A 57,323-nucleotide genomic window follows, 5' to 3' on the forward strand; every position below is an offset into this window, starting at 1 on the left:
TCGAGGAGGGCAATGTCCCCGATCATGTGGACCTGCAGGTGTTGGTGCAGTGTCGTCCGGAGCTCATCACACGCACCTTCGAGGCGCTGAAAGGCGCCAAGACTCCGATCGTGCACTTCTACAACTCGACCAGCGAATTGCAGCGCCGCGTCGTCTTCGAGAAGGACGTCGCCGGCATCAAGCGCATCGCCACCGATGCCGCCAAGATGATCACCGACATGGCCGCCAAGGCTGGCGGCGGCTACCGGTTCCAATATTCGCCGGAGAGCTTTCCAGGCACCGAGCTCGAAGTCGCGCTGGAAATCTGCAACGCCGTCACCGAGATCGTTCGGCCGACGCCCGACAACAAGCTGATCATCAACCTGCCCTCGACCGTCGAATCCTCGACGCCGAATGTCTACGCCGACCGTATCGAATGGATGATCCGGCACCTGGACAATCGCGACAACCTGATCATTTCGCTGCACCCGCACAACGACCGCGGCACCGGCGTCGCCGCAACCGAACTCGCCCTGATGGCCGGCGCCGACCGCGTCGAGGGAACGCTGTTCGGCAATGGCGAGCGGACCGGCAATGTCGATATCGTCAACCTGGCGCTCAACATGTACACGCAGGGCGTCGATCCGGAGCTCGACTGTTCCGACATCAACCGGATGAAGGACGTCTACGAGTATTCGAACCAGCTGAAGATTCCGGAGCGCCATCCTTATGTCGGCGAATTGGTCTACACGGCCTTCTCCGGCTCGCATCAGGACGCCATCAACAAGGGCATGAAGGCGCTGAAGAAGGCCAACACGCCGCTCTGGGAAGTGCCTTATCTGCCGATCGATCCGGCCGATGTCGGCCGCACCTACGAGGCGATCATCCGCATCAACTCGCAGTCGGGCAAGGGCGGCATCGCCTATGTGCTGCAGGCGGATTACGGCCTCAATCTGCCGCGCAACCTGCAGATCGAGTTCAGCCAGGCGATCCAGGCGATCACCGATGCGGAAGGCAAGGAAGTGCCTGCCAAGCGCATCCACGAACGCTTCCTCGAAACCTATGTTGACCAGCCCGGCGCGCGGCTGAAGTTCCTCGACCATCGCACCTTCCCCGATACCGAGATGAAGGGCCGGCGCACGGTCGAGGCGGATATCCTCGACAACGGCAAGGAAGTTACCATCACCGGGTCGGGCACCGGCCCGATCGACGGCTTCGTCGATGCGCTCTCGCGCCATGTCGGCGTCGACATGTCGGTGCTCGACTATTCAGAGCATTCCTTGCAGCGCGGCTCCAACGCCTCGGCCATCTCCTATGTCGAAATGGAATATCCGGGCGGCAAGCTGTTCGGCGCCGGCATCAACACCAACATCGTCGCCGCCTCGCTGGAGGCCGTTGTTTCGGCCGCCAACCGTATCATCGGCCGCAAAGCCGGCTGATCTGATCCAGTGATGAAGCGTGGCGCGGCCCAGCTTGCACCACGCTCAGCCACAGACGCGAGAGCTGGCATTCATTAACCGCCGGGGGAATTTCCGGTGGCTTACGCGATCGCATAATACAAGCATCCTTGTGCGCCGGTGCGAGCGTTATATGATCGCGTCCTAACCTGTGCCGACTTCGAGAGGATCGACACTTGGAGCATGCCCCGCCTGCCGCCCCCGCAGTGCGCGAGACATTGGAGCGACTGCTTGCCAGCGAAACGTTCGGACGTTCCGAGCGTGCTCGCACGCTGTTACGCTATCTGGTTGAACGCGAGCAGGCCGGCGAGGCGGACAGACTGAAGGGCGTTTCCATCGCCATGGACGTCTTCGGCAAGGACGGCGACTTCGACGCCTCCACCGATGCCGTGGTCAGGGTGCAGGCCGGTCGGCTGCGCGAGCTCCTGGACCAGTACTTCGCCAACGAAGGTATCGCCGAGCCGGTCCGCATCGCGATCCCGCGCGGGGGCTATGTCCCTTCCTACGAGCCGAACGCGATTCGGCTGCCTGGCAACGCCAGGCCCGCCTCCGACACCATCGCGCAGCGGTCCGACGCATCGGCCGAAGCCGCCCCGGCTGTGTCCGAGCATCTCGACAGCGCTGTGCCGGGCGAGCCTGCGATGCTGACGGCGCCGGCGGCACCCGCACAGTCGCTTACGCGGCAGCTGCGCTTCTTCTGGGCCGCCATGGTCCTGGTCATCGTCATGCTCGGCGTGCTCATCGCGCGTCAAGGCAATGCCTTCCTTGGCGACGGCGACACGATCGCATCGGCCGAAACGGCGGTCACGGCGAGCACGGCTGCCCAGTCGACGTTCGACTCCCTGCCGCTGATCTACATCGCGGTGAATGCCGACGGGCCGGAGGCGGCTCGCGTCGCGTCGTCGCTGCGCGCCGGCCTTGCCGGTTTCGACACCATCGATTTCATCGGCCGCGATGCGGATTCGGCGCGCAATCGGTCCGCCGATCCGATCAGTTTCGTTTTCGAAGTTGTTCCCGGACCCGCTGCCGGCGACGTCACGGTGGAGTTGCAGAGCGTCGCGACCGGGCGGGTTCTCCTGTCGCGCAACCTGACATCGGTCGAAAGCGCCCCTGGCGTGGTTGAAAGCAACATCGCCAGCCTCCTCACCTCGACCGTTCCCGCCTCTGGCGCGATCTACAGCTACATCGACCAGAGCGACATCCGGACCAACCAGATCGGATGCCTGGTGCTCGACGACCGCTATTTTCTCGATATGAGCGCCCAAACGCACGAGGCCGCGTATCGCTGCTTGGAGAAGCTGGTCAGGGAAGGCACCAAATCGTCGCTCGTCTACGCTGAGTTGGCCGCGCTTCATGGGGAGGCCGTCACCGCCCACTATCCGTATCCGCCGGAAGCGACGCTCGAAAAGGCCATGTCGCTTGCGCATCGCGCCGTCCAGATGGGGCCTATGAACCCGCACGCGCATCGCGCCCTCGGCTACCTCAACTCGCGCCTCGGCAACGCGGACGAAGCGATCCGCTTGACGCGCAAGGCCTACGAGCTCAATCCGTATGATCTCGGCATGGCCGCCGCCTATGGTTACGGGCTGATCTTCGCCGGCAAATATGACGAGGGAACGCCTATCCTGGGTCACGCGGTCGAAGCCTTCAGCGGCCATCCGACCTGGTGGGACTATGGCCTGTTCGTCGGCGCCTTCATGCAAGGCGATATGAAGAAGGCCGCGATCGCCAGCGAGTCGCTGCGCACGACGGCATCCAAGTCGCACTATCTGGCCGCGCGCCTGATCGGCGCCAAGATTTCAGGGCGCGACAAGCTCGCGGGCGAGCTAGCCAACGAACTCACCGCCAAGTTCCCGAACTTCGTCGCCGACCCGCGCGCGACATTCGTCGACCGCAAATACCCCGCCGACCTCACCGACCGGCTGGTGCAGTCCTTGCGGGCCGCCGGCATCGGCAACCCGAGCTAATCCAGCCCTGCGCCCGTGCTTGGGCCACGCGACCCCCAAGCACAAAAACAACGCACTTTGATCCGGCAGGTATTCAAGCATGTCCCCCGAAGTGGGAACCGGTTTCGGGATAAAGACCTGTGCAAAATCAAGACCTAAAGCGCATGGAGCGAATCTGAAGATCGCGGCGCGCTTTAGGACACGCTTGTGCCTCGAGCGCCTGACGGGCGTCGCGGTCGCAAAAATTTTACTGGCCATGGGGTTGGATCGGGAGCAATTCAGCCGCAATTTCTAATTGCTGCATGTCTTGTTCACCGCTCCATTTTCATGCTTCCATTCCCTTATGCCGTCGCGGGCGGCGCTGGTCCGAAGACGATCGTCTTCCTGCACGGCTTCGGAGCCTGCCGTGAGACTTGGCGTGACGTCATGGCATCGCTGGCGGCCGAAGCAAGACTGTTGGCCTATGACCTGCCTGGCCATGGGCAGTCCCTGGAATGCGAAGGCATGGGCGGTGCCAAGCCGGCCGCGCGGGCCATTCTCGCCGATCTGGCCGAGCGCCGGTTGGGTAAGGTCCATCTCGTCGGTCACTCCATGGGCGGCGCGATCGCGACATTGATGGCGCTTGCCGATCCCGGCCGGATTGCTTCGCTGACCTTGCTGGCACCCGGCGGTTTCGGCCCGGAAATCAATGCGGCCTTGCTGCGCCGCTATGCCGCCGCGACCGGCAGGAAAGAGGTCCGGGCCTGCCTTGCAGCCATGTCGGGCCCGCGCAGCGTGGCGCCTGACCATGCGGTCGATGCAATCTGCCGGATGCGCGAACGGACGGGCCAGTTGCAGACCTTGATCGATATGGCGGCCGCAATGACCAAGGATGACCGGCAAGGCGTTATTCCCGCAGCGCAACTGGATGCGCTCGATATGCCGGTGATGGTCGCCTGGGGAGCGGAGGATCCGCTCCTGCCTGTGGCGCAGACCGAGGCCCTGCCGCAGCATTTCCACCTGCATCATGTTCTTGACGCGGGTCATATGCTGGTCGAGGAGGCCCCGGCCCTGGTTGCCGAGATCGTACGTCGCAACACGCGACGGCGCGCCAGACGGTTGCGTCCACCGCTGGGCGCCGCGGCGGGTTGATTGCCGGGTGCCCTGCTGGGATTGGCTCTCCCGGACCGACCTCGAAAGCGTCCGTGGCGCGCTTCATGCGGACGGGGCGTTCGCGCCGCTCGTCGTCGCCAGTGCATTTTGTCGGCGACTGTGTTAACTCGCTGTTAACCAACAACGAGGCAGCCGCCCATGAAGGACGCAGGCGACAAGATCACTCCGATAGAGCCGTCGCGGAAGCTCTCGGATGCCATACGCGACGTCAAGAACGCGTTCGCCGACCGCGATGACGTGGTCGTCGACATGCGCGAGGCGCACCGCATGCGGCTCGATCTCTTGGCAACCGAGCTTGCGCCGGTCTTTGCCGATGTCCCGGCCGACATCGACAGCTTCGACTTTGCCGTCTCGTCGGGCCTGCAGCCGAGGCTATGGATCGACGCGGTGAGCCATGTCGCCATGGGACGCGACCGCCGCACCTACCGCTTCCTCAAGGATACGCGCGTCGGCCGTGTCGTGCTGGCAGAGACGACCGAGATGAAAGCCGTCGCCGATTCGGTGACGCGCTACGTGGCCGAACGGGTCGTCGAGCGGCAGCGCATGATGGAGGGCGGCATGGAAAGCGCCGTTCCCGGCCTGCATCGTCCCGTGGTACGGGAAGCGGAGCCGCCCATCCGATCCGAAAGCCGCCTCAATGGCTGGACGACCTTCTTCGCCGGCCTCGGCCTGATAGCCGCCGGTGCCCTTGTCGGTCTGGCGCTCTCGCTGGCGATGTTCTGGGATCGCATCGCGCACATGAGGATCAGCTTCTGACGAGTTCGCGGTCCTTTATGTCGAGATCCGTCGTTTGCAAATCCGAAGGCGGCAGCGCCGGCCCGGTCAGGCCGCGCCGCGTCAACCGCACGCGCCAGGCGCCCTTTTCGCCATCGATCTCGAACAGATTGTACTGAGCGGCCGGATGCTTGCCGCCCGGCGCCTGGCCCGCGGCGGCAACCCCGACCACGGGCACTTTGGCGCCGCGCGCGCCGATGCTGAACAAGGACGGCAGGTGCGAATGGCCGTGCAGGACGAGCTCCGCGCCATGCCGGCGAATGACCTTGTGAAAACGAGCGATGCCGAACAGCCGCTTATGTTGCTGGACGGCGCCGCGCACCGGCGGATGGTGGATCATGATGGCGCGGAACAGCCCTTGTTTAGCCGCGTCGTCGAGAACCTTGCCGAGCCGCTCGGCCTGTCCTTCCATGAAGAAACCGTTGGCCATGAAAGGCGCCGTGGCGCGCGCTGTGGTGACGCCGATCAGCGCAACTTTGCCGCGCACGCGCAGATACGGAAAGGAATTGCGGTCGACCGGACTGTTGACGCCGTCGCCCGTCATCCAGGGAGCCCACGCCCGGCAGACCTTGTCGAAGGCGCCCGGCACATAAGCGTCGTGATTGCCTGGCACCACGGAAACGTCGTGCGGCGATCCAAGCGTCTCCAGCCAGTGCTTCGCCATCTCGATCTCACCGTCGAGCGCCAGGTTGACGAGATCTCCGGTGACGGCGAGATGGTCCGGCGCGTTCGCCTTGATGTCGGCGACGATGGTGTCGATGACGGCGTCATGCATATGGCGGCGTCGGTTGCGCTGCCAGTTGACATAGCCCAGCACCCGCTTGGACGCGAGATCGCGATAGGTTACATCGGGTAGCGGTCCCAGATGAGCGTCGGAAATATGCGCGAGCCTGAACATGATCCCTTCTTAAGCGACGCCGGCGAGGCTTTCCACTCACCCTTTGCTGTTCGCCCAAGCAGGTTCCGCAAAAGTGTCCCACGGCTTTGCAGCCAGAATCTGCGAAAAATAATGAAGGCCAAGCAGATGTTCGTGGGGCAACCCGCGAATATCTGCTTGGGGATCGTCGCATGAACGACCGAGCCGATCCGGAAGAGGCGTTCCGCCAGACCGGCTGGCCGGGACTGCGGGCAAGGCTGTTCCATTTTTACTTCCTGCTGCGCCGCCCCATGACACTCGGCGTGCGCGGACTGGTTTACGATCGCGCCTCCAATTCCGTCTTCCTGATCCGCCACACCTATGTTCCAGGCTGGCAGTTGCCGGGCGGCGGCGTCGAGATCGGCGAGACGCTCGAGGAAGCACTGGCGCGCGAGCTGGCGGAGGAAGGCAACATCGCCCTGACGGCTCCGCCGGTACTGAAGTCGATGCATTTCAACCGCCGCTCCAGCAAGCGCGACCATGTCGGCCTTTATCTGATCGAAGCCTTCAGCCAGACCGCGCCGAAACGGCCGGACCATGAGATCGCCGAAGCGGGCTTCTTCCCGATCGACAGCTTGCCCGGGGGCACGACGCCGGCGACTCTCCGGCGGATTGGAGAGATTTTCGGCGGCGTACGTATCTCGGCTTACTGGTGATCACGCCGCCTTCCTGAACCTGTTCCGGTCATGCGGCGCGGCATAGTCGAGCTCCGGCCCCGCCGGAACGATCCCCGTCGGGTTGATCGATCTGTGGCTGCCGTAATAATGCGCCTTGATGTGATGCAGGTTGACCGTGCCCGAAACGCCGGGCACCTGGTAGAGATCACGCAGATAGTTCGACAGGTTCGGATAGTCGGCGATGCGGCGCAGATTGCATTTGAAGTGGCCGACATAGACCGGATCGAAGCGCACCAGCGTCGTGAACAGCCGCCAGTCCGCCTCGGTGATGCACTCGCCGGCCAGATAGCGTCGCTTCGAAAGCCGCTCTTCGATCGCATCGAGCGCCGCGAACAACTCGCCGAACGCTTCCTCATAGGCTTTCTGCGTGGTGGCGAAGCCGGCCCGGTAGACGCCGTTGTTGATCGCCGGATAGACCAGCGCGTTGATCTTGTCGATCTCCGCGCGCAGCGCCGCCGGATAGAAGTCGAGACCCGCGTCGCTCCATTCGTCGAAGGCCGAATTGAACATGCGGATGATCTCGGAGGACTCGTTGTTGACGATCGTCCTTTCCTGTTTGTCCCACAGAACCGGCACCGTTACACGGCCTGAATAGGCCGGGTCGGCCTTGGCATAGATCTGGTGCAGGAAATCGAGGCCGTAGAGCGTATCGCCAGTGGCGCCGTCCTCGGTTTTGAAGGTCCAGCCGTTTTCACCCATGAAATGGTGCACCACGGAGACGGAGATGATGCCCTCCAGCTTCTTGAGGGCACGGAAGATCAGCGTGCGATGCGCCCAGGGACAGGCGAGCGATACATACAGATGATAGCGGCCGGGTTCCGCCTTGAAGCCGCGCGTGCGCCCTTCCGCCGGCCTGCCGTCGCGCGTGATCCAGTCGCGCCATTGCGACTCCGTCCGCACGAAGCGTCCACCGCTGTCGGTGTTCGGCCCACGATCCTGCCATTTGCCTTCGATCAGCAATCCCACGCGAAAATCTCCTCGTGCCTCTACACATATCTAGATCGATAGGCGGGCGGGCGAAGCTTTCGGGCACTGAACAGTTCGTCAAACGACGACCAGCACCGTCAAACGGCGAACCAGTTCGCCAGTTGGCGCAAAGAAAGGCAAAAGACGCCGATTGCAGCGGCACAAAATTGGTGCTAGCGGAGGCGCCCATGTTCGACTTTGCCTCGATCCGGTTCGACCGACGACGAAAGGGCGCCCGCGCTTAAGAAGCGCTGACTGGCGAACGCTGCCGCTTTGCAGCAAACCTTCCTCGCATACCGGAACGCAAAGACCATGAGCCTTGCCGACGTGAAATACCTGCCGGAAACCCCGGCGCATGATGCCGAAATCGAAGCCATCAACGACGAGGCCTTCGGCCCCGGCCGTTTCGTGCTTGCCGCCTACAAGATCCGCGAGGCCGGCGGGCACGACCGCTCGATGTCCTTTGTCGCCGTCAAGGACGATACGGTGATCGCATCGGTACGCATGACGCGCGTCGCTGCCGGCGCCGGTCGCGCCATGATGCTGGGCCCGCTTGCGGTGCGCCCCGCCTTCAAGAATCTCGGCATCGGCCGCAAGCTGGTCGCGATCGCGCTGGAGGCTGCCAGGAAGGCCGGTGCACCTGCCGTTATCCTGGTTGGTGACGAGCCATATTATGGACCGCTCGGCTTCAAGCGCTTTCCGCGCGGACAGATCACTATGCCGCGCCCCGTCGATCTCGACCGGCTACTGCATCACGAGATCAAGCCGGGCGCCGTCACCCGTTTTGCCGGCGATGTCTGCCACGCCAGCACGGCAAGAGTTGCGGAATTTACCCCGGCTGTAGCGCGTTCGGCCGCCAGTGCGCAGCCGTCGATCGACCCGCCTATTGCGGTTGCGCCGCCTTTGCGCGCTTCGTAGCATAATCCGGAATCCTGGGAGGCTTGCATGAACCCGAACGGCCAGATCGCGATCGTCACCGGCGGGGGATCCGGCCTTGGCGAGGCGACGGCGCACGCGCTTGCCGCCAAGGGCGCCCGTGTCGCCATCCTCGATATCGGCATCGAGCGCGCGGCGAAGGTCGCGGCCGACATCGGCGGCATTGCCGTCCAATGCGATGTCTCTAGCGGCGACAGCGCCACGGTCGCGATCACCGAAGCGGCTGAAAAGCTTGGGCAGCCGCGCATCTTGGTCAATTGCGCCGGCATCGCCATCGGCGTGAAGACGATCGGCAAGGACGGACCGCATCCGCTCGATCAGTATCGCAAGGTGATCGAGATCAACCTGATCGGCACCTTCAACATGATCCGTCTCGTCGCCGACCGGGCGGCGAAGCTCGACCCGCTCGCCGGAGGCGAGCGCGGCGTCATCGTCAACACCGCCTCCGTCGCCGCCTATGACGGCCAGATCGGCCAGGCCGCCTACGCGGCCTCCAAGGGCGGCGTCGTCGGCATGACGCTGCCTGTGGCGCGCGACCTGGCGCGGTCCGGCATTCGCGTCTGCACCATCGCGCCCGGCATCTTCAAGACGCCGATGATGGCCGGCATGCCGCAGGAAGTGCAGGATTCGCTCGGCGCCTCGGTCCCCTTCCCACCCCGACTCGGCGAGCCCTCGGAATATGCCGCACTTGCCCTCCACATCGTCGAGAACCAGATGCTGAACGGCGAGACCATCCGCCTCGACGGCGCCATCCGCATGGCGCCGAAATAAGCGGGATGGCTGGCTCGCCGACAGGCGCCGGTGCCTCTCCCGAAAAGACTGGCCCGCTCGCCGGCCTGAAAGTGATCGAGATGGCCGGGCTTGGTCCGGTGCCGCTTGCCGCCCTGATGCTGTCCGAGATGGGCGCCGAGGTGCTGCGCATCGAACGCGCCGATTCCGGCCAGCCGCTTCTGAGCCTGCCGGACGAATACGATTTCGACCGCCATGGCCGTTCCATCCTCAAGCTTGACCTGAAACGTCCGGCGGGCGCGGAACTGCTGCTGCGCCTTGCGGCAAAGGCCGACATCCTCGTCGAAGGCTTCCGACCCGGCGTGATGGAACGGCTCGGCCTCGGGCCTGCTGTCGTGCTCCGGTGCAATCCGGCGCTGATCTATGGCCGCCTGACCGGTTTCGGCCAGGACGGGCCGCTGTCCGGGCGAGCCGGGCACGACATCACCTATCTCGCCTATGCGCGCCTGTTGCATGCGGTCGGCAGGCAGGACGCGCCGCCGGTGCCGCCGCTCAACCTCGTCGCCGACCAAGGCGGCGGCGCCATGATGCTGATCGCAGGCGTGCTCGCCGCACTTTTCCAGCGCTCCCGGACCGGCAAGGGCCAGGTGATCGATGCCTCGATGATCGAGGGAGCCTCGATGCTCGCAGCACCGATCCACGCCTATATGGCGTCGGGTCTCTGGAGCGACAGGCGCGGCGAGAATCTGCTCGATTCCGGCGCGCCGTTCTACGATACCTATGAGACCGCGGACGCAAGGCACATTGCCGTCGGCTGCCTCGAACCGCGCTTCTTCGCCGAATTCGCCAGGCTGCTGCCGCTCGACAGTCGTTTTGTGGGCACCCAGTACGACAAGTCGTCGTGGCTCGCGATGCGCGCCGCCATTGCCGGCCGGGTCAGGGAAAGAACACGCGACGAATGGGCCGCTGTTTTCGCCGCGACCGACGCCTGCGTAGCGCCGGTGCTGTCCCTGGCCGAAGCCAGGAACCATCCGCACAACCGCGCAAGGCAAAGCTTCGTGAAGTCCGGCGGGCTCGATCGCCCCGCGCCCGCGCCGCGTTTCTCGCAAAACCCGCGGTCGCCTGCCGCGGCGCCGGCCGTCGCCGATCGGAAGCCGTCTGGCATATTGACCCATTTCGGCTTCAGCGAAGAGGAGATCGCAGCCCTTGCAAAGGCGGGTGCAATCGACCGATAACCGGAGAACGAAAATCAACTTATCTCGGGTGAGCCTGTGACCGAGCCGAAAAAAGACGTCATCCGCGAAACCGACGCCGAAGCGGTCAGGCTGGCGAAAACCCTGATCCGCTCGGCGCGTTTCGGCGCGCTCGCCGCGATCGAGCCTGGCACCGGCGCGCCGCTGGCAAGCCGGGTCGGCGTCGCCACCGACATCGACGGCGCGCCGCTGATCCTGATCTCGATGCTGTCCGCGCACACCGGGGCGTTGCTCGCCGATCCGCGCTGTTCGCTGCTGCTCGGCGAACCCGGCAAGGGCGACCCGCTGGCGCATCCGCGCATCAGCCTTGCGTGCCGCGCCTTGCGGCTGGAAAGGGGATCGGCCGATCAGATCCGCGCCGAGCGGCGCTACCTCAACCGCAATCCGAAAGCGAAGCTTTATGCCGGGCTCGGCGACTTCTCGTTCTTCCGGCTAGAGCCCGAGCGCGCCAGCCTGAACGGCGGCTTCGGCAAGGCCTTTCTTCTCCACCGCGACGATTTCATTACCGGCGCAGCCCTTGTCGAGGAGTTCGCCGGCAGCGAACAGGCGGCACTCGATCACATGAACGCCGATCATCGCGACGCGCTCGCCCTTTATGCACGCCATTTCGGCCGCGCCGAGGGCGACGGCTGGATCGCCACCGGTTTCGACCCCGATGGCATGGATCTCGCCGCCCCGGATGCGACCTGCAGGATTTTCTTCCCCCAGCCTCTGCAAAGCGCGCGCGAATTGCGTTCCGCGCTTGTCGCGATGGCAAAGGCGGGGCGCGTGGCAGAGCAAGAGCGATAGTTGATCGCGAGCCGGCGAAAGCAACGCTTGAGATTTAGATAAAATGATCTACCTTCGTTTCGACGCTGATTCAAAAGCGCCCATCGACATCTGAACATTGTGGAATCAGGCGCCATTGCCCCCTGGCGCCAGGATGAGCCAGACCCTTGGGGGATCTATGATCTCAAATAAGCTTATCGCCAATGCGGAATCGGCAGCCGCGTTTCTCACGCTCATGGGCAACGAAAAGCGACTGCTGATCGTGGCCCATCTAATGGATGGCGAAATGTCGGTCGGCGCCATCGCCGAGAAGGTGCAGCTCAGCCAATCCGCGCTGTCGCAGCACCTCGCCAAGCTGAGGGCACTTGATCTCGTTGAGACCCGGCGCGACCGCCAAATGATCTACTATTCCTGCAAATCCGAAGCGGTTCGCGAATTGCTGCGCATGCTGGAAGGCATTTTCGGCGAAGGCGATCTTTCCCAGATGGCCTACCGGTTGCGCCGCGCCGGGACTTGACCCGCGGTTCCAGTCGCTCATACCTCGCCGACCACTCTTCGGCGAGGCGTGCATGAACCTCATCCCTATCGACGATCCCCAGGACCCCCGCGTCGCCGCCTATCTCGACATCCGCGAGCGCGATCTCGTGGGCCGGCAGGGCCGCTTCGTCGCCGAAGGCAAGGTGGTGCTGGACCTCCTGTTGTCGACCGGGCGCTTCGCCGCCGAGTCTGCGCTCATCCTCGAAAACAGGCTGGCCGGCGTGCAGGAAATCTTGCGCAAGGCGTTGCCGGATTTCCCCGTCTATGTTGCCGCCGGTGAGGTCATGGACCGGATCGCCGGCTTCCACATGCACCGCGGCATCCTGGCGATCGGCATGCGCGGCGCGCCGGCGCCCGCCGAAATTCTGGTGGAGGCTCTGCCCAGGCGCGCGTTGGCCGTCGTCCTGGTCGGCATATCCAACCACGACAATATGGGGGCGATCTTCCGCAATGCCGCGGCCTTCGGCGCGGACGCGGTGCTGCTCGACCCGACCTGCTGCGATCCACTCTACCGCAAGGCAATCCGCGTTTCGGTCGGCGCGGCGCTGAAGGTTCCCTTCGCGTCCTTCGGCGATACCGGAGCCTTCACCGCGACGCTCGATCGACTTGACTTCAGCCAGTTCGCTCTGTCGCCGAGCGGAGCAACCGACATCCGCGTCGCGAAGCGGCCAGCGAGGCTGGCGCTCTATCTCGGCACCGAAGGCGAAGGCCTGCCGCGGGACCTGCTTGCCAGGCTGCGCACGGTGAGGATCGGCATGGCGGAAGGCTTCGACAGCCTGAACGTCGCCGCAGCGTCGGCGATCGCCCTGCATCACTTTTCGAACCGGTAGTGCCCGACCTGGAGCCCGAACAGCTGCGACGCTTGGAGGTGTGTTGAGATTCAGGTCAGGCCGAGGCGGGTTCCGAGAACCGGCCCACCCTCAAGTCATGGATGCTTCAGCCGGCGAAGACCGGAAGCGCAGGAAACCGGCATTTGCAGGCCGGCCTCACCTGAATATCAGCACACCTCAGTTGGACGAGCCGGCTTTCTGCAAAGCCCTCACGCGGTCGGCAAGGCTGATGCCGCACCCATTCTGCTGCCCCTCGCCCGCCAGTGCCTTGGCGATAGGGGAATCCGGCCCGTCGAGCTTCATCGTCAGGTTGACGACCTCGGCCGCCAGTTCGTTCATCTGTTCGCGAAGGCCGGCGCCGGAGCGTGCGTCGCCCGCCGATTCCGGCATGGCCGTCCCCGAGGCGGCAAGATCGGTTTTCAGCCGCTTGTTCTCACGCGCCAGCGCCGTCAACCTTGCCTCCAGCCGTTCCCGGTCGCCTTCGAGCCTGGCGATTGCCTTGTCGACATCGTCGCTTTTCGCATCCGAGCCGGCGGCCAGCCGCGCAACGCCGTTTGCCGCGGCGGTCTCCTTCGAACGTTCACGTATTCGAGCAAGGTCCTTCTCGCGCCGGTCGAGCTTTTCCTCGCGGTCGGCAAGCGTGGCGAGCAGCCGCTCAACCTTCTTCTCGAGCTCGGCCGTTTTCTTCTTCTCGACCTTCAACGCTTCGCGCGCGGCTTTGCTTTCCGACGCGATCTCCTGGTTGCGCCGGTCCGCTTCCTTGCGCTGGCCCTTGAGCAACGCGATGTCGCTGGCGAGCTTTTCCAGCTCCGATTCGCGCGCGACCAGCTCGATCTGGCGGTTCGAGGACGAGAAGCTGGCGTCTTCATACATCTGCTCGAGCTTCTGCAGCTCCAGCGCGCGCTTCTCCAATGCCCGCTCCGTCTGTGCGAGCTTTTCCGACAGGCGCTGCAGATCCTCCTCGCGCTGCCTGAGCTCCGCATTTTTGGCCTGCAGATCGGAGAGCGCCTGGTTCTTGTCCTTCGTTTCGACCGCCAGCCCCTTCAAGGCCTCACGCCCGCGTCCGATCTCGACCAGCTGTTCGGCCACCTTTTCCTGCAGGTTCTTGACGGTCATCTCCAGCCGCCGCGTCGTCATGGCATATTCGGCGCGGACCCGGTCCTTGTCCGCCTGGATCTCGGCTTGTGTCAGCGGCAAAGAAGCCTCGAGACGCCTGCGCGTCAGGATAACAGCCCGCCGCCAGACCGCCGGCGCGACCAGCGACACCAGAAAAACAGCGCAAAGGAAACCGAGTACGAAGAACAGGACCGACTGGACCAAGGCGTTCTATCCACTTTACGGAGCGGCAATCGCGGGACTATGCCACCTTGGCATGGCGGAAATTCAACGCCGCGGCAAGAGCTTGCCGCGGCGCGGTCAGCACGGTCCGAGCGATTGTGACGAGCGCAATCCGATCAGAACGGGTTCCAGGTCGGCCGTTCGGTAAGCTTCAGATAGCCGAGATTGACCCCGAGACGAGCACCAACGCCGGTGCGGATCGGCACGAGCAGCACCCGGTTACTCTGCAGCACGTTGAAGCCGACGCCGGCAATGACATAGGCGGAGCCGGCAACGCCGCCAAAGCGGTTGTAGAGGCTGCTGATGTCGTCGAGATTATAGACCAGCATCATCACCCGCGAGCCTTCGCCGCCGAAATCCCAGCCAAGCGAGGGGCCTTGCCAGAACACCTTATGGTCGCCGGCGTTCTTGGTGTAGAGCGTCCCTTCGCCATAGGTCAGCCCGCCGATCAGGGCGCCGGATCCTTCCTCGCCGAGCAGGTAGCCATTGGGCAGGCCGTAGGAGGCAAAGATCTTCTCGACGACGGTGGCCAGGCCGCCGGACGTCTCGCCGAAGAATTTGTGACCGGAATCGACGATTTCCTGAGCGGTGTACTGCTGAGCCCGCGACGCAGAGGTCGAAAGGACCAAAGCCGCCAGGAGTGTGATGGTCATGGTGAGGACACGGACGAATGTCCGGTCGTAGTATCGGGAAAACATGCTTCCAAATCTCCGTCAGGGAGCACTTTCGCCGACGCCTCGCACCCCTGCGGCTCTTGCCGGCCGTTCAGGGTGGCTATTACGGGCAAACTATGCCGTAATCCTTTTTCAACCATTAAGCTCCCACACGAAGATGGCGGTTCGAAGGCTGCGTTTGCGCCTCTGCGTCGGGTTTCGCCCGCGAACACACCATTTTCGTCGCCGACAATTTTGGACTTGTTGATGCGCGCTCGGGCCCTGTGTATTCAGAAAGCCTTGGAAAAGAGCGTGATTCGTGTGGGCAGGCGCGAAACTGTCGCTCGGCCATGAACAAGTGACTTAAGCAGGGATTTCGCCGATGGCCGAGCTTTTCACCCTTTCCGCGCCTGATCTCGCGGCGCTGCTGTGCAGCCGCGTCTGCCACGACATCATTTCGCCGGTCGGCGCAATCAACAACGGCCTCGAACTGCTCGACGAAGGCGGCGCCGATGAAGACGCCATGAAGCTCATTCGCCAGAGTGCCAAGAACGCCTCGGCGCGGCTGCAGTTTGCCCGCATCGCCTTCGGCGCCGCGGGTTCCGCCGGCATGATGATCGACACCGGCGATGCCGAGGCCGTGGCGATCGCCTTCTTGAAGAACGAAAAACCGGAACTGGTTTGGAACGGCTCCCGGGCGCTCCTGCCCAAGAACAAGGTCAAGCTGCTGCTCAACCTCATTCTCGTCGCCAACGCAGCCATACCGCGCGGCGGCAAGCTGGTGGTCACGCTGGAGAACCTCGAAACCGAGCCGCGTTTTTCGCTGTCGGCCAGCGGGCCGATGCTGCGCGTGCCGCCGAAATTCCTTGAATTGCATTCCGGCCACAAGCCGGAGGAGCCGATCGACGCCCATTCGGTCCAGCCTTATTACACGCTGCTTCTGGCGCGTGAGGCCAATATGACGATCTCGATCCACGCGACCGCCGACGAGATCGTGCTGACGGCCGCATAAGAAAGGCCGAAGTATCTTGTACCGCTGATTTGCGCCTGCAGTGCAGGTCGAGCAATGCCAGCCGCAATCCATGTAACGTCGCCGCGGGGCCAAAACCGCGCGATATGCCTGTTTGGGAAAACTTTACCTACCGGCTTTTCGGCTTCTTTACCAGATTGGCCTATGGTGCTTCCGGTTACCCGGAGGTTGCCGGTTCGGCAGATGGGCAAAGAGGACCCGGACATGAAGCGCTGCCTGTTCGTGGATGATTCGAGCGTCATCAGGAAGGTCGCAAAACGCATTCTTGGCGGCTCGGACATTATCGTCGTTGAGGCGTCGACCGGGGTCGAGGCTGCCGACATCTGCGCCGACGACATGCCGGACGTGATTGTCATCGATGGCGGGCTGACCGACATTCGGGCGGTCGACCTCATACGTCGCATCCGCGCCGTCGAAGCTCCCGTCAAACCGCAGATCCTGGTGTCGCTGGTCGAGGTTGATGTGGCTGCTATCATGCGCGCCAAGCGCGCCGGCGCTCAAGGCTATCTGCTGAAGCCCTTCAACCGCGCGCAACTGCTCGAGAGCTTCCGCTTCCTCAAGATCGCCGCCTGATTCGCGGCACCGATCCACAAAAAACCCGGCCTGATCCGGGTTTTTCGTTCGAATCGTTTGGATGGTCTACGCGCTGACGCGGATATCTTCCGGCTCGCGCAGCACATAGCCGCGGCCCCACACCGTCTCGATATAGTTCTGGCCGCCGGACGCCGCGTCGAGCTTCTTGCGGAGCTTGCAGATGAAGACGTCGATGATCTTCAGCTCCGGTTCGTCCATGCCGCCATAGAGATGATTGAGGAACATTTCCTTGGTGAGCGTGGTGCCCTTGCGCAGCGAGAGCAGCTCCAGCATCTGATATTCCTTGCCGGTCAGGTGCACGCGCTGGCCGCCGACCTCGACCGTCTTGGCGTCGAGATTGACCACAAGGTCGCCAGTAGTGATGACCGACTGGGCGTGGCCCTTGGAGCGGCGCACGATCGCATGGATGCGTGCCACCAATTCGTCCTTGTGGAAGGGTTTGGTCATATAGTCGTCGGCGCCGAAGCCGAGGCCGCGCACCTTGTCCTCGATGCCGGCCATGCCGGACAGGATCAGGATCGGCGTCTTGACCTTGGAGAGGCGCAGCGTGCGCAGGACTTCATAGCCCGACATGTCGGGAAGATTGAGATCCAGAAGGATGATGTCGTAATCGTAGAGCTTGCCGAGATCGACGCCTTCTTCGCCGAGATCGGTCGTATAGACGTTGAAGCTCTCCGATTTCAGCATCAATTCGATGCTTTGTGCGGTTGCACTGTCGTCTTCAATCAGCAGAACACGCATTTCATTCCCCTTTTCTGCTGCCGAGCCATCTCACGACCCGTCCGGGACCCGGAGCAGTGATTGCCTGAACAGAAGGTGCCACCGACTGGTTAACAAATCCTAATTTCGTGTCATCCACGATATCAGATTTTTTAACCCCTTTCTACACCCACTTGAATCTAATAACGAATCACAGACTCAAACTGCTAATGCACCACATTAATAAGTCAGCCTAAGTGACTCTAGAGACTCGCAGGCCCGGGCTTCCGCCGAGAGCCGGAATTTTTACCCGGCCTTAAGTCCTCGCCCGTATGATTAACAATGCCCGTAAACGAATGGTTACCGCCGGCAAAAATCTTTAGGGCTTTGTTTCCCATAGCCCAGGGAAAGCCGGGGGAAACGGGCGGCGCTTGGATCGTTCCGGGCGGACTGGGCGGTATTGCAAGTGTGCGTTTGCGGAGTATCGAGTCATGAAGTCACGTGAAAACCTCGTTCGACTGAAGCAGTTTCAGGTGAATGAGAAGCGGCGGCAGCTCTTGCAGCTGGACATGATGATCGCCGAGTTCGAGCGCATGGCCGTCGAGCTGGAAGCGCAGATCATTGCCGAAGAGAAAAAAGCCGGCATCACCGACATCAACCATTTCGCCTATCCGACCTTCGCCAAGGCGGCGCGCCTGCGCCGCGACAACCTCAGAAACTCGCAAAGCGACCTCGCCCAGCAGCGAAGCACCGCCGAATCATTACTCGGCGAAGCTGAAGCGGAGCTGTCCAAGGCGGAGATGCTGGAATCGCGGGACACCAAGATCCGCGAGGCCGAAACAGGCGGCCGCAGCGCCATGATCGGCTGATCGCCGGGCATACTCGCAGTCATGCCGGAGACCTCCGGCAACTTCATAACCGGCGATCGGTGGCATCGGCCTCGCCGTCTTCAGGGCGCAGCGCCCATCTCGCCATGATCTGCCGATGCCCGGGCTCGGGCATCCTTGATTTCGGGCGCATGCTCTTCCGCCCAGGAGCGTATCTGGCTGAGCAATCCCGCCAGGTTTTGGCCAAGCTCCGTCAGTTCGTACTCCACGCGCGGCGGAATGACTGCAAACACCTCACGCCGCACAAGGCCGTCGCGCTCCAGCATACGCAGCGTCTGGGTCAGCATCTTGGGCGTGATGCCCTCCAGCTTGCGCGCCAACTCGCCATTGCGTAGCCGCCCGCGCCGCAGCGCGCAGACGGTGAGATAAACCCATTTGCTGGCCAGCATCTCGAGCACGGTGTGCGACGGGCAGGTGCGCCGGAACGCGTCGTAGCCGAACGGGGATCTGTCTTCACTATCCATAAGGTACCTATGTATAGAATCACTATCCATAAGGTACCTATGTATAGAAAAAGGTACGTACTCGACAATCGAATACTACTATCCAAATGATAGCGGCACATCCACTTGAGCAGGAGGCGTTCATGCGTGCCGTTATCCAGACTTCCGTCGGCGGACCCGAGGTCCTTTTCGTCGCCGAGCAACCCGACCCCGCGCCCAAGCCCGGTGAAGTGCTCGTCCGCATCAAGGCGGCGGGCATCAACCCGGTCGATGGCGCCGTGCGCGGCGGTTTCTATCCGCTGCTCGGCGACCCGCCTTTCATCCTGGGCTGGGACATTTCGGGGACGGTCGCGGCGCTCGGAGACGGCGTGAGCACCTTCAAGGTCGGCGACGAGGTGTTCGGCATGCCGCGCTTTCCCAAGCAGGCCGGCGCCTATGCCGAGCTGGCCGCGGCGCCGGCGGACGAGATCGCCGCGAAGCCAGCCGCTATCGACCATGCGCATGCCGCGGCCCTGCCGCTGGCCGGCCTCACGGCATGGCAAGGCCTCGTGCGTCATGGCGGCCTGCAAGCAGGGCAACGCGTGCTGGTTCATGCCGGAGCCGGCGGCGTCGGCCATCTGGCGGTGCAGATCGCCAAGGCGCGCGGCGCCTGGGTGGCCTCGACTGCCAGCCCGGACAAAACGGACTTTGTCCGCTCGATCGGCGCCGACGAGGTCATCGACTACACGAAGGGCGAATTCACCGGAAAGGTCGGCGATCTCGATCTGGTGCTGGAGACGGTCGGCGGCGATCATGCCGCGGATTCGCTCAGGGCGTTGCGCGACGGCGGCGTCCTGGTGTCGCTGCTCGCTGCCCCCGACACCGTGAAGGCGAAGGCCAAGGAGCGGAACATCCGTGTCGAGCGGATGTCGGTCACGCCCGACCGGGAAGGCCTTGTCGAGCTTGCCAGGCTCGTGGATGCCGGGAAACTCGCGCCCCATGTGGCGAAAGCGTTTCGGCTCGACCAGGCGGGGGCTGCGCACGCTTTCCTCGCCACGCGGCCGATCGGCAAGGTCGTGCTGACGGTCTGAAGCTTTTGCAGGAAGTGAAAAGGGCGCGGTGTTCCCGCGCCCTTTCGTCTTAAGTCTTAGCGGCCTAGTGCCGGTATTGCTGGATCCGCGTGGTGCGCAGTCCGGCAAGGCCGTACTCGTCGATCGATGCCTGCCAGGAGAGAAATTCTTCGGTGGTGAGCTTGTAGCGTTGGCAGGCTTCCTCAAGGCTGAGCAGGCCGCCGCGCACCGCCGCGACCACTTCCGCCTTGCGCCGGATAACCCAGCGCCGCGTATTCGTCGGCGGCAGATCGGCGATCGTAAGAGGGCTGCCGTCGGGCCCGATAACATACTTGACTCTAGGTCTAACCAGATCGGTCATCGTACTCTCTACTAAAAACTCAAAGACCCAATCCCCGCCACAGTACCGCCACAGCTTTAAAAATTGCCTAAGCGAACCCTAATCACTAGGTAAGGATCATGAACGCCCGGTTAGGATTTCGTTTAGAATTTGAAACACCGGCCTCCCAGGCCTTGAAATTGCCGGTAATCTCGGCCTGGGTCGCAAGCTGGCGCACGCGTGGCGCTTGACCTATATTCCGGCCATTGGCATTGAGCGCCGCACAGTGAAAGCATCATGAACAGCCTCGATCTTCCTCGCCGCCCCGAAGGAACCCGCGTCGTCGTCGCGATGTCGGGCGGAGTCGATTCGTCCGTGGTCGCGGGCATCCTGAAGCGCGAGGGCTATGACGTCGTCGGCGTGACGCTGCAGCTTTACGACCATGGCGCGGCCACCCATCGCGCCGGCTCGTGCTGCGCCGGCCAGGACATCGACGACGCCCGCCGCGTCTCCGAGACGCTCGGCATTCCGCATTACGTGCTCGACTATGAGGAGCGCTTCCGCAAGGCGGTCATCGATCCCTTCGCCGAAAGCTATGTCGCCGGCGAGACGCCGATCCCTTGCGTTTCCTGCAACCAGACAGTGAAGTTCGCCGACCTTCTGGCGACCGCGCAGGACCTCGGCGCCGACGCCCTTGCCACCGGCCACTATATCCGCTCGCGCGCCAATGGCGCGCATCGCGCGCTCTACCGCCCCGTCGATGCCGACCGCGACCAGAGCTATTTCCTGTTCGCCACCACGCAGGCGCAGATCGATTATCTGCGATTTCCCCTCGGCGGCCTGTCGAAGCCGCAGGTCCGCGCCATCGCAGAGGAAATGGGGCTCACCGTCGCCGCCAAGCAGGACAGCCAGGACATCTGCTTCGTGCCGCAGGGCAAATATTCCGATATCATCGCCAAGCTGAAGCCGGCCGCGGCCAATCCCGGCGACATCGTCCATATCGACGGCCGCGTGCTCGGCCGCCATGAAGGCATCCTGCGCTACACGATCGGCCAGCGCCGCGGCATCGGCATCGCCTCCGGCGAGCCGCTCTATGTCGTTCATCTCGACGCCGACCGCGCGCGCGTCATCGTCGGTCCGCGCGAGGCGCTGGAGACGCACAAGATCTATCTGCGCAACATGAACTGGCTGGGCGACGGACGGCTGTCGGATGTTCCGGCCGCCGGGATCGAGCTCTTCGCCAAGGTTCGCTCGACCAGGCCGCCGCGTCCGGCCGTGCTGCACCACCGCGACGGGGTGACTTCCGTCGAGCTGGCCGACGGCGAATCGGGTATCGCGCCGGGCCAAGCCTGCGTGCTCTATTCCGACGACGGCAACGAGGCGCGCGTGTTCGGCGGCGGTTTCATCGAGCGTTCCGAGCGCGGCGCGGAAGCCGAGGCGATGCTGTCCAGACTGGCGGCAAGACCGGCGCAGATTCCCGCCGAGTAAATTCTCAGTCTGATTGCTCTATGCGGACGAGCCGGTGTGGATCACCGTGCCGGCTGTCAGGATGCGCAGCACCCGGATCGCTTCCTCGCCATCGGTGCGCGGCTTGGCGCGCGTCTCGATGCATTGCATGAAATGGGCAAGCTCGCGCGTCAGAGGCATGCCCTCGCCGACGGCCACATAGGAAGGCTCGTTGGCGGTGAAGGCCCACTGGCCGCTGTCCTGCCACACCGCGTGGCGGTAGACGGCAAGCTTGCGCTCCCAGGGCTCGACGTCGTCGAACACCGCCATCGCCTTGGTGCCGACAACCGTCAGCCGCCGCTCGCGATAGGGATTGAGGCGCGAGGCGAAGAGATGGCTGCGCAGGCCGTTCGGGAAACGCATATGCAGATGCGCGAAGTCGCTGAGGTTGTCGAGGAGCGCCGCGCCCTCGCCCCTGACCTCGATCGGCTCCGTGCCGGTGATGGCGAGGATCATCGACAAATCGTGCGGCGCAAGGTCCCAGAGCGCGTCGTTTTCGGTGTGGAACTTGCCGAGGCCGAGCCGGTGCGAGTGGATGTAGCGCACCTCGCCGAGTTCGCCATTGTCGATCAGCGCCTTCAGCGTCTCGAAGGCGGGATGGAAACGCAGCACATGGCCGACCATGAAGATCCGGCCATTGTCCTTTGCCGCCTTCACCGCGCGCTCGGCGTCGGCGACCGTCAGCGCGATCGGCTTTTCCACCAGCACGTCCTTGCCGCTTTCTACGGCGCGCACTGCGGTGTCGGCATGGAATTGCGGCGGCAGCGCCATGACGATGGCGTCGACGTCGTTGCGCTCGAACAGCCTGTTCGGCTCGATCGCCAGGCAATCCTGCTCGCTGGCGAAACCTTCGGCGCGGGCGCGATTGACGTCGGAAACGGCATGCAGCGCGCCAAGCGCCTTGAGGGTGCGGATATGGTTGCTGCCCCAGTATCCGCAACCGAGGACGGCGATGCGCGGCTTCATTCGTTCAAACTCTAGAATTTCATGGCCGAGACATAGCGACGTGCCCCGCCGAACTCAACCCCGGGACCTGCCCTGAGTGTCTGTCTGGCAAAGCTTTTCCGGGACGAGATTAAGCCGGCCGGATTATGCCGGCATGTCGGCCTCATCCAAGCTTGACAGGCTCACCCTCGCAACCTTATATCCGCGCGACCTCGGCGAACGCCTCGCGACGCCCGTCCATCCAGGACGGTTTTCCGGGCCATTGCCACCCTGGCGGGGTAGCTCAGTTGGTTAGAGCACGGGAATCATAATCCTGGGGTCGGGGGTTCAAGTCCCTCCCCCGCTACCAGCCCTTTCAGGGGCACCCAAAAACCTAATGAAAGCGCTCGGATACCGAAGCGGCGCGTCCGGACACGTCCCGATGCATCCCTTCCGGGCCCTAATATCGAGCTTAATTGAATTCGCTTTGGCGGCGGCCTATACGTCGGCCATGGAAACCATAGCAAGCGCCCAGAAAAACATAGCACCGCTGTCCGGCAGCAAGCCTCATGCCGGGCGGGCAGCGCCGTTCCTGCCGATGAGCCGCGCCGAGATGACGGCGCTCGGTTGGGATGAATGCGACATCGTGCTGGTCACGGGCGATGCCTATGTCGATCATCCGAGCTTCGGCATGGCCATCATCGGTCGCCTGCTCGAATCCCAGGGTTTTCGGGTCGGCATCATCTCGCAGCCTGACTGGCAGTCGGCGGAGCCGTTCAAGGCGCTGGGCCGGCCGAGGCTGTTCTTCGGCGTCACCGGCGGCAACCTCGATTCCATGGTCAACCGCTACACCTCGGACCGCAAGCTGCGCCACGACGACGCCTATACGGCGGGCGGTGAAGGCGGCAAGCGACCGGACCGCTGCACCATCGTCTATACGCAGCGCTGCCGCGAGGCCTACAAGGACGTGCCGGTGGTGCTGGGCGGCATCGAAGCCTCGCTGCGCCGCATCGCCCACTACGACTACTGGTCCGACAAGGTGCGCCGCTCGATCCTGGCCGACGCCAAGGCGGACCTCTTGGTCTACGGCAATGCCGAGCGCGCCGTCGTCGAGGTGGCGAACCGGCTTGCCGCCGGTGACACGCCGCGCGATCTCGATTCCATCAGGGGCGTCGCCCTGTTCCGCCGCGTGCCCGAGCACTTCACGGAACTCCATGCCAACGATCTCGACTCCGCCGACGAGGGCGCGAGCCGCAAGCCCGGCGACATCGTGATCCGGCTCCCGTCCTTCGAGCAGGTCGAGGGCGATCGCGATGCCTATGCCCGCGCCTCGCGCGTGCTGCATCGCGAAGCCAACCCCGGCAATGCCCGCCCGCTCGTCCAGCGCCATGGCGACCGCGACCTGTGGCTCAATCCGCCGCCCATCCCGCTGACCTCCGAGGAGATGGACGCGGTCTACGACCTGCCCTACGCGCGCGCCCCGCACCCGTCCTATGGCGATGCCAAGATCCCCGCCTGGGACATGATCAAGTTCTCGGTGACGGTGATGCGCGGCTGCTTCGGCGGCTGCACTTTCTGCTCGATCACCGAGCATGAAGGCCGCATCATCCAGAACCGCTCCGAGGGCTCGATCCTGCGCGAGATCGAGAAGATCCGCGACAAGACCCCCGGCTTCACCGGCGTGATCTCCGATATCGGCGGGCCGACCGCCAACATGTACCGGATGGCCTGCAAGGACCCCAAGATCGAGGCGGCCTGCCGCCTGCCGTCCTGCGTGTTTCCCGACATCTGCCCCAACCTCAACACCTCGCATGACGACCTGATCCGGCTCTACCGCAAGGTCCGCGAGGTCAAGGGCGTCAAGAAGGTGATGGTCGCCTCCGGCGTGCGTTACGACCTGGCCGTCAAGAGCCCCGAATATGTCAAGGAACTGGTGACCCACCACGTCGGCGGCTACCTCAAGATCGCGCCCGAGCACACCGAGCGTGGGCCGCTCGACAAGATGATGAAGCCCGGCATCGGCACCTATGACCGCTTCAAGGAGATGTTCGACGCAGCCGCCAAGGAAGCCGGCAAGAAATACTATCTCATTCCGTATTTCATCGCCGCCCATCCCGGCACGACCGACGAGGACATGATGAACCTGGCGCTCTGGCTGAAGAAGAACCGCTACCGCGCCGACCAGGTGCAGACCTTCCTGCCTTCGCCCATGGCGACCGCAACGGCCATGTACCATACCGGCATCAACACGCTGAAGGGAGTCCGGCGCGGCGCGACCGACAAGGTCGACACCGTCCGCGGCGGGCGGCAGCGCCGCCTGCACAAGGCATTCCTGCGCTACCATGACCCTGACAATTGGCCGCTGCTGCGCGATGCCCTGAAGGAGATGGGCCGCGCCGACCTTATCGGCCCTCGCCCCGACCAGCTCGTGCCCGCTCACCAGCCCCCCGGCACCGGCAAGGCCGCCGGCACGAAGCGCCCCGTGCGTCCTATCGGCAGGGGGCGGAGATTCACCACCAAGGGTGTGCCGCTGCCGAAGAAGTGAGCGGTAACGCTCCGTCAGCATAGCTGATCTGCCGGGTGGCGATCCGAGCCACAAGCAGATCCGATTTCGCCGGCAGCTTGGCGCCTCTTGTCGGCCGTTGAGGATCTAATAGGCGCTCCCCAAAAGCGGACGAATCTTTTTCCAATTGGCTCAGAGCCATTAGATAGTTCGAATCCTGCTGGGCGCGCCACAAATATCATGAATGCCAAGCGGTTGAGCGGGGCGATTAGGGAGCCCGCGCAGATATGCGATTGGGAGCCCAGGTCTTGCAGTTTTCCGCGGTACAAATGACCCTGACCGATTAGGATGGCCTAGCGGCCTGTCCGGCGACCAGAAACCATGCGACGCGATCAGGACGCAGCAGGGAAGCAAGAACGCTGGAAATCCGGACCGCGGGAGACGCCAGTATCGTGTCGGCGCTCAGATGCGCTTCGATCTTCGACCATTCGGCTACGAGATCACGGACGCTGAAGACGGTGTGGCCTATGTTGAACGAGAAGTTCGTCCCGTCCTCGATAAGGCCTGCTCCGAATGTGCTGAAGTCGGTGGGGACGAAGATATTGATGTTTACGTGGTCGAAGCCCTTCATCGCACCGTCGGCGATATAAGCGAGCCCGCTTCGATCCATGACCAAAAGCACCGCTGGCAAGAGGCTCGTCGGATTCGCCAGAATGTTCCGAAAGTCATCACAACGTCCGTCGGCAACGGCAGTCAGAAACCGTAGCGCGTCCTCGCCATTCAGCCCTGGACCGGCGATCCTCCCGCCTCGTTGATGAAGAATCCTGAGCAGCAGGCCAGAAATCGATTCCATCTCCTCTTCGCAGCCCAAGACATCGGCGGCAGCCGCAAAAGACACGTAGAACGGGGTCATCTCGTCAGAAACTGGCACGATCGAATTACTGTAATGCGCCATTATCAGGCGCACGAGGTCGGCCGCCTTCGGAGCGATCACCGCTGTGCTCTCGCCGGACATAGTCTGGATGTGGACCGCGGCACCGAGCCAACCCAGGATGCTCATCAGCCGCAGCGGCAGGAAGTAGAAGTCGGCGATGCCGCCGTCCTTCGAGAGCAACGCATAGGTGCTTCCGGTAAAGTCGGCCAAAAGCTGATCGGTCCCCTCGCCAATCGACGCAACGACCCCTTTCGATAGTTGCATGATGGCATCGGCGCAGTGCGTGCTGGAAACAGCCATTGGCAGAAGCGCGACCGCGCATGCAGACCGGAGTCTGGCAACGTCGAAGTGATCGCCCGTTGCGGCAATGCGGGCGCCGAAGGTCGCGGCCAACCCCATTATGAAGGCGGAAGCGACCGCGGGCTCCTCCTCTAGGTTTGCGCAGACTGGCTGGACGACATCCAGAAACCGCTCGGCGTCAAACTCTCTGGTGAGCGACAAATACTGCTCCCAGATTGCATCCGACGCGGCGCGGATATGCTCGTTGCCTGCGCCGTCCGAAGCCAGACCCGGGAAGGTCTCGCTGATGTGCGCACTACCTCCGGAGAAGCGAGGATTCTTAGCGAGTTGGGAAATACCGAAAAGATTGATCCCCCAGCAGACTGGGGACTGGCCTGTGCCATGCATCAGCCTTGACACGACTTGTCCGACCTCAACTAGGTCAAACGACGGTCGGGTGGTCTGAACAGGTGTTTCTCCTTTCAGGCACGACATCAGCGCGCTCGTGCAGTGCCCGGTTCCATCCGACTCTCCTGCATATTCGTCGGAACCCGCCGCGGCCAGGATGGAAATGGCCAATGATCCTGCCTTTCCAATCACATTAGGGTTGAGGAGGACGCCGATGTCATGGACGACGCCGCCTGCGTGGCAGGCGTCGATGATCAGGTTGGTGTGACGGATCTTTGCCTCGGTTATCCAGCCGAAGAGCTGTGGCATCGACAGGGCGTTCAGCGACATCCGGCCGACGTCGGTATCCTTCAGGCAGAGAAAGTAGCCGTTGTCCTTCACGCCGCCGTGTCCGGCAAAGAAGAACGTCAATTCCTCGATGGGCGGGCCGGAGAAGAGTGCGGCTTCGATGGTCGATCGCAACTCCGCCATCGTCGGCGACAGCAGCAGCTTCGACTGCGCCTGATCGTACTCACCCCAGTTCTTCGCCGCGAGGTGCTCGAAGATTGTCGCGGCGTCGTTCTCCGCGCCTGCAAGGGGCTCGAGAGGCGGATTGTCGTAGGCGTCGCAACCGATAGCGATCAGCACTCTCAAAGCGAGTCTCTTTCCCAGGCCGGAGGGAATTTCGCAAGTCGCTCGCTTTCCCGCTGTCTGGCGAGTTCGGACTTCTCGGCCTTCACCTGTTCGATGCGCTCGGTGAACTCCGGTCCCTGCGCTTCGAGATCGGCTATGGTCTTTTCGAAGCTTTCTCGTCCCATGTGAAATTGGGGCAGACTGACTTGGCCATTCTCGTCAATGCCAAATTCGATCATCTCAAGGGCGGCCAGGAAGGCCTCGGCAGGAGACTGCCCCGGGCCGACGACAACTGTATTTCCCGATTTCTCGGTGGACTGGCTGATCGTCTGGTAAAGGGAAGCTTGGAACTGCGTCATCAGCCCCTCGACCAAACGGTTTTTCGCCTCAACGAACTTGGTAAGGTCGTGGTTGACGACATCGTCGAAGTGGGACGAGAACTCGAAAGAATGCGCCTGCATTTCGCCGGCGTCGTCGCCGTGCTCCGTAGGCTTTGTCTTCCACATTCGGCCATGCTGGAATTTCTGCGCATTCCGGGGGGAGATGAGTTCGTCGCACCGCTTCTGCAGCTCGGCCGCAACCTGTTTGGTGAACGCCTCGCTGAATTCCTTGATGCCGCTGCGGTATCTGAATGGCGTCACTTGGCGACTCGCGGTTGCGGTGGTGTTCACATCGATATAATCGTGAAGATATGTCCGGACAACGCTGCGGACTTGACGATTCCAAGGTGAAAGGCGCGCCGATAGCATGTTGCCGGCAGCATCTTCGAGATTACTGCAAACCGCGCTTAGAGGGCTATCTAGTAGACAAAGTTATCTTCTTTACCCCACGCGGCGCACCGGTCGAGACTCGGGCCTACTATTTTCTCGCACCTCTGCTTTCTGATGCTGCTCCCGAAAAGCAGACAGTCTCGTAACGGCCCCATTCGGACATTCAAAAAATGGACCGCGAACGGCTATGGGCGGCCGCGCCTGGGAGCGCGCCTCCCCGCTGCATGACGGCGGCGAAGAAGCCGTCAGTGTCGTTGCGTGCGGGCGTCAGCGACAGGTAGTCGGAATGGGCTGAATTCGTCAGCTGCGGCGCGGCCTCGTCAAGCGGCACGGCGCGAAAAGCGGGATGCGCCGCAAGGAAAGCGGCCACCTGCTCCTCATTCTCTTCCGACAGCATGGAGCATGTCGCGTAGACCAGCCGTCCGCCGGGCTTCACCAGGCGCGCTGCGCTCGACAGGATGCGGGCTTGCAGCGACACGAGCTTGTCCAGGCCCTGTTCCTCCGGCGCCCGCCAACGCGCGTCGGGATTGCGTCGCCACGTGCCGGTGCCGCTGCATGGCGCGTCGACCAGCACGCGATCGAAACCAGCCTTGTGGCGCTTGATCCATCGATCTGTCTCGCTGGCCAGAAGCCGCGTCTCGATATTGTGCAATCCTGCCTGCCGGAAGCGCTCGGCGTCGCGCTTCAAACGGCCTTCCATGACGTCGCAGGCGACAACATAGCCCTTGTTGTTCATCTGCGCGGCGATGGCCAGCGTCTTGCCGCCGGCTCCGGCGCAGAAATCGACCACGCGCTCGCCCGGCCGGGCATCGACCAGCATGGCGACAAGCTGCGAGCCCTCGTCCTGGATCTCGACCTCGCCTTTCTTCAGCATCGGCAGGCTGGCCAACGAGGGGCGCTCATGCACACGAATGCCGTAAGGAGCCATGACCGACGGCTGCGCCTGCAAGCCGAGATCCTTCAACGCGCCAAGCATGGCCTCGCGCGTCGACTTGATCGGATTGACGCGCAGGTCAAGCGGCGCCGGCGTCAAAAGCGCGGCCATCTCTTGGCCGAACGCTTCCCCGAAACGGCGCCGCAGCGGATCCGCCGCCCAGGGCGGACATTCGAGGCGCACCTCTTCCGGCATGCCGGGATGGTCGATCGTGGATCCCTGCAATCTGACCAGCAGCGCGTGCTCGTGACCCGTCAGGATGGCAGGCGCGAATTTCACGCCATTGAACAAGCGTTCGATCTGATCGGGCGTCCTGCTTTCCTTGAGCGTCAGCCATGCAAGCAGCCGGTTGCGGGGCTTGTCCTCGCGCCCATGCCTGGCCAGCCACCAGCCAAGCCGCGCATGATGCCGCAGGAGCGCATAGAGCAACTCCAGAATCTGGCCACGGTCTCTGTCGCCGATATGGCGCCGGGCCCGAAACCACGCCGAAACGACGGCATCCGCGGGACGCGCGATGCTGTCGACTTCATGCATAAGTTCGATTGTGGCTTGCAGGCGGGCGGCAGGGGTCACGGAACGGCGATCAGGCTGAAAAAACGCCTGTATAATCGACAGAGCTGCTCCTGACCATTGTTCGCGTCCCGGGGCTCATCCCTTACGTTCCTGCAGGATGTTGCCGCCATCCACGACGAGGACGGCGCCGTTGACATAGCTCGCCGCGTCGGAGGCCAGGAACAGCACGGCGGCCGCTACTTCCGCGGGGCTGCCGGCGCGGCCGAGTGGCGTGTTCTGCGCGGCGACGAGCTCTTCGGGCGTCGAGGCGCCCGTCGCGATCCACCCCGGCGCCACGGCGTTGACCGTGACGCCGCTGCGGCCGACCTCCAGGGCAAGCGCATGTGTCAGCCCGATCATGCCGGCCTTGGCCGCGGAATAGGCCGCCTCGCCTTCGTTGGACACATATGGGCCCGTCACCGATGCCATGTTGACGACGCGCCCATGACCGCGCTGCACCATGCCGGCCAGGAATCCGCGCGTGCTCAAGAAGGCGGTCTTCAGGCTGACATCGATGCCGCGGTCCCAGTCGCTTTCGCTGAGGTCGAGAAACCGGCGCTGCAATGCCGGCTGGGCGACGGTGCCCATCCCGGCATTGTTGACGAGGATGTCGATCTCGCCGGCCTCGGAGCGCAAACGCTCGACGTCGCCGGAGAGCGTCAGGTCGGCCACCAAAGCGCTTATATCGAGCCCTTCCCCCCGCAATTCCTGTGCCCGTTGCTCGACGCGAGCGGACGAGGCGGTGATGACGACGGAAAGACCGGCTTCGCCCAGCGCCCGCGCGGTCGCGATGCCGATGCCGTCGGCGGCGCCCGCGCCTGTTACCAACGCCCTGCGGGATTTGAGGAACACGTTCATTTCCACCCCACGACGCTCAATAACCGGCACTGACGCCGAAATCGATCGAAAGCGCGGCTCCGGTGATCGGCGCCGCGCCCGGCTGGCAAAGATAGTGGATGAAGGAAGCGATCTCTTCCACCCGGATGAACCTTGCTTTGTCGCCCTGCGGATAGTGCCCGAGAAGCCGGCGCTTGTAGCCGTCGGGATCGTCTCCGCCATAAGTCCTGGCCTGATATTCGATCATCGGTGTCGCCGTGTCGCCGGGACAGACGGCATTGACCCTGATGCCTTGCGGGGCGAGTTCCAGGGCGAGAGCCTTGGTCAAGAGCACCAGCCCGCCTTTCGACGCGCAATAGACGGAAGCCCCGTTGTTGCCGACGATGCCGGCGTCGGAGGCGATGTTGACGATCACACCCTGCGCTGCCGCCAGATGCGGGATGGCCACCGAGATCAGGAAGAAGGCGCCCTTGAGGTTGACGTCGAGCACCAGATCCCACTGCTCTTCTGCAACCGCGCTCGCCGGCCCTTCGAGCCAGACACCGGCGGCATTGACAAGGATGTCTATCGCGCCGCCCCAGTCCCTGGCCTTGCCCACCACGTCGCGGCAGGCGGCGACGGAGCGAATGTCGAGCGGCAGGCCGATCGCCTCCGCCCCCGTCGCCGCGATCGTCGCGACGGCGGCGTCGAGCTTGGGGCCGGCGAGATCGGCAAGCGCGATCCGCTCGCCGTCAGCCGCGAAACGCAGCCCGGTCGCGAGACCCATTCCCCCGGCGCCGCCGGCGATCAGAACAGTCCTGCCAGCCATTCGCTAACCTCCATGAAACGCAGTTGGCAAGGCAACCACGTCATCGGACCATGTCGCATGGACCAGCCGGGCAAAACAATGGTCTCAGCACGTCGTGCCGCGTGCGATCCGGCGGCCTGCAGCATGGCCGTGAATTGAACTTGACCGGCCGGTACATCGATATGCAGTGCCTCGCCGGCGGTCGCGTCCGCGAGATCCCCCGTTGCCGGGGCTCAGGTCCGCCGGGAGTCGTCAAATCAACCCAGGGCTGCAGGCCCGAGTATTATCGGACGGGTTTCCCAAACCGATGCAAAGAGTTAGCAAGAAATTCACCGGGTAGTCGTTCTTTGTTCCAATGGGCAACTGGACATGGCCGGCGAAGATTGGGAACCTTCATTTGTCGTTGCTTGGAATCGCATGGAGTGCCGCAGGAAATGCCGTTGAGTGCCGCAGAGATCGCCCGTCATCCGGCAGCGCTTCGCGGTGTGCAGGAGCAGGCCAAGGCGCTCATCCATATTTACGAAACGAGCCCGCGGCTGGCCGCCGTCTTTGCCACCCAGCAGCGCTGGCTGCTCGGTCATGCCGGCCTTGCGCTGCATTTCCGGCGCGACCCCAACGACCGCCGCACCGAAATGACGATGGCGCGCTTCATCGAACTCGTGCGCCGCCATTCGGTGGCCAGCCGCAACACCGCCGAGGCCTTCGTCAAGGAGATGCTGCACTACAACGTCGCCGAGTACATTTCGCCCAGCGGCGATGGCCGCGCCCACCCCATACAGGTCACGCGGGGCACCATAGAGACCTTCACCGGCTGGATTTACGCGCATCTGAGAACGCTCGACCACATAGACGGCGCAAACCGGCTGGAAACCTTCCTCGACCGGCCCGAAATGCTGCCCACCCTGCAGCCGCTGATCGCAGACGGGTTGCTCACCAGCGACGGCGTGCGGGAGCCCGGACCGACTTTCTCGTTGTTTATCTGGCTGAACAACGGCGGCATCGTCATGGACTGGCTGATGTGCGGGATCGAACCCGACGACGCCCATCTCGACAGGATACCGACCGGCGTCATCTCGGTCAGCGAATTCGCGCACTGGCTGAAGCTCTCGCGCACCCATCTGGCGCGCAAACTCCATGATGCCGAGGCGCTCGGCAGCATCGGCTGGGTCGGCCAGCGCGGTCATTCCGTGATGTGGGTTTCAAGGGCCTTCTTCGATGAATACATGGCCGTCCAGGCGTCGAAGCTCGCCGTCGTCGACGAGGCCTTCGAAGCCTGCCTCTCGGCCCTGAAAGGGCGTTGACCACCGGAACCCGGGCACGGCCTCGCGCAAAACCGCCCCCGCGCTGGCGAGTGCCGGCCAAAGCTGCTATCCGCAACGTGCGAGCATACGGCATCTTTGGGTAGAAGCTGGAGGATGCGTTGACCTACGAAGACATTGCCGGTCACCCGGCATTGCCCGCTTGCGGGCGCGCACAAGCCTTGGCGATGCAACAGGCCTATCAAGGAAACCCGCGGGCCTCCTCGGTCTTTGCCACCCAGCGCTGGCTGATGGCCCATATCGGTCTTGCCTTGTATTTTCGCAGGGACCCCAGTGACGCAAGGAACTGACGGCGGCGCGTTTGTCGACGTCACCGTTCAGCATGCCGTGGCAAGCCGGAACACGGCTACGGCGAATACGTCATCGCCCAAGCGGTCAAGCTCGCCACGTCGACGCGGCCTTCGCCGCCAGCATGACGCAAGCGACCGACTGATCGTAAGGCACTTCTATCCGGCCTTCAGGATAGCGGAGAAACGCGGATCGAAGGCCCGGCTGATCGGCTCGGCCGCGGCGCCCACCGCGATCGCCCAGGGATCGGTGCTGCCGAGCTGCAGCCGCGGCAGGCGCCGGACGGGCCGGTCCGCGATCGAGGGCAGCAGCGGGTGCATGGCCTGAAGCAGCAGCCGGGCCAGCGCCTCGGGCGCGCTGCTGGTGAGGATAACGGTTTGCGGGTCGAAGATCGTCTCAATCAGATGCACGCTCCAGCGTAGGTCGGACGCGGCCCTTTCGACCCAGCTTATGACCCTCGGGTCTTGTGCGAGCGCCAGCGCGCCGAGCGCTTCGTAAAGCCCACTCTCGGTGGGGTCGAGCCCAAGATGCTGGTAGAGCGAGGCGAGCGAGGCGCGGTGCTCCAACGGCGTGGAGCCGGGACCGGCCGGCGACAGCAATGCCCTGCCGATCTCGCCGGCATTGCCGTTGCCGCCGTTGTAGAGCTCGCCGTTCAGGATAAGCCCCGCGGCGATGCCATAGCCGACATAAAGGCAGACCGCATGATCGACGCCATGCGCGGCGCCGACGATGCGCTCTGCCGTGGCGCACGCAGCGGCGTCGTTCTGCAGCCCGACATTCAATCCGGTGCCGGCGGCAAGCGTCTCAAGCAGCGGGAATTGCTGCCAGGCGGGCATCATCCATTTGTCGTCGGACTCCTTCAGCCCGAACGGTCCCGGCATGGCCACGCCAAGGCCGACCAACCGCCGTTCGAACTGCGCGGAAATGCCGGCCAGCTCGCGCCTGACATCCGCGACGAGACCAAGGATGGCCTGGACGCCGGGAGACGGCTCATCGAGCCGCAGACCCGCGTCGGCGCGTGCGATCACCTTGCCGACGAGATCGACCACCACCACCCGCGTCAGATGCCTGTCGATCTGCAGCCCAATGGCAAAAGCACCCTCGGGAACCAGCCGATAGGGCGTGAAGGGCTGCCCCCTGCCCTTGCGCACCGCATTGAGGGCCACGACCAGGCCGTCCCGCTCGAGATCCTCGACGATGTTGGAGACAGCCTGCTTGGTGAGCTGTGTCGCCCGCGCCAGGTCGGCGCGCGACAGCGCGCCGTTGAGCCGCAGCGCCTCGATCATGACGCGGCGGTTATGCGCGCTGGTACCCTCCTGGTTGGTGCCGCTCTTGGCACGGATCGGGCTGATGTCGTGCACCGTCGCTTCCCCTCTTGACTCCATTAAAGGATTGATCGACTAATTAAGTCAAGCGAATTGACTTAATAGGTGAGGCCCGCGCGGCTCTACAAAAAGACGGCAAGGCTTTCGGGCTCCGCCGCACGCCGCCGAGGATGGATCCGGTCACGCGAAGCGAATTCGAGGAAGCGGCTGGCCGCCCACTCGCAGCTGTCTAAAATGGGAGAAAGGCAAATGCTGAAATCGATCGGTAAGATACTTCTGGGCGCGGTGTTCGTCGGCGGACTGTTCGTCCCCCACGCCTTCGCCGAAACCACCTTGAACGCGCTCTTCATGGCGCAAGCCGCCTATAGCGAGGCCGACGTGCGCTCCATGACGGAGGCCTTCACCAAGGCCAATCCGGACATCAAGGTCAATCTCGAATTCGTTCCCTATGAAGGCTTGCACGACAAGACCGTGCTCGCCCAAGGATCCGGCGGCGGCTATGACGTGGTGCTGTTCGACGTCATCTGGCCGGCCGAATATGCGACCAACAAGGTGCTGGTCGACGTATCGTCGAAGATTACCGACGACATGAAGAAGGGCGTGCTGCCCGGCGCCTGGAGCACCGTCCAGTATGACGGCAAGTATTACGGCATGCCATGGATCCTCGACACCAAATACCTGTTCTACAACAAGGAGATCCTGGAAAAGGCCGGCATCAAGGCGCCGCCGAAGACCTGGGAAGAGCTCGGCCAGCAGGCCAAGATCATCCAGGACAAGGGCTTGCTGAAGACGCCGATCGCCTGGAGCTGGGCACAGGCCGAAGCCGCGATCTGTGATTACACGACGCTGGTCAGCGCCTATGGCGGCGACTTCCTCAAGGACGGCAAGCCCGACTTCCAGAATGGCGGCGGCGTCTCGGCGCTGAAATACATGGTTGACAGCTACAAATCGGGCCTGACCAATCCGAATTCCAAGGAATTCCTGGAGGAAGACGTCCGCAAGGTGTTCGAGAACGGCGATGCCGCCTTCGCGCTGAACTGGACCTACATGTACAATATGGCCAACGATCCGAAGGACTCGAAGGTCGCCGGCAAGGTCGGCGTCGTGCCCGCGCCGGGCGTTGCCGGCACCAGCGAGGTCTCGGCCGTCAACGGATCGATGGGCCTTGGCATCACGGCGGTGTCGAAGCACCAGGACGAAGCCTGGAAATACATCGAGTTCATGACCTCGCAGGCGACGCAGAACCAGTATGCCAAGCTCTCGCTGCCGATCTGGGCCTCGTCCTATGACGACCCGACCGTCACCAAGGGCCAGGAAGAGCTGATCGCCGCCGCCAAGCTCAGTCTCGCCGCAATGTATCCGCGCCCGACCACGCCGAAATACCAGCAGCTGTCGACGGCGCTGCAGCAGGCGATCCAGGAATCGCTGCTCGGCCAGACGACGCCGGAAGACGCGCTCAAGACCGCCGCCGAAAACAGCGGCCTCTGATCTGGCGTTCCTCGACGCGGGCGGCCTCATCCACGAGCGCCGCCGCCCGTGCTGTTTCCAGAGCAATTCCGGGAAAAGTGTGAAGCGGTTTTCCGTCCGGAATTGCGTTAAAACAAAGAGATAGAGCGGTTCGTCGTTTCCGTGAAACGGTGAACGCTCTGACCGGATGAAGGAAGAGAGGCGCCTCTGATGTCGGGCACCTGGATGACGACTCGCGCGTGGCTGTTGATGCTGCCGCTCCTGGCGATCATGGTCGCCGTTATCGGCTGGCCATTGGTCGATACCGTCAGGCTTTCCTTTACCGACGCTCAACTGGTCGGCACGGCGGGCAACTACGTCGGCTTCGATAATTACGCCAAGATGCTGACGAGCTCGAATTTCACCCGCACGCTGACCACCACCACCTGGTTCGCGGTCATCTCGGTCGCCGCCGAGATGGCGCTCGGCGTGCTTGCTGCACTCCTGCTCAATCAGGAATTCCGCGGCCGCGCCGTCTTGCGCGGGCTGATGATCCTGCCCTGGGCGCTGCCCACCGTCGTCAACGCGACGCTCTGGCGGCTGATCTACAATCCTGAATACGGCGCGCTGAACGCCGCGCTGACGCAGCTCCATATCATAGACGATTATCGCTCCTGGCTGGGTGAGCCAGGCACGGCGCTCGCGGCGCTGATTGTCGCCGACTGCTGGAAGAATTTTCCGCTTGTCGCGCTGATCGCGCTCGCCGCCCTCCAGGCCGTGCCGCGCGACATCACCGCGGCGGCGCTTGTCGACGGCGCCGGGCCGTTCAACCGCTTCCGCTTCGTCATCCTGCCCTATCTCGCCGGTCCGCTGATGGTGGCGCTGGTGCTGCGCACCATCGAGGCCTTCAAGGTCTTCGACATCATCTGGGTGATGACGCGCGGCGGCCCCGCCAACAGCACGCGCTCGCTGTCGATCCTCGTCTACCAGGAAGCCTTCTCCTTCCAGCGCGCCGGCTCCGGCGCCTCGCTGGCGCTGATCGTCACGCTGCTCGTCACCGTGCTCGCCGTCGTCTATGCGACGCTGGTCAAGAAGACCGCCGGGAGCGCAGCCTGATGGAACGCAAGAGCCCGGTCTTCACCGCTTTCATCTATGTCTGCGCCATCCTGCTTGCAGCCGTGATCCTGGCGCCGCTCGCCTGGCTCTTCGTCATGAGCATATCGCCGGCGGCAGATCTTGCCGCCAAGCCGCTGCGCTGGTGGCCGCAGACGGCCGACTTCTCGCGTTACGCGCAGCTTCTGTCGAGGGCCGAGAACAGCGCCGGTGCGGCTTTCACGTCATCGCTACGAAACAGCCTGGAGGTCGCCGGCATGGCGACGCTTGCGGCTGTCGTCCTTGCCGTGCCCGCCGGCTGGGCCGTTTCGCGCACGCCTTCGGTGGGATGGTCGCTGTCGATGGTGATCGCCACCTACATGCTGCCGCCGGTGGCGCTGTCCGTGCCGCTTTACATGGGTCTGTCCTGGCTCGGCCTGCTCAACAACGTCTTCGGGCTGGCGCTGATCTACCTGACCATCCTGGCGCCCTTCACCACCTGGCTGATGAAATCAGGCTTCGATTCCATCCCGCGCGAGATCGAGGCCGCGGCGATGATCGACGGGGCGGGCCTGCTCCAGACGTGGCGCATCATCACCTTGCCGCTGGCCGCGCCCGTGGTGGCGACATCGGCGCTGTTTGCCGTGCTGCTGGCCTGGGACGAATTCTTCTACGCCCTGCTCTTCACGTCGGATCAGCGGGCAAAGACGCTTACCGTCGCCATCGCCGATCTCGCCGGCGGACGCGTCTCCGACTATGGACTGATCGCCACCGCCGGCGTGCTCGCGGCCTTGCCGCCAGTGCTGATCGGCCTCGTCATGCAACGCGCGCTGATCTCGGGTCTGACCAGCGGCGGAGTGAAAGGATAATCATGACTGCGGAAAAGAAACGCCCGGCAGGGCTTGTCGCGATCGACCGCGAAATGGCACGCCAACATGAGGATGCACTGGCCTCCTTCGAGAACAATCGGGAGGCAGCCGCGGAGGTGGCCGCCTCGATCAAGAGGAAGGGCAGGCTCGTCCTGCTCGGCATGGGCGCCTCGCATGCCGTCGCCCGCGCGGTCGAGCCGCTCTATCGCGCGCATGGCATCGACGCCACCGCGCTGCCGCTGTCGGAACAGCTCGGGCAGCCGCTGCCGCTTGAAGGCAGGACGGTCCTCGTCACCTCGCAATCCGGCGAGAGCGCCGAGGTGCTGCGTTGGTTTGCCGAGACCGGCGGTCGCGCCGAAACCTTCGGCCTGACGCTGGAGACTGGTTCCTTCCTCGGCCGCACCGTGCCTTGCCTCGTCGGCGCCGGCGGCACCGAGCTTGCCTTTGCGGCGACCCGTAGCCTGACCGTGAGCTTCGCCCTGCACCTCGCCATCCTAGCCGCGCTTGGCGACGACCCCAGCGCCGCGCTTGCCGCGCTGAAGACCCCGGAAACGGTTGAGATCGATGCGGCGCTTGCCGCGCTCGGCAATGTGGCGACCGTGGTCACATCGGGCCGCAGCCTTCAAGGCGTGGCTGAAGCCCTGGCGCTCGGCTTCACCGAACTGTCGCGTCTGCCTTGTTTCTCGCTCGAAGGCGGCCAGCTGCGCCACGGACCGATGGAGATGCTGGGCCCAAGCATTGGCGTCGTGCTCTTCCGCGGCAACGATCCGACCGCCGACCTCGTCACCGCCATGGCCCTGTCCGTCGTCGAAACCGGCGCGCCGCTGATTGTCTTCGACGCCTCGGGCATGTCGCCGGTCCCGGGCGCCGTCACGTTGAGCTTCACGCCTGCATCCGGATTGGCGGCGATCTTTGCCATGCTGCCGGTGGCGCAACGCCTGATGATCGCCTTCGCCGATTCCCGCGTCGAGAATGCCGGAACGCCGGTGCGCACCACCAAGGTCACTAGGAGCGAATGATGCGGCCGCTCGCGGTGATCGGCAACGTCAATGTCGATCTGATCGTCGGGCCGGTCGCGCCCTGGCCGAAGGCCGGCACCGAGACCGTCGTCGATCACGACGATCTGCGCGTCGGCGGCCAGGCCGGCAACACGGCGCTTGCCTGGCAGGCGCTGGGCATCGCTTTCGAGATCGCCGCCAATCTCGGCGACGACCAGTTCGGGCGCTGGCTGCGCGAGGCATTCGGACGCCGGGCGCAGAAATGGCCGGTTCGTCCCGAAGGCACGACATTGTCGGTCGGCATGACCCATCCGGACGGCGAGCGCACCTTCTTCACGACGCGCGGCCACCTGCCACGCTTCAGCCTCGGCGACGTGCTCTCCGTGCTGGACGGCAATCGGCTTTCCGGCGGCTATGCGCTGCTCTGCGGCTCTTTCCTCACCGACGACCTGACGCGCGATTACGATGCCTTCTTCGACTGGGCCGAGGCGCACCGCATCGCCGTGGCGCTCGACACGGGCTGGCCGATCGACGGCTGGACCGCGGCGAACTGCGCCGCTGCGCGCGGCTGGCTGTCGCGCTGCGAACTGGCGCTCTTCAACGAGGTCGAGACCACGACATTGGCCGGTCTCGGAAGTCCGGCGGAAGCGGCGCGCAAGATCCGCGACGGCATGAGGAATGGCGCGACGGTCGTCGTCAAGCGCGGACCCGACGGCGCGATTGCCATCGGCGCCGACGGCAAATTCATCGAAGTTCCCGCGCCGCGCGTCACCGTCGTCGATACGATCGGCGCCGGCGATGTCTTCAACGCCGCTTTCCTGGCCGCGCTGGTGCAAGGGCGGCCGCTGGAGGACTGCCTCTCCGCCGCCATTCAGGTGGCGTCGCGCGCCATCTCAACCCTGCCCCGCGACTATGGCGGGCCGATCCAATTCGAGGATGCCGCCCATGAGCGCGCTTAAAATCCGCGATGTCCGCAAGAACTACGGCAGCGTCGAGACGCTGAAAGGCATCGACATCGCGCTTGAGAACGGCGAGTTCCTGGTGCTGCTCGGCGCGTCGGGCTGCGGCAAGTCCACCTTGCTCAACATCATCGCCGGTCTCGCCGAAGCAACCAGCGGCGACGTGCTGATCGGCGGCCGTTCGGTGCTTGGCGTGCATCCGAAGAACCGCGACATCGCCATGGTCTTCCAGTCCTACGCGCTTTATCCGAACCTGACGGTGAGCCGCAACATCGGCTTCGGCCTGGAGATGCGCAAGGTTCCCGCCGTCGAGCGCGACAAAGCGGTGCGCGAGACGGCGAAGCTCCTGCAGATCGAGAACCTGCTCGACCGCAAGCCCGGCCAGCTTTCCGGTGGACAGCGCCAGCGCGTCGCTATCGGCCGGGCGCTGGTGCGCAAGCCGCAGGTCTTCCTGTTCGACGAGCCGCTCTCCAACCTCGACGCCAAGCTGCGCATGGAAATGCGCACCGAGCTCAAGCGCCTGCACGAGATGCTCAAGACCACGGTCGTCTACGTCACCCATGACCAGATCGAGGCGATGACGCTGGCAACCCGCATCGCCGTCATGCGCGACGGCCGCATCGAACAACTCGGCACCCCGGAAGAGATCTACAACCAGCCTGCGACGCTCTATGTCGCGGGCTTCGTCGGCGCGCCTTCGATGAATATGCTGGAAGCGACGGTCGAGGACGGCAAGCTCGCAGTCGTCGGCACGGATGCGCGGCTGGCGCTGCCCGCGCGCTATGCGGGAGCGGTCCGCGACGGTGCGAAAGTCGTCGTCGGCATCAGGCCTGAAGCGCTCCGCCTCGGGACGGGCAGCGGCGCCGAACTGTCTCTGCCGGTCGAGATCGATGTCGTCGAGCTGACCGGGCCCGAGCAGGTCACCACCGCCCGGATCGGCGCGCAAAGGCTGACGGCAACCCTGCCGCCGCAGGCCCGCGTTGCGAAGGGCGAGCGATGCGCGTTTGCGTTCGACGAAGACGCGCTTCGCCTGTTCGACCCGGCGACCGGAAAGGCTTTCTGAAGAGCAATATCGAGCGGTTCGGCTTCTCCAAGCCGAACCGCTCGCTTGTTTCAGTCGATATCGAACGAGACACCCTGCGCGAGCGGCAGCGCCTTGGAGAAGTTCACCGTGTTGGTGGCGCGGCGCATATAGGCCTTCCACGCGTCCGAACCGCTCTCGCGGCCGCCGCCCGTCTCCTTCTCGCCGCCGAACGCCCCGCCGATCTCGGCGCCCGAGGTACCGATGTTGACGTTGGCGATGCCGCAGTCCGAGCCGTCGACGCCGAGGAAGCGCTCCGATTCCTGCAGGTCGCGCGTGAAGATCGACGACGAGAGGCCGGCGCCCACCGCATTGTGCTGCTCCAGCGCCTCGTCGAAATCGGTGTATCTCATCACATAAAGGATCGGCGCGAAGGTCTCTTCCGTCACCGGCGAGACCTGGGCTGGCATCTCGACTAGCGCCGGATGCACGTAATAGGCGTCCGGATGGCCGTTCTCGACGCGCGCGCCGCCGGTCACCTTGCCGCCATGCGCCTCGGCCTCCTTCAGCGCCTTCTGCATCTTGTCGAAGGCAGCCTTGTCGATCAGCGGGCCGACCAGCGCCTTGCCTTCCAGCGGATTGCCGACCGAGACGGTCTGATAGGCCTTCTTCAGCCGCGGCAGCAAGGCGTCGTAGACGCTGTCATGCACGAACAAGCGCCTGAGCGTCGTGCAACGCTGGCCGGCGGTGCCCATGGCGCCGAAGGCGATGGCGCGTAGCGCCATGTCGAGATCGGCGGTGGGACAGACGATGCCTGCATTGTTGCCGCCGAGCTCCAGCACGGCGCGGGCAAAGCGCTTGGCGAGTCGCGGACCGACCTCCCGGCCCATTCGGGTCGACCCGGTGGCCGAGACCAGCGGCACCTTCGGATGGTCGACCAGCACCTCGCCGACGGCGCGGTCGCCGATCAGCACCTGGAGCAGCCCTGCCGGAGCGTCAGTGCCGAAGCGCTTGGCGGCGCGCCTGAAGATCGCCTCGCAGGCGAGTGCCGTCAGTGGCGTCTTTTCCGACGGCTTCCACACCACGGCATCGCCGCAGACGAAGGCAAGCGCCGCATTCCACGACCACACCGCGACCGGAAAGTTGAAGGCCGAAATCACGCCGACGACGCCGAGCGGGTGCCAGGTCTCCATCATGCGGTGCCCTGGGCGTTCGGTGGCGATGGTGAGGCCATAGAGCTGGCGGGAAAGACCGACGGCGAAATCGCAGATGTCGATCATCTCCTGGACTTCGCCCAGCCCCTCCGACGGGATCTTGCCGACCTCGATCGACACCAGGCGGCCGAGCGCGTCCTTATGCGCCCGCAGCTCTTCGCCGAGCAGGCGCACCAGTTCGCCGCGCTTCGGGCCTGGCACCAGCCGCCAGGCCTGGAAGGCCTTGTGCGCGGCATCGATGGCCCTGCCGGCGTCGGCCGCCGAGATCGACTTCAGCGCCGCGATCTGCTCGCCCGTCACCGGGCTGCGCACGGCGAGGTCGCCGCCCGACAGCGCATCCCCGGCGACGCCGAGTTTCTCGAGAAGTGAGGCCGTTTCCTTCGCTAATGTCATTCTTTATCCCTTTCACGTTCCGCCTCTACAGGGCGGGGATGGAGCCATGCGCCATGTCCTGGAGGTGCCCTCAGGCACGCCTGGGCGCTTTGATGGCGTGGCATTACTCGTTTCGGGGAAAAACCGCCACCCCGGCATGGTCTAAGGCCGGGCTGCGAAATTGGGCCAGGCCGCGGACAGCCGAGACGAAGGCGTGTTGAGATCCAGGGCAGGCCGAGTCGAAAATGGTGAGTTCGGAGACCCGCAGCGGAGCGTACTAACAGTACGTGAGCACCGGAAGCGCAGGGAGCATTTGCAGGCCGGCCTCACCTGAATATCAACATGCCTTAGCGGGCTTTCTGGATCGACGACTTCCCGGCGCTTTCCTTGATGAGCCGGTCGATGTGCATGCGGATATGCGCCGCCTCGGCGGCGGTATTGGCCAAGGCGATGGCGCGGTCGAAGGCGACGCGCGCCTCCTCGTTGCGGCCAAGCTGCATGAGCAGCCCGCCCCTCAGCCCGAAGAAGTGGAAATAGCCCGACAGCCGCCCTTCCAGCGGCTCGATCATGGCAAGCGCCGCCTCCGGGCCGCGTACCTTGCTGACCGCGACGGCGCGGTTCAGCGTCACCACCGGTGAAGGCTGCATTTGCTCCAGCAGGCCGTAGAGAAGGTCGATCTCGGTCCAGTCGGTATCCTCGGCCGTCGCCGCCCGCGCGTGCAGCGCCGCGATCGCCGCCTGCACCTGATAGGGGCCAGGCTTGCGGTGGCGCAGCGCCTTCTCGACCAGCGCCAGGCCCTCGTCGATCATCTTGCGGCTCCAGAGCGAACGGTCCTGATCCTCGAGCAGGACGATCTCGCCATGCTCGTCGAAACGCGCCGGCGCCCGCGCATGCTGGAGAAGCATCAACGCCGTCAGCCCCATGATTTCTGGTTCCTGCTGGAACAGCCTGAGCAGCAGCCGCGCAAGCCGGATCGCCTCCTCGCAAAGCGGCGCGCGGGCCGGCGCCTCGCCGCCATTGCTCGAATAGCCCTCGTTGAAGATGAGATAGACCATCGCGGCGACCGAGGCGAGCCTTTCCGAGCGCTCGACCGCGCCCGGCGTCTCGAACGGCACGCCGGCGTCGGCAATGCGCGCCTTGGCGCGGGTGATTCGCTGTTCCATGGCGCTCTCGCCGACCAGGAAGGCGCGCGCGATCTGCTTGACGGTGAGGCCGGAGACAATGCGTAGCGCCACCGCGATCTGCTGCGTTGCCGGCAGATCCGGATGGCAGCAGATGAACAGGAGCCGCAGGATGTCGTCGCGATAATGCGCGCCGTCCAGCCGCTCGGCCATGTCGCTCTCTGCGTCCTCCAGATCGGATACCTGGTCCTCTTCCGGCATCGGCGCCTGCTTGGCGCGCTTGCGCACCGCGTCTATGCCGCTGTTGCGGCCGACAAAGATCAGCCAAGCGGCCGGATCGCGCGGCGGCCCGTTCTTTGGCCAGTTCTTGAGCGCCCTCAGGCACGCGTCCTGGAAAGCCTCTTCCGCGGCGTCGAGGTCACGGAAGTAGCGCAGCAGCGCGCCCATCGCCTGCGGACGGGCGTTGCTGATAGCGGTGCTTATCCAGGCGAGATCCGTCATACCGCGACCTTTGTCGGATTGAAGACCGAAACCGGCCGGATCTCGTAGGAGCCGCCGCTCGGATTGACCTCGGAGAGCTCGCGCGCGAATTCGACGGCTTCGTCGAGGTCGTTGCATTCGAGCGTGTAGAAGCCCAGGAACTGTTCCTTGGTCTCGGCGAACGGACCGTCGAGCACGACCGCCTCGCCCTTGACCTTTCTGAGCGTGGTCGCCGCGGTCGTCGGCAAAAGCCGCGCCACGGGCCCTAGCCGGCCGGCCTTGGCGTATTTGTCCTGAACGTCGAGGATCTTCGCCATAACCTCGTCGTCCTGTTCCTTGCTCCAGGAGCAGACGACGTCTTCGGAGGCGTAGCAGAGGATGGCGTAGAGCATGATCTCGTCCTTTCCGTATCAAAGGACGCGACACTAGGACCCTTCCCGACACAAGGTCGATAAAAAAATTTATCGACGGATCACGGACTTGGCGATCTTTGCGCCTGCCTGTCAGGCACCGCGCGCCTGCAGCCACCTGAGCACCAGCGTTTCCTCCTCGTCGAGCCCGGCTATCAGGCGTTTGTGTTTGTTGGCTTCTGCCATTTCGTCAAGCAGGCGCCCTTTGCTCCAGGCCTCGAACACCAGCGGATGAATGTAGCATCTGCGGCAAACCGCCCGGGTGTTTCCCAACCGCTCGGCGACCTTGTCGACGACACTGTTGATTACCCGTTTTTGCTGTGTCTTGCTTTCCGGCAGCTCGGTCGCGGCAAACAGCGACGCAGCATGGATCGTGCCGCCCCAGGTGCGGAAATGCTTGGAGCTGAAGTCGGCGCCGGATGCATCACGGATATAGCGGTTTACGTCCTCCGAGCGCACCGGCCGCCGGTCGCCATTCTCATCGAGATACTGAAACAGCTTCTGTCCCGGCAAATCCTGGGCGCCGCGCACGACCTTGGCTATCCGGCGATCGACCAGCTTCAGCTTCCATTCCTTGCCCGACTTGCCCTTGAAGGCGAAGCGCAGGCTGGATCCGGTGATCTCGACATGGCGGTCACGCAAGGTGGTCAGCCCGAAGCTCTTATTGTCGCGCGCATAAGCCGCGTTGCCGATGCGGATCATGGTGTTGTCGAGCAACCAGACCACCGAGGCGACGACACGCTCCAGAGGCAATCCGTGCCGACGCAGATCGGCATCGATCTGCCGCCTGAGAGCAGGCAGACTTTCGGCGAAGGCGACGAGGCTTGAATATTTGACGCCGTCGCGTTCCTCGGTCCATTGCGGATGATAACGATACTGTTTGCGGCCGCGCTGGTCCCGGCCGGTTGCCTGGATATGGCCGTCCGGATCAGGTGATATCCATACATCCGTCCAGGCGGGCGGGATGACGATCGCCTTGATGCGTGCAAGCGTCGTTTCATCGACGGTTCCGCCATCGGCCCGGACATAAGTGAATCCCGTACCCTTCCTCAATCTGCGGATGCCGGGATCGGCATCTGATACATAGTTGAGCGACGTGCCTTCGGCCGAGGCGCGGGCGCCGTTCCTTCGGGCTTCCTCGTCCCGCGCCGAACGATCCGATGACAATTGTGAATGCTGCAGCATGCCGGCTCCGCGAAATGACCCGTAGATAAAGCCGCGCGCCGAAGACTGGTTCCGAACACGGTTTTCAGTCCCGCCAGTGGGCGACGAGATCCGCCATCCAGAGCCCGCCGTCGTCGGCATGAGCGGGAAAGTACTCTCGCCCGGCCGGCACGGCCTCGAGGACCATTCCCCACTCGTCCGCCAGATAGTCGTAGCCGATCTGCTGCAGCCGGCGATCCGGATCGAGGCGATTGTAGAGATCGCGACGCGACGCGCGCCGCTTTGGCTCGATCATCTTCAAATGATAAAGATTGAGACCGCTGTCCTTCAGACTGAAGCCGATGTCGTCCGGAAACCAGGCGCCGTGCAACTCCTTCGATCGATAGCGGTCGGGGTGGTAGGCGGCAAAAAGCCGGTGCTGCATCTTCTCGCCCCAGGGGCCGTCCACCCTGTAGCTGGCCGGCGTGTACATCTCCCGGCAGCGGAATCCCCAGGCGATGCGCCTGGACCCGCTGGTCAGCCGGCCGATCCGGTCGGCGACGGCATTTTCCAGCCTTTCGTCGGGATCCATGGCCAGAACCCAATCGGCGCCCGCCTCATGCGCCGCGGCGATGAGCGCGCGCCGCCTCTGCGGCTCGCTGCTGAAAAGCCCTTCCGAGGCGCGGTCGTCATAGGCGATCCAGCCGTCGACGACAGGGGTGAGGTTGGCGATAAGGTCGGGGACGAGATGCTGATCGTAGCGATAGCTGAAGACAGCGACGATTTTGCGCCGCGACCAAAGCCATCGGCCGCGCCGCCGGCGCGGTGGCTTCATCTCGACGGTGATCATCGCTGGCCCTCCGTCCTGTCGCCATACCGGGCGCCCACCGATGCGCCCAGTGATTTGGTGAACAATGCCAGCCACACGATCGGCAGCGACAGCCTTGCGAAGGTCCTGTCCTTGCCGGACAACCCCTCCTTGATCAGCTTGCCGACATTGCGCCGGTCGCGGAACACCTTGCGGAACGGACGGATGGGTTTTCCGGTTTCGAGGGACCGGAGATAAGCGCCGTAGCGGCGCCCGCGGCGATACTGGTCGGCAAGCAAGCCGAGCAGGCGCGTCTCGTTGCGATGGATGGTCAGAACCCTCGGTTCCCAGACCGGCCGCAAAGCCTCCGGCAGCCTGGCCATGAATTCGGTATCTTCTCCGGTCGTCAGCCGCTCGTCGAACGCTCCATATCGATCGAACAGCGTCCTGTCGAACGAAACGCCGTAACACTGCGCCTTCCCGGCCGGAAGACCGGGCAGGCGTCGCATATAGGTAACGAGATGCGCAGCGCAGGCAACCAGATTGCGCGGATGGCTGTTGAGGACGGCACTCGCAACAGCCGCCTCGCCTTCCCGGTGACGCCGCAGCCTGGCTTCGGCCCATCCCGCACAGGCCAGGCAATCATCGGCGAGAAAGGCGACGAACGGAGCCTGCGTTGCGGCAATGCCGCGATTCCGCGCGGCGCCGGCAAACAGTCGCTCTTCGACATCGATCACTTTTACCTCGATGCCGCAGTCGGCAAGCAGTGCCTTGGCGCTGCCGCCGCCGGAATTCACCACCACGATCTCGAGGGGAACGTCCTGGTCGAGCACCGACCTTACCGCGGCCGCCAGTGAGGCGGGCGCCCGGAAACCAATCACCACGACCGCAAGATCCGTCCTACCGGCCATCAGGCGCGTTGCAGTTGGACGGCCGGCGCCGAGAACCGGCGCCTGAGCGCGATCTTCCACCGATAGCGCATGCAGCGCCAGGCATCCGCGCCCGCCCGTGGCGCGGCTTCGGCCACGCCGAGGAATCTTGCCGCCGTCTCGAAATCGCCGCGCGCATAGTGAACGCGCGCGATCTTCAAAGCCACGAGGCCTTCCCTGGTCTTGAGCGACCGCTCCGCGATGCCGCTGGACCGAAGCCGGCGCAGCGCCAGCCGCCATTCGAGAAAGCGCGCGGCAGGCCTGACGGTGAAACGATCGTCGGAGCGCTCCGCCGACACGAAATAGATGAAGATCGGTCGCGTCAGGACTGCAAGCGAGGCTTTGGCCATAAGGCGCGCCCAAAACAGCGTGTCCTCGTCATAGCCGAGCCCGGTCGGGAACCTCGTGTCGCCGACAAGCCGCCGCGACACCAGCGCGCTGCCGACGGCGATCGACCGTATCCGCCCTTCGAGATAGGCGCAGGCGTTGGCTGGTGCGCTTGCCGTGTAGCCGCCCGGCAGCTTGGTCGACCGTTCCTCGCCGTCGACCTGTCGGCAGTAGGCGCCGACCACCATGTCGGCGCCAGGATCCGCTACGGCCTTGGCCAGCAGCGCGCGCAGGCCGCCTTCCAGGTGAATGTCGTCGGCATCAATCAGATATATCCAGGGAAAACGAGCTTCCTCCAGTGCTCGATTCCTGGAACCACCGGCGTCACGACAGCTTGATTTGATGACGCGCAACGGCAAGGCAAGCCGCAACGCCGCCTCCGTAGCGACGGCCGCAGTGGCGTCGGACGATGAATCGTCGACCAGCAACACCTCGCCGATAGCTTCTCTTTCCGACACCAGCGAAGCGAGCGTCCGGACAATCGTCCGGGCCGCATCATGTGCCGGTATGATGACGCTTACCGCTTCCAAATCCGCCTCCGCGCCGCTACGTGATCCGAGAGCAGCCAAACCCCGATGCTCAAGATACCGGGGACACCTGTCCTTGAGAAGCGTCCGCGGGTGACCGGCTTGCTGTCACACCTTTTCGACCGCGACCGGAATGACGTCGACCGCCTGCTCGCCGACTTGGCCGCCTGTCGTCTTCAGCACGCCGACGATTGGCGCAACGTCGGAATAGTCGCGGCCGTAGCCGACGGTGATATGGTCGTTGCTCGCCCGCATGCCGTTGGTAGGGTCGAACTCCTGCCAGCCGGCATCGCGCCCGCACCAAGCCTTGACCCAGGCATGCATGGCATCCGCGCCTTCGAGCCGAGGCTTGCCCTTGGGTGGGATCGTGCGCAGGAAACCGCTGACATAGCCGGCCGGAATGCCAAGCCCACGCAGTCCGGCGATCATAATATGCGAGAAATCCTGGCAGACCCCGCGCTTCAGCGCAAAGGCGTCGCTGGCCCGCGTCTGCACCGTCGTCGCCTTGCCGTCATAGGTGAAATCGCGGTGGATGCGGTTGCAGAGATCGACCGCCGTGGCCACCGCCGAGCCGGCAAGGCTCTCTCGCGCATAGGCGGTGATCGCCGTATCGATGCAGACATGATCGCTGGCCGCAAGGAAATGATGCGGCGCGGACGGCGATAGCGACCGCACCAGGTCGAGTTCCGACTTCAGCCCGCCGATGTCGGGCGAGACATTGAGGCCTGGTTCGGGCCGTGAGACCGAAATGCGCGCGCTCATCCGGATGTCGAGCGTCTCATGCGCGTCGCGAAAGGCGATCGAGGTGACGTTGTTGCCGAAGAAATCGGAAAAATCGGCACGTTCGGCCGGCGGCGGCTGGAAGGACAATGAGGCGGCGATGACGCGCTGCACCCCGGCGATCGTCTGCGGCATCACGCGCACCTGATGCCGTCCGCCGCCCGCGGCGGCGGCATAGTCGTAATGCAGATGGAGTTTGATGTCGTAGAGCATTAAGGCAATTCCAGCAAAAGTGCGCAGCGGTTGGGCTCGGCGGCTTCGCCGTAGCCTTGCGTCCGGAATTGCGCAAAAACAAGAAGATAGAGCATTCGAAGCGATCCTTTTCGCTGGAAATGCTCAACCGAAGTAGGCTCGAGCGAGGCTGTTGTAGAGATATCCGATCTGGCCGGCGAGGTCGTCGAGCAATTCGGCGCTCATGTCGGACGGCTCCATGACGGCGATTGCCGTGTTGAGCTGCAGGATTTCCTTGGCGGCGGGCGACATATGCCCCTCGCCGCCGATCGAAGGCAGCATGCCGATCTCGGCCTTCAGCCGCTCGAGCTGGAACAGGATGGAGCGCGGATTGAGCGGGTCGAGCGCGAGCAGGTCGATCACCGTGCGCCGCCCGGCCTGCACCGGATATTGCCGGCGATGGGTCATGACGCTGTCGCCGATCTCCAGCATCATGTCGAGCGCGCCATCGGGCGCGCCTGCCTTTGTCAGCCGGGCGAGCGTGCGGGCAGTCTGGATGCCGCGCTCCAGCCTGCGGCCGATCTCCAGAAAACGCCACCCGGTGAAGCGATACATGTTCTCGTGCAGCAGACCGGAAAAGCCGGCGAGCTTGCGCAGCATCACCGTCATTGCCCGTGTCGCGTCGTCGCCCGGCGCGACCGTCTCGGCGAATTTGTGGATGGTCTTCGACAGATCCTTCAGCGCCAGCCAGCCATCGGGCGAGAAACGGTCGCGGATCTGGCCGGCGCTGTAGACCGCGCTGTCCAAAGTGCCGATCAGTCCCGGTGGTATCGCCGTTTCGATCTCGATGCCGAACGGCTCCAGATAGTCCCTGATGTCGGCAAGCAGCGGCATATCCGGATCGGATGTCTCGGCAAGCCGCACGTGATAGGCGCGCAGCACGCGCACCGTGTCTTCCGAGCGCTCGATATAGCGCCCGAGCCAAGTCAGGTTCTCCGCCGCGCGGCTGGGCAAGCTGCCCGGCATGGTGCGGGTGAAGCCCTCATGCTCCTGCGGCAGCAGCGTCTCGCGCTCGACCGGCCGGTCGCTGACCACCCAGACATCCGCCGCCTGGCCGCCGCGCTGCATGGCGATCGCCGTCGGATCGAGCGAGAAGCCGACGCGGGCGAAGCCGCCGGGCATCACCGCCCAGCCTTCCGGCGTGCGCGCCAGATAGACGCGCAGGCTGGCGGGCCGAGGCTCGAGCAAGCCGCCGACGAACACCGGCGTGGTCGACAGCGTCACCGCTTCCTGGCCGACGAAACCCTCGCCGTCCGCCTCGATGCGACCGACGAGCTCGGCCCGCTCGCCGGCCGAAAGAGACAATCCCAGCCGGGTCGCGCCATCGTCTTCGAAGGCAAGCCGGGTCGAGAGCGCCGGACCGACCACCATGCGGTCGATGTTGGCAAGCACATGCGCGCGCTCGGCCTCCTGCCCGCACCACCAGGTGGCGATGCTCGGCAGCTTGAGATCGTCGCCTTGCAATTCCCGCGCGATCCTGGGCAGGAACGACAGCAAGGCCCGTGTCTCGATCAGGCCGGAGCCAAGCGCGTTGACCGCCGAGACCGTGCCGCGCCTAATTGCCTCGGCCAGGCCCGGCGTGCCGATTTGCGAGTCCGGCCTCAACTCCAGCGGATCGGCGAAGGCGGCGTCAAGCCGCCGCCACAAGACGCCGATCGGCATAAGGCCGGAAACCGTGCGCACCATCAGCCTGCCGCCGGAAACGGTCAGGTCCTCGCCCTCGAGCAGCATGATGCCGAGATAGCGGGCGATATAGGCGTGCTCGTAATAGGTTTCATTGAGCGGCCCCGGCGTCAGGATGGCGACACGGCCGCCGGACTCCTTGGCCATTCCGTTCAGAGCATCGCGGAAACGGCGAAAGAAGCCGGCGAGCCGAGGCACATGCATCTCGCCATAGATGTCCGATAGCGCGCGCGTGGTGGCGACGCGGTTCTCCAGCGCGAAGCCGGCGCCGGACGGCGCCTGGGCGCGGTCGCCCAGCACCCACCAGCGTCCGTCCGGGCCACGGCCGAGCTCGAAGGCGACCATGTGCAGGAAATGCCCGCTGGCCGGCCTGGCGCCGGCGATGGGGCGCAGATATTCCGGGCTCGCCGCAATCAGCCCAGCAGGCAAAATCCCTTTCTCGATCAGCCGGCCCGGGCCATAGATGTCGGCCAGGAGCGCTTCAAACAGGTCGGCGCGCTGGGTGAGCCCCGCGCTGATCTCGGCCCATTCCTTCTCGTCGATCAGCAGCGGAACATGCGCGAGCGGCCATTCCCGCTCATTGGCGCCGGCTTGCTCATAGACGCGGTAATAGACGCCGGCGTCGCGCAGATACTGGTCGGCACGAGCAAAGCGCTGCCCCAGCCGCTCCGCCCCCAGATCGTCGAGCGCGTCGATGAAGGAGCGCCAGACCGGACGCGGGTTGCCCGACGCGTCGATCATCTCGTCGGCGACGCCTTCGATCGGCCGGTAGCGTTCCAGCAGGCCCCGCGCCCGCGGCCTGCCGCCCGCCCGTCTCTGATTCCCCTTGGCCATTTTCGATCAGAATCTCGCCGGCCGCCTGAGGTCAAGGGTCATAGGAAACTCTTCAGGGGCTTCTTCGTCATGCAGCACATAGCCGCCCGGCGTGTGGCCGCGCGGTTCGAACCGGGCAAGCCGCCGCGCCTCGGCCTCGTTGCCGTTGACCGGGAAGGTGTCGTAGTTGCGGCCGCCGGGATGCGCGACATGGTAGACGCAGCCGCCGACCGAGCGACCCGACCAGCGATCGTAGATGTCGAAGACCAGCGGCGTGTTGACCGGCAGGGCCGGATGCAGGCCGGAGGCTGGTTGCCAGGCCTTGAAGCGCACGCCCGCCACCGCGACCTCGCGATTGTCGGTAACCTTCATCGGCACGATGCGGCCATTGCAGACGATGGCGTGACGCTCCGGATTGAGGCCCTCGGTTCGCACCTGCAGTCGCTCGACCGAGGAGTCCACAAACCGGACCGTGCCGCCGATGGCGCCCTGCTCGCCCATCACATGCCATGGCTCCAGCGCTTGCCTCAATTCCAGCTTGACGCCGGCTTGGCTAACCTCTCCGCAGAAGGGGAAACGGAATTCGAGCTGTGCAGCGAACCACTCGGGGCGGAAGTCGAAGCCGTTGAGCTTCAGGTCCTCAAGCACGTCCAGGAAATCCGCCCAGACATAATGCGGCAGCATGAAGCGGTCGTGCAGCGACGTGCCCCGGCGCACGAAGCGCCCCTCGAGCGGATTCATCCAGGCGCGCGCGATGATCGCGCGGACCAGCAATTGCTGGGCGAGCGACATCCGCGCATTGGGCGGCATCTCGAAACCGCGGAATTCGACGAGCCCAAGCCGGCCGGTCGGACCGTCCGGCGAGAACAATTTGTCGATGCAGATTTCCGAACGATGCGTGTTGCCAGTCACATCGGTCAGGAGATTGCGGAACAGCCGGTCAACCAGCCAGGGCAAGGGTGTCTCGCCCTTGTTGGGTTGCGGCACCTGCGCCAGCGTGATCTCCAGCTCGTAAAGGGAATCGTGCCGCGCCTCGTCGATGCGCGGCGCCTGGCTGGTGGGGCCGATGAAAAGGCCCGAAAACAGGTAGGACAGCGACGGATGCCGCTGCCAGTGCAGCACCAGGCTCTTCAACAGATCGGGCCGGCGCAGGAACGGGCTGTCATTGGGCGTCGCGCCGCCGACCACGACATGGTTGCCACCGCCGGTGCCGGTGTGGCGGCCGTCGATCATGAATTTGTCGGTGCCTAGCCGCGATTGCCGCGCCTCCTCATAAATCGCGCTCGTCGTCGCGACGCATTCCCGCCAATTGGAGGCCGGATGGACGTTGACCTCGACGACGCCTGGATCCGGCGCCACGCGGACGACGTTGAGGCGCGGATCGTGCGGCGGCGCATAGCCCTCGACATGCACCGGCAGGCCGATCGCCTTGGCGGCATTCTCCGCCGCCGCCACCAGTTCGAGATAATCCTCCAGCGCCTCGACCGGCGGCATGAACACGCAAAGCCGGCCGTCGCGCGGCTCGACGGTGAGCGCGGTCCGCACCGCGCCGCCGATCTCGGTCAGTCGCTGCTCGACGCGGTCCTGCTTGGCGGTGGCGGCGGTGAAGGAGGCCTCAGGCTGCTGACGCGCCATTTCGTCCGCGCCGCCGGCCGGAGCTTCCGGCAGGATTTCGGCGCGCGCCGGCAGCGGGCCACGTGGCACTGAGGGGTCGACCGGCACGATATAAGGGAACTGCGCTGGCGGAACATGGGGCAACGTGCCGAGCGGCAGACGGTATCCAACCGGAGAATCGCCGGGCACCAGGAACAGGCGCCCGCGCCTGGTCTTCCATTTCTCCGAGCGCCAGCGATTGCCGGCGGCCTGGCTGTCCAGCGCTGCACCGGCAGCACGTAGCCCGACGGCTTGGTCAGCCCGCGCTCGAAGACGCGCGCCATGCGGCTGCGCTCTTCCGGGTCTTCCAGCTTCGAATTGGAAGGATCGACATTGTCGGGCAGCTTGCCTTCCTTGAGCAGCCACTCGCCCGGATCCTCGTAGGCCTCGCTCACCATCGCCTTGTCGATGCCGAGCTCGCCGGCGACCGCCTTGAGCAGGCTTTCGGCCTGTTCGGGCCCGACCGCGGCATTACCGTTTTCCCTCGCGATCAGCGACGGATCGCGCCAGACCGGCTCGCCATCGATCCGCCAGTAGAGCGAGAAGGTCCAGCGCGGCAGGCTCTCGCCCGGATACCACTTGCCCTGGCCGTAATGCAGAAAACCGCCTGGCGCGAAGCGCTCGCGCAACCGGCGGATCAACTCATCCGCCTTGTCGCGCTTGGCCGGGCCGACGGCTGCCGTATTCCATTCGGCGGACTCAAAATCGTCGATCGACACGAATGTCGGCTCGCCGCCCATGGTGAGCCGCACGTCCCCATCCCTCAGCGCCGCGTCGACTTTTTCGCCCAGTCGATCGAGCGCCTCCCAGCTTTCGTCCGAGAACGGCTTGGTGATGCGCGGATGCTCGGCAATCCGGTCGACGCGCATATCGAAGTTGAAATCGACATTGGCGAAGCTCGCCGTGCCGGAGATCGGCGCGGCGTTGCGGAAATGCGGCGTCGCGGCGAGCGGCACGTGGCTTTCGCCGGTGAGCAGGCCCGAGGTCGGGTCGAAGCCGATCCAGCCGGCGCCGGGAATATAGACCTCGCACCAGGCATGCAGGTCGGTGAAGTCGATAGCGGTTCCGGGCGGTCCGTCGAGCGAGACGAGATCCGGCTTGAGCTGGATCAGGTAGCCGGAAACGAAGCGCGCCGCGATGCGGAGATTGCGCAGGATCTGCACTAGGAGCCAGCTCGAATCCCGGCACGAACCTTTGCCTGCGGCGAGTGTCTCTTCGGGCGAATAGACGCCGGTATCCATGCGCACGATGTAGGCGATCTCGCGCCGCAGCCTTGCATTGAGGTCGACCAGGAAATTGACGGTGTTCGCCGGGCTGCGGTCGATACTTGCCAGGAAGTTCGACAATAGCGGCCCGGCCGGCTCCGGCGCGCGGTAGATGGCGAGGTCTTCCCTGATCTCTTCCGGGTAGTCGAACGGGAAGGTCTCGGCGCTCTCCTCGACGAAGAAGTCGAACGGATTATAGACCGTCATGTCGGCGACGAGGTCGACCTCGATTTTCAGTTCCGTCACCGGCTCCGGAAAAACGAAGCGGGCAAGGAAATTGCCGTAGGGATCCTGCTGCAGATTAACGAAGTGGTTTGCCGGCTCGACCTTCAGCGAATGGCTGAGCACCTTGGTGCGCGAATGCGGCGCCGGCTGCAGCCTGATCACCTGGGGACCAAGCACCACCGGCCGGTCATACTTGTAGTGGGTCAGGTGATGGACGGCCGCCAGAATTGCCATGGTGCCCCGGAGAATGGCGTGTACCGCCAGACCCTGACACAAGTCCTGGGCATTCTCCAAGCAGAGATGTTGCGCTGCACCTAATTTAAGCAGCCTTGCCGCCTAGAAGAACGCCTGCAGCCCCGTCTGCGCCCTTCCGAGGATCAGCGCATGCACGTCATGCGTGCCTTCATAGGTGTTGACCGTCTCCAGGTTCTGCGCATGGCGCATGACATGGTAGCCGATCTGGATGCCGTTGCCGCCATGCATGTCGCGGGCCTGGCGGGCGATATCGAGCGCCTTGCCGCAATTGTTGCGCTTGACGATCGAGATCATCTCCGGCGCCATCTTGCCTTCGTCCATCAGCCGGCCGACGCGCAACGAGCCCTGCAGTCCGAGCGCGATCTCGGTCTGCATGTCGGCGAGCTTCTTCTGGAACAGCTGCGTGCCGGCAAGCGGCTTGCCGAACTGCTTCCTGTCGAGGCCGTATTGCCGCGCCCGGTGCCAGCAATCCTCGGCCGCGCCCATGGCGCCCCAGGAGATGCCGTAACGCGCGCGGTTGAGGCAGCCGAACGGGCCTTTCAGGCCCGAGACATTGGGCAGCAGCGCGTCCTCGCCGACCTCGACGCCTTCCATCACCACTTCGCCGGTGATCGAGGCGCGGAGGCTGAGCTTGCCGCCGATTTTCGGCGCCGAAAGCCCCTTCATGCCCTTTTCCAGCACGAAGCCGCGGATCTGGTTGTCATGCGCTGCCGACTTCGCCCAGACGACGAAGACGTCGGCGATCGGCGCGTTCGAGATCCACATCTTGGAGCCGGAGAGCTTGTAGCCGTTCGCCGTCTTCTCGGCGCGCGTCTTCATGCCGCCCGGATCGGAGCCGGCATCCGGCTCGGTCAGGCCGAAGCAGCCGATCCACTCGCCCGAAGCGAGCTTCGGCAGGTATTTTTTGCGCTGCGCTTCCGAGCCATAGGCGTGGATCGGATACATCACCAGCGAGGACTGCACGCTCATCATCGAGCGGTAGCCGGAATCGATGCGCTCGACTTCCCGAGCCACCAGGCCATAGGTCACATATCCGGCGCCGAGCCCGCCATATTCTTCCGGAATGGTGATACCGAGCAGGCCCGCCTCGCCCATTTCCCGGAAGATCGACGGGTCGGTCTTCTCGTCGGCATAGGCTTCCTCGATGCGCGGCGCGAGCTTGTCGGCGGCGAAGGCGGCCGCGCCGTCGCGCACCATGCGCTCATCCTCGGAAAGCTGGTCCTCGATCAGGAAAGGATCGTTCCACACGAAGGCATTCTTCTCGGCGGCCATGGCCCGCTCTCCCGGCATATTTTGAGGTGCCCGGCTTATCGGCCTCCGCAGGGAAAAAATCAAACGAAATTGCATCGCAGATCAATGACCGTTAGTAATGGATCATGAGCGTCCAGCGTCGTCTTCTGCCGAACACCGCCGCCCTTGCGGCCTTCGAAGCGGTGGCGCGCCTCGGCTCCTTCACCGCCGCCGCGCGCGAGCTCGATCTGACCCAGGGCGCCATAAGTCGGCAGATCAGCCTGCTTGAGGAACAGTTCGGCCAGCGGCTATTCGAACGCGACAGCCGCAATGTCCGGCTGTCGGCGGCCGGCGAGATTTACGCCGAAGCGGTGCGCTCGGCGCTTGGCCAGTTGCGCGACGCAGCCCTTGGATTGATGAGCAATAGGCATAGCGGCGTGCTCAACCTTGCCATCCTGCCGACCTTCGGCACGCGCTGGCTGATGCCGCTGATCCCGGATTTCGTCGCCCGCCACCCGGACGTCACCATCAATTTCGCCACCCGCGTTGGCCGCTTCGACTTCGCCCGCGAACGGCTCGATGCCGCCATCCATCACGGCATGCCCGACTGGCCGGACGCGGACTGCACGCTTTTGATGCGCGAGACAGTGATGCCGGTGGTTTCGCCCGAATTCCTCGCCGCCCGCGCCATCGTCGCGGCATCCGATATCAGTCGTCTGCCGTTGCTGCATATGGCGACCCGCCCCGGCGCCTGGAGCGAATGGTTCGAGCATCAGGGGCTCGAGGCGCCGACCGGCCCAGGCATGCAGTTCGAGCAATTCGGCACGGTCGCGCAGGCCTGCATGGCGGGCCTCGGCGTGGCGCTGCTGCCGGAAATCCTGATTGCCGGCGAATTGCGGCGCGGCCAGCTGGTGCCGGCGCCCGGCGAACCGATGCAAAGCCGAAGCGCCTATTATCTGGTCGTGCCACACGACAAACGAAGCCATCCGCCCGTCGCCAGCTTTCGCGACTGGCTGCTGGGCCAGATCGGCAAGGAGCCGTCCGTCCTGGCCTGGTAGCTACTTCCGCTTCATCGCCTCGGCCAAAGCCGCGCCGAACGCACCTTGCGACGGCCGCTCCGGCTGGCGCTGCGGCGCCGGCGAGCGCGACGCCGGCTTGCCGCCGTAATCGCGCTGGCCGCCGCGAGGCGCCCCGCCCTCGCCGCCATCCTTGCGCATCGACAAGCCTATGCGCTTGCGTTTGATGTCGACGTCGACGACCCGCACCTTCACCACGTCGCCGGCCTTCACCACCTCATGCGCATCCTTGATGAAGCGGTCGGCAAGCTGCGAGACATGCACCAGACCGTCCTGGTGCACGCCGATGTCGACGAAGGCGCCAAAGGCCGCGACATTGGTGACGGTGCCTTCGAGCAGCATGCCTGGCTTCAGATCCTTGATGTCGTCGACGCCTTCCGCGAAGGTCGCCGTCTTGAAGCCGGGGCGCGGGTCGCGTCCTGGCTT

Annotated in this window: 51 protein-coding genes, 1 tRNA gene and 1 pseudogene (2 of these 53 running past the window's edge); 27 read left to right on the forward strand and 26 right to left on the reverse strand. The window is 64.3% G+C overall.

All coding sequences use genetic code 11. From position 1 onward, the window contains the following. The 4 genes from leuA to FJW06_RS00280 form a co-directional block, all read left to right on the forward strand. Positions 1-1,418, forward strand: partial view of a 2-isopropylmalate synthase gene (gene leuA / locus FJW06_RS00265; protein ID WP_140746238.1) — the 3' portion only. 319 nt of this gene lie to the left of the window's left edge; 1,418 of the gene's 1,737 nt are visible here — the last part of the coding sequence; its start codon lies off the left edge, out of view; the stop codon is at positions 1,416-1,418. 194 nt (positions 1,419-1,612) lie between these two features. Then, positions 1,613-3,403: a hypothetical protein gene (locus FJW06_RS00270; RefSeq protein ID WP_140746241.1), complete on the forward strand. Its 1,791-nt coding sequence runs from the start codon at positions 1,613-1,615 to the stop codon at positions 3,401-3,403. A gap of 306 nt (positions 3,404-3,709) precedes the next feature. Further along, positions 3,710-4,513, forward strand: coding sequence for an alpha/beta fold hydrolase (locus FJW06_RS00275; protein WP_140747643.1), 804 nt, complete (start codon positions 3,710-3,712; stop codon positions 4,511-4,513). Between the two features lie 159 nt (positions 4,514-4,672). Next, entirely contained in the window at positions 4,673-5,290 is a 618-nt protein-coding gene (locus tag FJW06_RS00280; RefSeq protein WP_140746244.1) for a hypothetical protein, read from the forward strand. Here FJW06_RS00280 and FJW06_RS00285 read toward each other — a convergent pair. Next, positions 5,280-6,206 (reverse strand): metallophosphoesterase, encoded by a 927-nt coding sequence (locus FJW06_RS00285; protein WP_140746247.1) that lies wholly within the window; start codon positions 6,204-6,206, stop codon positions 5,280-5,282. The genes FJW06_RS00280 and FJW06_RS00285 overlap by 11 nt on opposite strands. 170 nt (positions 6,207-6,376) lie before the next feature. On the opposite strand from FJW06_RS00285, the gene FJW06_RS00290 reads away from it, so the two are divergent. Continuing rightward, the gene (locus tag FJW06_RS00290) at positions 6,377-6,880 is read left to right on the forward strand and encodes an NUDIX domain-containing protein (protein WP_140746250.1); all 504 of its coding nucleotides are present in this window, start codon (positions 6,377-6,379) and stop codon (positions 6,878-6,880) included. Here the strand turns inward: FJW06_RS00290 and FJW06_RS00295 are convergent, their stop codons facing one another. Beyond that, a complete protein-coding gene (locus FJW06_RS00295) occupies positions 6,881-7,867 on the reverse strand; it encodes a glutathione S-transferase family protein (protein ID WP_140746253.1) in 987 nt (328 codons plus the stop codon). It abuts the gene before it with no gap. Between the two features lie 312 nt (positions 7,868-8,179). Here FJW06_RS00295 and FJW06_RS00300 point away from each other — a divergent pair, with 312 nt between their 5' ends. The 6 genes from FJW06_RS00300 (at position 8,180) to FJW06_RS00325 (ending at position 12,920) form a co-directional block, all read left to right on the forward strand. After that, a complete protein-coding gene (locus FJW06_RS00300) occupies positions 8,180-8,785 on the forward strand; it encodes an N-acetyltransferase (protein WP_140746256.1) in 606 nt (201 codons plus the stop codon). 27 nt (positions 8,786-8,812) lie between these two features. Further along, positions 8,813-9,574, forward strand: a complete 762-nt coding sequence (locus tag FJW06_RS00305) for a 3-hydroxyacyl-CoA dehydrogenase (RefSeq protein WP_140746259.1) — start codon at positions 8,813-8,815, stop codon at positions 9,572-9,574. A gap of 5 nt (positions 9,575-9,579) precedes the next feature. Continuing rightward, positions 9,580-10,767 carry a CaiB/BaiF CoA-transferase family protein gene (locus tag FJW06_RS00310; RefSeq protein ID WP_140746262.1) on the forward strand — a complete coding sequence of 396 codons (1,188 nt, stop codon included), beginning with the start codon at positions 9,580-9,582 and terminating at the stop codon, positions 10,765-10,767. 36 nt (positions 10,768-10,803) lie between these two features. Next, positions 10,804-11,574, forward strand: a complete 771-nt coding sequence (locus tag FJW06_RS00315; RefSeq protein ID WP_140746265.1) for a HugZ family protein — start codon at positions 10,804-10,806, stop codon at positions 11,572-11,574. Between the two features lie 157 nt (positions 11,575-11,731). After that, a complete protein-coding gene (locus FJW06_RS00320; RefSeq protein WP_140746268.1) occupies positions 11,732-12,070 on the forward strand; it encodes a metalloregulator ArsR/SmtB family transcription factor in 339 nt (112 codons plus the stop codon). Positions 12,071-12,122: 52 nt separating this feature from the next. Further along, positions 12,123-12,920, forward strand: a complete 798-nt coding sequence (locus tag FJW06_RS00325; protein ID WP_140746271.1) for an RNA methyltransferase — start codon at positions 12,123-12,125, stop codon at positions 12,918-12,920. A 177-nt stretch (positions 12,921-13,097) separates the two neighbouring features. Here FJW06_RS00325 and FJW06_RS00330 read toward each other — a convergent pair whose 3' ends face one another. After that, positions 13,098-14,240: a hypothetical protein gene (locus FJW06_RS00330; protein ID WP_140746274.1), complete on the reverse strand. Its 1,143-nt coding sequence runs from the start codon at positions 14,238-14,240 to the stop codon at positions 13,098-13,100. A gap of 134 nt (positions 14,241-14,374) precedes the next feature. Beyond that, positions 14,375-14,911, reverse strand: a complete 537-nt coding sequence (locus FJW06_RS00335; RefSeq protein WP_224514585.1) for an EipA family protein — start codon at positions 14,909-14,911, stop codon at positions 14,375-14,377. Positions 14,912-15,293: 382 nt separating this feature from the next. Here FJW06_RS00335 and FJW06_RS00340 point away from each other — a divergent pair, with 382 nt between their 5' ends. After that, positions 15,294-15,923, forward strand: coding sequence for a histidine phosphotransferase family protein (locus tag FJW06_RS00340; RefSeq protein WP_140746277.1), 630 nt, complete (start codon positions 15,294-15,296; stop codon positions 15,921-15,923). A 222-nt stretch (positions 15,924-16,145) separates the two neighbouring features. After that, the gene (locus FJW06_RS00345) at positions 16,146-16,514 is read left to right on the forward strand and encodes a response regulator (RefSeq protein ID WP_140746280.1); all 369 of its coding nucleotides are present in this window, start codon (positions 16,146-16,148) and stop codon (positions 16,512-16,514) included. Between the two features lie 66 nt (positions 16,515-16,580). Here FJW06_RS00345 and ctrA read toward each other — a convergent pair whose 3' ends face one another. Then, complete coding sequence (ctrA, locus tag FJW06_RS00350; RefSeq protein ID WP_006203583.1) at positions 16,581-17,276, reverse strand: cell cycle two-component system response regulator CtrA; 696 nt, start codon at positions 17,274-17,276, stop codon at positions 16,581-16,583. 449 nt (positions 17,277-17,725) lie between these two features. Here ctrA and FJW06_RS00355 point away from each other — a divergent pair, with 449 nt between their 5' ends. After that, the gene (locus FJW06_RS00355) at positions 17,726-18,103 is read left to right on the forward strand and encodes a flagellar export protein FliJ (RefSeq protein WP_040989842.1); all 378 of its coding nucleotides are present in this window, start codon (positions 17,726-17,728) and stop codon (positions 18,101-18,103) included. An 80-nt stretch (positions 18,104-18,183) separates the two neighbouring features. Here the strand turns inward: FJW06_RS00355 and FJW06_RS00360 are convergent, their stop codons facing one another. After that, positions 18,184-18,585 (reverse strand): helix-turn-helix domain-containing protein, encoded by a 402-nt coding sequence (locus FJW06_RS00360; protein ID WP_140746283.1) that lies wholly within the window; start codon positions 18,583-18,585, stop codon positions 18,184-18,186. Positions 18,586-18,707: 122 nt separating this feature from the next. Between FJW06_RS00360 and FJW06_RS00365 the strand changes: the two genes are divergently transcribed. After that, a complete protein-coding gene (locus tag FJW06_RS00365) occupies positions 18,708-19,634 on the forward strand; it encodes an NADP-dependent oxidoreductase (protein WP_140746286.1) in 927 nt (308 codons plus the stop codon). Between the two features lie 64 nt (positions 19,635-19,698). Here the strand turns inward: FJW06_RS00365 and FJW06_RS00370 are convergent, their stop codons facing one another. Further along, on the reverse strand, positions 19,699-19,974 hold the full coding sequence (locus FJW06_RS00370) for a DUF1153 domain-containing protein (protein WP_006203587.1): 276 nt from the start codon (positions 19,972-19,974) through the stop codon (positions 19,699-19,701). 255 nt (positions 19,975-20,229) lie between these two features. On the opposite strand from FJW06_RS00370, the gene mnmA reads away from it, so the two are divergent. Further along, entirely contained in the window at positions 20,230-21,420 is a 1,191-nt protein-coding gene (mnmA, locus tag FJW06_RS00375; RefSeq protein WP_140746289.1) for a tRNA 2-thiouridine(34) synthase MnmA, read from the forward strand. 18 nt (positions 21,421-21,438) lie between these two features. Here the strand turns inward: mnmA and FJW06_RS00380 are convergent, their stop codons facing one another. Beyond that, the gene (locus FJW06_RS00380) at positions 21,439-22,404 is read right to left on the reverse strand and encodes a Gfo/Idh/MocA family oxidoreductase (protein ID WP_140746292.1); all 966 of its coding nucleotides are present in this window, start codon (positions 22,402-22,404) and stop codon (positions 21,439-21,441) included. 251 nt (positions 22,405-22,655) lie between these two features. On the opposite strand from FJW06_RS00380, the gene FJW06_RS00385 reads away from it, so the two are divergent. Beyond that, a tRNA-Met gene (locus FJW06_RS00385) sits at positions 22,656-22,732 on the forward strand. A gap of 141 nt (positions 22,733-22,873) precedes the next feature. Further along, positions 22,874-24,907, forward strand: a complete 2,034-nt coding sequence (locus tag FJW06_RS00390) for a YgiQ family radical SAM protein (protein WP_140746295.1) — start codon at positions 22,874-22,876, stop codon at positions 24,905-24,907. A 301-nt stretch (positions 24,908-25,208) separates the two neighbouring features. Here the strand turns inward: FJW06_RS00390 and FJW06_RS00395 are convergent, their stop codons facing one another. From FJW06_RS00395 to FJW06_RS00415, 5 genes are all read right to left on the reverse strand, one after another. Continuing rightward, the gene (locus FJW06_RS00395) at positions 25,209-27,119 is read right to left on the reverse strand and encodes a caspase family protein (protein ID WP_140746298.1); all 1,911 of its coding nucleotides are present in this window, start codon (positions 27,117-27,119) and stop codon (positions 25,209-25,211) included. Next, positions 27,116-27,769, reverse strand: coding sequence for a hypothetical protein (locus FJW06_RS00400; protein WP_140746301.1), 654 nt, complete (start codon positions 27,767-27,769; stop codon positions 27,116-27,118). The genes FJW06_RS00395 and FJW06_RS00400 overlap by 4 nt, the downstream gene beginning before the upstream one ends. A 262-nt stretch (positions 27,770-28,031) precedes the next feature. Then, entirely contained in the window at positions 28,032-29,336 is a 1,305-nt protein-coding gene (locus FJW06_RS00405) for an RsmB/NOP family class I SAM-dependent RNA methyltransferase (RefSeq protein WP_210238945.1), read from the reverse strand. Positions 29,337-29,450: 114 nt separating this feature from the next. Further along, entirely contained in the window at positions 29,451-30,206 is a 756-nt protein-coding gene (locus FJW06_RS00410; protein ID WP_246674485.1) for an SDR family NAD(P)-dependent oxidoreductase, read from the reverse strand. A 22-nt stretch (positions 30,207-30,228) separates the two neighbouring features. Further along, complete coding sequence (locus tag FJW06_RS00415) at positions 30,229-30,999, reverse strand: SDR family oxidoreductase (RefSeq protein ID WP_140746310.1); 771 nt, start codon at positions 30,997-30,999, stop codon at positions 30,229-30,231. Positions 31,000-31,412: 413 nt separating this feature from the next. On the opposite strand from FJW06_RS00415, the gene FJW06_RS00420 reads away from it, so the two are divergent. Together FJW06_RS00420 and FJW06_RS00425 are read left to right on the forward strand one after the other, a co-directional pair. Further along, positions 31,413-32,279 carry a hypothetical protein gene (locus tag FJW06_RS00420; protein WP_140746313.1) on the forward strand — a complete coding sequence of 289 codons (867 nt, stop codon included), beginning with the start codon at positions 31,413-31,415 and terminating at the stop codon, positions 32,277-32,279. 119 nt (positions 32,280-32,398) lie between these two features. Next, on the forward strand, positions 32,399-32,587 hold the full coding sequence (locus FJW06_RS00425; RefSeq protein WP_181178098.1) for a hypothetical protein: 189 nt from the start codon (positions 32,399-32,401) through the stop codon (positions 32,585-32,587). Between the two features lie 156 nt (positions 32,588-32,743). Here FJW06_RS00425 and FJW06_RS00430 read toward each other — a convergent pair whose 3' ends face one another. After that, entirely contained in the window at positions 32,744-33,946 is a 1,203-nt protein-coding gene (locus FJW06_RS00430; RefSeq protein ID WP_140746316.1) for an ROK family transcriptional regulator, read from the reverse strand. Positions 33,947-34,159: 213 nt separating this feature from the next. Here FJW06_RS00430 and FJW06_RS00435 point away from each other — a divergent pair, with 213 nt between their 5' ends. The 6 genes from FJW06_RS00435 to ugpC all read left to right on the forward strand — a co-directional run bounded on the left by FJW06_RS00435 (position 34,160) and on the right by ugpC (position 40,337). Continuing rightward, positions 34,160-35,398 carry an extracellular solute-binding protein gene (locus FJW06_RS00435; protein WP_140746319.1) on the forward strand — a complete coding sequence of 413 codons (1,239 nt, stop codon included), beginning with the start codon at positions 34,160-34,162 and terminating at the stop codon, positions 35,396-35,398. Positions 35,399-35,587: 189 nt separating this feature from the next. Next, positions 35,588-36,472 carry a sugar ABC transporter permease gene (locus tag FJW06_RS00440; protein WP_140746322.1) on the forward strand — a complete coding sequence of 295 codons (885 nt, stop codon included), beginning with the start codon at positions 35,588-35,590 and terminating at the stop codon, positions 36,470-36,472. Then, a complete protein-coding gene (locus FJW06_RS00445; protein WP_140746325.1) occupies positions 36,472-37,317 on the forward strand; it encodes a carbohydrate ABC transporter permease in 846 nt (281 codons plus the stop codon). Before FJW06_RS00440 ends, FJW06_RS00445 begins: the two co-directional genes overlap by 1 nt. Positions 37,318-37,319: 2 nt before the next feature. Next, positions 37,320-38,336: an SIS domain-containing protein gene (locus FJW06_RS00450; protein ID WP_140746328.1), complete on the forward strand. Its 1,017-nt coding sequence runs from the start codon at positions 37,320-37,322 to the stop codon at positions 38,334-38,336. After that, entirely contained in the window at positions 38,336-39,274 is a 939-nt protein-coding gene (locus FJW06_RS00455; protein ID WP_140747646.1) for a PfkB family carbohydrate kinase, read from the forward strand. The genes FJW06_RS00450 and FJW06_RS00455 overlap by 1 nt, the downstream gene beginning before the upstream one ends. Further along, the gene (gene ugpC, locus FJW06_RS00460; RefSeq protein WP_140746331.1) at positions 39,261-40,337 is read left to right on the forward strand and encodes a sn-glycerol-3-phosphate ABC transporter ATP-binding protein UgpC; all 1,077 of its coding nucleotides are present in this window, start codon (positions 39,261-39,263) and stop codon (positions 40,335-40,337) included. Before FJW06_RS00455 ends, ugpC begins: the two co-directional genes overlap by 14 nt. A gap of 50 nt (positions 40,338-40,387) precedes the next feature. Here ugpC and FJW06_RS00465 read toward each other — a convergent pair whose 3' ends face one another. From FJW06_RS00465 to FJW06_RS00515, 11 genes and pseudogenes are all read right to left on the reverse strand, one after another. Beyond that, positions 40,388-41,902 carry an aldehyde dehydrogenase family protein gene (locus tag FJW06_RS00465; RefSeq protein ID WP_140746334.1) on the reverse strand — a complete coding sequence of 505 codons (1,515 nt, stop codon included), beginning with the start codon at positions 41,900-41,902 and terminating at the stop codon, positions 40,388-40,390. A gap of 326 nt (positions 41,903-42,228) precedes the next feature. Next, the gene (locus tag FJW06_RS00470) at positions 42,229-43,503 is read right to left on the reverse strand and encodes an RNA polymerase sigma factor (protein ID WP_140746337.1); all 1,275 of its coding nucleotides are present in this window, start codon (positions 43,501-43,503) and stop codon (positions 42,229-42,231) included. Next, complete coding sequence (locus tag FJW06_RS00475; protein WP_140746339.1) at positions 43,500-43,874, reverse strand: YciI family protein; 375 nt, start codon at positions 43,872-43,874, stop codon at positions 43,500-43,502. The genes FJW06_RS00470 and FJW06_RS00475 overlap by 4 nt, the downstream gene beginning before the upstream one ends. Positions 43,875-43,985: 111 nt before the next feature. Next, on the reverse strand, positions 43,986-45,077 hold the full coding sequence (locus tag FJW06_RS00480; RefSeq protein ID WP_140746342.1) for a DNA topoisomerase IB: 1,092 nt from the start codon (positions 45,075-45,077) through the stop codon (positions 43,986-43,988). 64 nt (positions 45,078-45,141) lie between these two features. Next, positions 45,142-45,885 (reverse strand): hypothetical protein, encoded by a 744-nt coding sequence (locus FJW06_RS00485; RefSeq protein ID WP_140746345.1) that lies wholly within the window; start codon positions 45,883-45,885, stop codon positions 45,142-45,144. Then, complete coding sequence (locus FJW06_RS00490) at positions 45,882-46,754, reverse strand: glycosyltransferase family A protein (protein ID WP_140746348.1); 873 nt, start codon at positions 46,752-46,754, stop codon at positions 45,882-45,884. The genes FJW06_RS00485 and FJW06_RS00490 overlap by 4 nt, the downstream gene beginning before the upstream one ends. Beyond that, positions 46,754-47,689, reverse strand: coding sequence for a glycosyltransferase family 2 protein (locus tag FJW06_RS00495; protein ID WP_140746351.1), 936 nt, complete (start codon positions 47,687-47,689; stop codon positions 46,754-46,756). The genes FJW06_RS00490 and FJW06_RS00495 overlap by 1 nt, the downstream gene beginning before the upstream one ends. A gap of 105 nt (positions 47,690-47,794) precedes the next feature. Continuing rightward, positions 47,795-48,679, reverse strand: coding sequence for a transglutaminase family protein (locus FJW06_RS00500; protein WP_140746354.1), 885 nt, complete (start codon positions 48,677-48,679; stop codon positions 47,795-47,797). Between the two features lie 123 nt (positions 48,680-48,802). Then, positions 48,803-51,214 carry a circularly permuted type 2 ATP-grasp protein gene (locus tag FJW06_RS00505; protein WP_140746357.1) on the reverse strand — a complete coding sequence of 804 codons (2,412 nt, stop codon included), beginning with the start codon at positions 51,212-51,214 and terminating at the stop codon, positions 48,803-48,805. A gap of 6 nt (positions 51,215-51,220) precedes the next feature. Next, a pseudogene (locus tag FJW06_RS00510) lies at positions 51,221-54,570 on the reverse strand (transglutaminase family protein). A gap of 102 nt (positions 54,571-54,672) precedes the next feature. Then, a complete protein-coding gene (locus FJW06_RS00515) occupies positions 54,673-55,863 on the reverse strand; it encodes an acyl-CoA dehydrogenase (protein ID WP_140746360.1) in 1,191 nt (396 codons plus the stop codon). A gap of 104 nt (positions 55,864-55,967) precedes the next feature. On the opposite strand from FJW06_RS00515, the gene FJW06_RS00520 reads away from it, so the two are divergent. Beyond that, positions 55,968-56,879, forward strand: coding sequence for a LysR family transcriptional regulator (locus FJW06_RS00520; protein ID WP_140746363.1), 912 nt, complete (start codon positions 55,968-55,970; stop codon positions 56,877-56,879). On the opposite strand, the gene FJW06_RS00525 is transcribed toward FJW06_RS00520, so the two are convergent. Next, positions 56,880-57,323, reverse strand: partial view of a Tex family protein gene (locus FJW06_RS00525; RefSeq protein WP_140746366.1) — the 3' end only. It continues 1,875 nt past the right edge of the window; 444 of the gene's 2,319 nt are visible here — the last part of the coding sequence; its start codon lies beyond the right edge, outside the window — the gene reads right to left on this strand; its stop codon occupies positions 56,880-56,882.

Origin of the sequence: Mesorhizobium sp. B4-1-3, from assembly GCF_006439355.1 — a bacterium.
In the GTDB taxonomy this organism is placed as follows: Bacteria; Pseudomonadota; Alphaproteobacteria; order Rhizobiales; family Rhizobiaceae; genus Mesorhizobium.

What these genes read in the sequence shown, in the direction of transcription:
- FJW06_RS00275 (WP_140747643.1), top strand. Translation starts at nt 3,710, where the DNA reads ATGCTTCCATTCCCTTATGCCGTCGCGGGCGGCGCTGGTCCGAAGACG.
- FJW06_RS00280 (WP_140746244.1), top strand. Translation starts at nt 4,673, where the DNA reads ATGAAGGACGCAGGCGACAAGATCACTCCGATAGAGCCGTCGCGGAAG.
- FJW06_RS00285 (WP_140746247.1), bottom strand. Translation starts at nt 6,206, where the DNA reads ATGTTCAGGCTCGCGCATATTTCCGACGCTCATCTGGGACCGCTACCC.
- FJW06_RS00290 (WP_140746250.1), top strand. Translation starts at nt 6,377, where the DNA reads ATGAACGACCGAGCCGATCCGGAAGAGGCGTTCCGCCAGACCGGCTGG.
- FJW06_RS00300 (WP_140746256.1), top strand. Translation starts at nt 8,180, where the DNA reads ATGAGCCTTGCCGACGTGAAATACCTGCCGGAAACCCCGGCGCATGAT.
- FJW06_RS00305 (WP_140746259.1), top strand. Translation starts at nt 8,813, where the DNA reads ATGAACCCGAACGGCCAGATCGCGATCGTCACCGGCGGGGGATCCGGC.
- FJW06_RS00310 (WP_140746262.1), top strand. Translation starts at nt 9,580, where the DNA reads ATGGCTGGCTCGCCGACAGGCGCCGGTGCCTCTCCCGAAAAGACTGGC.
- FJW06_RS00320 (WP_140746268.1), top strand. Translation starts at nt 11,732, where the DNA reads ATGATCTCAAATAAGCTTATCGCCAATGCGGAATCGGCAGCCGCGTTT.
- FJW06_RS00325 (WP_140746271.1), top strand. Translation starts at nt 12,123, where the DNA reads ATGAACCTCATCCCTATCGACGATCCCCAGGACCCCCGCGTCGCCGCC.
- FJW06_RS00335 (WP_224514585.1), bottom strand. Translation starts at nt 14,911, where the DNA reads ATGACCATCACACTCCTGGCGGCTTTGGTCCTTTCGACCTCTGCGTCG.
- FJW06_RS00340 (WP_140746277.1), top strand. Translation starts at nt 15,294, where the DNA reads ATGGCCGAGCTTTTCACCCTTTCCGCGCCTGATCTCGCGGCGCTGCTG.
- FJW06_RS00345 (WP_140746280.1), top strand. Translation starts at nt 16,146, where the DNA reads ATGAAGCGCTGCCTGTTCGTGGATGATTCGAGCGTCATCAGGAAGGTC.
- ctrA (WP_006203583.1), bottom strand. Translation starts at nt 17,276, where the DNA reads ATGCGTGTTCTGCTGATTGAAGACGACAGTGCAACCGCACAAAGCATC.
- FJW06_RS00355 (WP_040989842.1), top strand. Translation starts at nt 17,726, where the DNA reads ATGAAGTCACGTGAAAACCTCGTTCGACTGAAGCAGTTTCAGGTGAAT.
- FJW06_RS00360 (WP_140746283.1), bottom strand. Translation starts at nt 18,585, where the DNA reads ATGGATAGTGAAGACAGATCCCCGTTCGGCTACGACGCGTTCCGGCGC.
- FJW06_RS00365 (WP_140746286.1), top strand. Translation starts at nt 18,708, where the DNA reads ATGCGTGCCGTTATCCAGACTTCCGTCGGCGGACCCGAGGTCCTTTTC.
- FJW06_RS00370 (WP_006203587.1), bottom strand. Translation starts at nt 19,974, where the DNA reads ATGACCGATCTGGTTAGACCTAGAGTCAAGTATGTTATCGGGCCCGAC.
- mnmA (WP_140746289.1), top strand. Translation starts at nt 20,230, where the DNA reads ATGAACAGCCTCGATCTTCCTCGCCGCCCCGAAGGAACCCGCGTCGTC.
- FJW06_RS00380 (WP_140746292.1), bottom strand. Translation starts at nt 22,404, where the DNA reads ATGAAGCCGCGCATCGCCGTCCTCGGTTGCGGATACTGGGGCAGCAAC.
- FJW06_RS00390 (WP_140746295.1), top strand. Translation starts at nt 22,874, where the DNA reads ATGGAAACCATAGCAAGCGCCCAGAAAAACATAGCACCGCTGTCCGGC.
- FJW06_RS00405 (WP_210238945.1), bottom strand. Translation starts at nt 29,336, where the DNA reads ATGCATGAAGTCGACAGCATCGCGCGTCCCGCGGATGCCGTCGTTTCG.
- FJW06_RS00415 (WP_140746310.1), bottom strand. Translation starts at nt 30,999, where the DNA reads ATGGCTGGCAGGACTGTTCTGATCGCCGGCGGCGCCGGGGGAATGGGT.
- FJW06_RS00420 (WP_140746313.1), top strand. Translation starts at nt 31,413, where the DNA reads ATGCCGTTGAGTGCCGCAGAGATCGCCCGTCATCCGGCAGCGCTTCGC.
- FJW06_RS00435 (WP_140746319.1), top strand. Translation starts at nt 34,160, where the DNA reads ATGCTGAAATCGATCGGTAAGATACTTCTGGGCGCGGTGTTCGTCGGC.
- FJW06_RS00440 (WP_140746322.1), top strand. Translation starts at nt 35,588, where the DNA reads ATGTCGGGCACCTGGATGACGACTCGCGCGTGGCTGTTGATGCTGCCG.
- FJW06_RS00445 (WP_140746325.1), top strand. Translation starts at nt 36,472, where the DNA reads ATGGAACGCAAGAGCCCGGTCTTCACCGCTTTCATCTATGTCTGCGCC.
- FJW06_RS00450 (WP_140746328.1), top strand. Translation starts at nt 37,320, where the DNA reads ATGACTGCGGAAAAGAAACGCCCGGCAGGGCTTGTCGCGATCGACCGC.
- FJW06_RS00455 (WP_140747646.1), top strand. Translation starts at nt 38,336, where the DNA reads ATGCGGCCGCTCGCGGTGATCGGCAACGTCAATGTCGATCTGATCGTC.
- ugpC (WP_140746331.1), top strand. Translation starts at nt 39,261, where the DNA reads ATGAGCGCGCTTAAAATCCGCGATGTCCGCAAGAACTACGGCAGCGTC.
- FJW06_RS00465 (WP_140746334.1), bottom strand. Translation starts at nt 41,902, where the DNA reads ATGACATTAGCGAAGGAAACGGCCTCACTTCTCGAGAAACTCGGCGTC.
- FJW06_RS00470 (WP_140746337.1), bottom strand. Translation starts at nt 43,503, where the DNA reads ATGACGGATCTCGCCTGGATAAGCACCGCTATCAGCAACGCCCGTCCG.
- FJW06_RS00475 (WP_140746339.1), bottom strand. Translation starts at nt 43,874, where the DNA reads ATGCTCTACGCCATCCTCTGCTACGCCTCCGAAGACGTCGTCTGCTCC.
- FJW06_RS00480 (WP_140746342.1), bottom strand. Translation starts at nt 45,077, where the DNA reads ATGCTGCAGCATTCACAATTGTCATCGGATCGTTCGGCGCGGGACGAG.
- FJW06_RS00485 (WP_140746345.1), bottom strand. Translation starts at nt 45,885, where the DNA reads ATGATCACCGTCGAGATGAAGCCACCGCGCCGGCGGCGCGGCCGATGG.
- FJW06_RS00490 (WP_140746348.1), bottom strand. Translation starts at nt 46,754, where the DNA reads ATGGCCGGTAGGACGGATCTTGCGGTCGTGGTGATTGGTTTCCGGGCG.
- FJW06_RS00500 (WP_140746354.1), bottom strand. Translation starts at nt 48,679, where the DNA reads ATGCTCTACGACATCAAACTCCATCTGCATTACGACTATGCCGCCGCC.
- FJW06_RS00505 (WP_140746357.1), bottom strand. Translation starts at nt 51,214, where the DNA reads ATGGCCAAGGGGAATCAGAGACGGGCGGGCGGCAGGCCGCGGGCGCGG.
- FJW06_RS00515 (WP_140746360.1), bottom strand. Translation starts at nt 55,863, where the DNA reads ATGGCCGCCGAGAAGAATGCCTTCGTGTGGAACGATCCTTTCCTGATC.
- FJW06_RS00520 (WP_140746363.1), top strand. Translation starts at nt 55,968, where the DNA reads ATGAGCGTCCAGCGTCGTCTTCTGCCGAACACCGCCGCCCTTGCGGCC.